58 protein-coding genes and 2 tRNA genes (1 of these 60 running past the window's edge) are annotated in these 54143 nt (G+C 65.8%); 27 read left to right on the plus strand and 33 right to left on the minus strand.

The window, feature by feature from the left end:
* Positions 1-229: 229 nt before the first annotated feature.
* Positions 230-315, minus strand: a tRNA-Tyr gene (locus tag QX048_RS14200).
* A 216-nt stretch (positions 316-531) separates the two neighbouring features.
* Between QX048_RS14200 and rlmB the strand changes: the two genes are divergently transcribed.
* Positions 532-1362, plus strand: coding sequence for a 23S rRNA (guanosine(2251)-2'-O)-methyltransferase RlmB (gene rlmB, locus QX048_RS14205; protein WP_315714637.1), 831 nt, complete (start codon positions 532-534; stop codon positions 1360-1362).
* Positions 1363-1419: 57 nt separating this feature from the next.
* On the opposite strand, the gene QX048_RS14210 is transcribed toward rlmB, so the two are convergent.
* Entirely contained in the window at positions 1420-1866 is a 447-nt protein-coding gene (locus tag QX048_RS14210; protein WP_315749495.1) for a hypothetical protein, read from the minus strand.
* A 57-nt stretch (positions 1867-1923) separates the two neighbouring features.
* The gene (locus QX048_RS14215; protein WP_315714639.1) at positions 1924-2385 is read right to left on the minus strand and encodes a hypothetical protein; all 462 of its coding nucleotides are present in this window, start codon (positions 2383-2385) and stop codon (positions 1924-1926) included.
* A 363-nt stretch (positions 2386-2748) separates the two neighbouring features.
* On the opposite strand from QX048_RS14215, the gene QX048_RS14220 reads away from it, so the two are divergent.
* Positions 2749-3249 (plus strand): hypothetical protein, encoded by a 501-nt coding sequence (locus QX048_RS14220; protein ID WP_315749493.1) that lies wholly within the window; start codon positions 2749-2751, stop codon positions 3247-3249.
* Positions 3250-3438: 189 nt separating this feature from the next.
* Positions 3439-3513 (plus strand) — tRNA-Thr (locus tag QX048_RS14225).
* Positions 3514-3566: 53 nt separating this feature from the next.
* Here the strand turns inward: QX048_RS14225 and QX048_RS14230 are convergent.
* The 3 genes from QX048_RS14230 to QX048_RS14240 form a co-directional block, all read right to left on the minus strand.
* A complete protein-coding gene (locus QX048_RS14230; protein WP_315826202.1) occupies positions 3567-4163 on the minus strand; it encodes a DUF2147 domain-containing protein in 597 nt (198 codons plus the stop codon).
* 172 nt (positions 4164-4335) lie between these two features.
* On the minus strand, positions 4336-4977 hold the full coding sequence (locus tag QX048_RS14235) for a DUF3313 domain-containing protein (protein WP_315749489.1): 642 nt from the start codon (positions 4975-4977) through the stop codon (positions 4336-4338).
* 249 nt (positions 4978-5226) lie between these two features.
* Positions 5227-5892, minus strand: a complete 666-nt coding sequence (locus QX048_RS14240) for a TetR/AcrR family transcriptional regulator (RefSeq protein ID WP_315826203.1) — start codon at positions 5890-5892, stop codon at positions 5227-5229.
* Positions 5893-6133: 241 nt separating this feature from the next.
* Between QX048_RS14240 and QX048_RS14245 the strand changes: the two genes are divergently transcribed.
* Positions 6134-6646, plus strand: a complete 513-nt coding sequence (locus QX048_RS14245) for a hypothetical protein (RefSeq protein WP_315826204.1) — start codon at positions 6134-6136, stop codon at positions 6644-6646.
* Between the two features lie 64 nt (positions 6647-6710).
* On the opposite strand, the gene QX048_RS14250 is transcribed toward QX048_RS14245, so the two are convergent.
* Positions 6711-6818 (minus strand): hypothetical protein, encoded by a 108-nt coding sequence (locus QX048_RS14250; RefSeq protein WP_041750859.1) that lies wholly within the window; start codon positions 6816-6818, stop codon positions 6711-6713.
* 180 nt (positions 6819-6998) lie between these two features.
* On the opposite strand from QX048_RS14250, the gene QX048_RS14255 reads away from it, so the two are divergent.
* Positions 6999-7244 (plus strand): hypothetical protein, encoded by a 246-nt coding sequence (locus QX048_RS14255; protein ID WP_315714645.1) that lies wholly within the window; start codon positions 6999-7001, stop codon positions 7242-7244.
* A gap of 247 nt (positions 7245-7491) precedes the next feature.
* On the opposite strand, the gene QX048_RS14260 is transcribed toward QX048_RS14255, so the two are convergent.
* The 4 genes from QX048_RS14260 to QX048_RS14275 form a co-directional block, all read right to left on the minus strand.
* Positions 7492-7731 (minus strand): DUF6719 family protein, encoded by a 240-nt coding sequence (locus QX048_RS14260; RefSeq protein ID WP_315714646.1) that lies wholly within the window; start codon positions 7729-7731, stop codon positions 7492-7494.
* Between the two features lie 220 nt (positions 7732-7951).
* Positions 7952-8665 (minus strand): porin family protein, encoded by a 714-nt coding sequence (locus tag QX048_RS14265; protein WP_315714647.1) that lies wholly within the window; start codon positions 8663-8665, stop codon positions 7952-7954.
* A 298-nt stretch (positions 8666-8963) separates the two neighbouring features.
* Complete coding sequence (locus tag QX048_RS14270) at positions 8964-9395, minus strand: hypothetical protein (protein WP_409998611.1); 432 nt, start codon at positions 9393-9395, stop codon at positions 8964-8966.
* Between the two features lie 176 nt (positions 9396-9571).
* Positions 9572-9913 (minus strand): hypothetical protein, encoded by a 342-nt coding sequence (locus tag QX048_RS14275; protein WP_315749482.1) that lies wholly within the window; start codon positions 9911-9913, stop codon positions 9572-9574.
* 290 nt (positions 9914-10203) lie between these two features.
* On the opposite strand from QX048_RS14275, the gene QX048_RS14280 reads away from it, so the two are divergent.
* Together QX048_RS14280 and QX048_RS14285 are read left to right on the plus strand one after the other, a co-directional pair.
* Positions 10204-10749 carry a tetratricopeptide repeat protein gene (locus QX048_RS14280; RefSeq protein ID WP_315714649.1) on the plus strand — a complete coding sequence of 182 codons (546 nt, stop codon included), beginning with the start codon at positions 10204-10206 and terminating at the stop codon, positions 10747-10749.
* A 145-nt stretch (positions 10750-10894) separates the two neighbouring features.
* The gene (locus QX048_RS14285) at positions 10895-12283 is read left to right on the plus strand and encodes a serine hydrolase domain-containing protein (RefSeq protein WP_315826205.1); all 1389 of its coding nucleotides are present in this window, start codon (positions 10895-10897) and stop codon (positions 12281-12283) included.
* 17 nt (positions 12284-12300) lie between these two features.
* Here QX048_RS14285 and QX048_RS14290 read toward each other — a convergent pair whose 3' ends face one another.
* A complete protein-coding gene (locus QX048_RS14290; protein ID WP_316200539.1) occupies positions 12301-13893 on the minus strand; it encodes a S10 family serine carboxypeptidase-like protein in 1593 nt (530 codons plus the stop codon).
* A gap of 233 nt (positions 13894-14126) precedes the next feature.
* Here QX048_RS14290 and QX048_RS14295 point away from each other — a divergent pair, with 233 nt between their 5' ends.
* The 5 genes from QX048_RS14295 (at position 14127) to QX048_RS14315 (ending at position 19295) form a co-directional block, all read left to right on the plus strand.
* Positions 14127-14810 (plus strand): hypothetical protein, encoded by a 684-nt coding sequence (locus QX048_RS14295; RefSeq protein WP_315714652.1) that lies wholly within the window; start codon positions 14127-14129, stop codon positions 14808-14810.
* Positions 14811-14821: 11 nt separating this feature from the next.
* Positions 14822-16975, plus strand: a complete 2154-nt coding sequence (locus tag QX048_RS14300) for an adenylate/guanylate cyclase domain-containing protein (RefSeq protein ID WP_315714653.1) — start codon at positions 14822-14824, stop codon at positions 16973-16975.
* Between the two features lie 161 nt (positions 16976-17136).
* Positions 17137-17916, plus strand: a complete 780-nt coding sequence (locus QX048_RS14305; RefSeq protein ID WP_315714654.1) for an NAD kinase — start codon at positions 17137-17139, stop codon at positions 17914-17916.
* 124 nt (positions 17917-18040) lie between these two features.
* Positions 18041-18586, plus strand: a complete 546-nt coding sequence (locus QX048_RS14310) for a response regulator (RefSeq protein ID WP_172107934.1) — start codon at positions 18041-18043, stop codon at positions 18584-18586.
* A gap of 124 nt (positions 18587-18710) precedes the next feature.
* Complete coding sequence (locus tag QX048_RS14315; RefSeq protein ID WP_315826209.1) at positions 18711-19295, plus strand: Hpt domain-containing protein; 585 nt, start codon at positions 18711-18713, stop codon at positions 19293-19295.
* Between the two features lie 273 nt (positions 19296-19568).
* Here QX048_RS14315 and QX048_RS14320 read toward each other — a convergent pair whose 3' ends face one another.
* The 4 genes from QX048_RS14320 to folE form a co-directional block, all read right to left on the minus strand.
* Positions 19569-20744: a DUF2336 domain-containing protein gene (locus tag QX048_RS14320; protein ID WP_316200538.1), complete on the minus strand. Its 1176-nt coding sequence runs from the start codon at positions 20742-20744 to the stop codon at positions 19569-19571.
* 288 nt (positions 20745-21032) lie between these two features.
* Positions 21033-22058, minus strand: coding sequence for a lytic transglycosylase domain-containing protein (locus QX048_RS14325; RefSeq protein WP_316170242.1), 1026 nt, complete (start codon positions 22056-22058; stop codon positions 21033-21035).
* 149 nt (positions 22059-22207) lie between these two features.
* Positions 22208-22636, minus strand: coding sequence for a phosphoribosyl-AMP cyclohydrolase (gene hisI, locus QX048_RS14330; RefSeq protein ID WP_315749472.1), 429 nt, complete (start codon positions 22634-22636; stop codon positions 22208-22210).
* Between the two features lie 29 nt (positions 22637-22665).
* Positions 22666-23373, minus strand: a complete 708-nt coding sequence (gene folE / locus QX048_RS14335; RefSeq protein WP_315714660.1) for a GTP cyclohydrolase I FolE — start codon at positions 23371-23373, stop codon at positions 22666-22668.
* Positions 23374-23599: 226 nt separating this feature from the next.
* On the opposite strand from folE, the gene QX048_RS14340 reads away from it, so the two are divergent.
* Positions 23600-24061 carry an iron-sulfur cluster assembly scaffold protein gene (locus QX048_RS14340; RefSeq protein WP_315826211.1) on the plus strand — a complete coding sequence of 154 codons (462 nt, stop codon included), beginning with the start codon at positions 23600-23602 and terminating at the stop codon, positions 24059-24061.
* A gap of 110 nt (positions 24062-24171) precedes the next feature.
* Here the strand turns inward: QX048_RS14340 and QX048_RS14345 are convergent, their stop codons facing one another.
* Positions 24172-25062 carry a hypothetical protein gene (locus QX048_RS14345; RefSeq protein ID WP_315714662.1) on the minus strand — a complete coding sequence of 297 codons (891 nt, stop codon included), beginning with the start codon at positions 25060-25062 and terminating at the stop codon, positions 24172-24174.
* Positions 25063-25324: 262 nt separating this feature from the next.
* On the opposite strand from QX048_RS14345, the gene yidD reads away from it, so the two are divergent.
* Complete coding sequence (gene yidD / locus QX048_RS14350; protein WP_315749469.1) at positions 25325-25675, plus strand: membrane protein insertion efficiency factor YidD; 351 nt, start codon at positions 25325-25327, stop codon at positions 25673-25675.
* 161 nt (positions 25676-25836) lie between these two features.
* The gene (locus QX048_RS14355; RefSeq protein WP_316159336.1) at positions 25837-26049 is read left to right on the plus strand and encodes a hypothetical protein; all 213 of its coding nucleotides are present in this window, start codon (positions 25837-25839) and stop codon (positions 26047-26049) included.
* Positions 26050-26058: 9 nt separating this feature from the next.
* On the opposite strand, the gene QX048_RS14360 is transcribed toward QX048_RS14355, so the two are convergent.
* Together QX048_RS14360 and QX048_RS14365 are read right to left on the minus strand one after the other, a co-directional pair.
* A complete protein-coding gene (locus tag QX048_RS14360; protein ID WP_409998610.1) occupies positions 26059-27297 on the minus strand; it encodes a hypothetical protein in 1239 nt (412 codons plus the stop codon).
* A 1-nt stretch (position 27298) separates the two neighbouring features.
* Positions 27299-28672, minus strand: coding sequence for an APC family permease (locus tag QX048_RS14365; RefSeq protein ID WP_315826213.1), 1374 nt, complete (start codon positions 28670-28672; stop codon positions 27299-27301).
* A gap of 340 nt (positions 28673-29012) precedes the next feature.
* On the opposite strand from QX048_RS14365, the gene QX048_RS14370 reads away from it, so the two are divergent.
* Positions 29013-30224, plus strand: a complete 1212-nt coding sequence (locus QX048_RS14370) for an alpha/beta hydrolase (protein ID WP_409998609.1) — start codon at positions 29013-29015, stop codon at positions 30222-30224.
* Between the two features lie 21 nt (positions 30225-30245).
* Here the strand turns inward: QX048_RS14370 and QX048_RS14375 are convergent, their stop codons facing one another.
* The 3 genes from QX048_RS14375 to QX048_RS14385 all read right to left on the minus strand — a co-directional run bounded on the left by QX048_RS14375 (position 30246) and on the right by QX048_RS14385 (position 33321).
* The gene (locus tag QX048_RS14375) at positions 30246-30596 is read right to left on the minus strand and encodes a hypothetical protein (protein WP_315714667.1); all 351 of its coding nucleotides are present in this window, start codon (positions 30594-30596) and stop codon (positions 30246-30248) included.
* Between the two features lie 148 nt (positions 30597-30744).
* The gene (locus tag QX048_RS14380; RefSeq protein ID WP_315826214.1) at positions 30745-31920 is read right to left on the minus strand and encodes an MFS transporter; all 1176 of its coding nucleotides are present in this window, start codon (positions 31918-31920) and stop codon (positions 30745-30747) included.
* A 102-nt stretch (positions 31921-32022) separates the two neighbouring features.
* The gene (locus QX048_RS14385; protein WP_315826472.1) at positions 32023-33321 is read right to left on the minus strand and encodes a hypothetical protein; all 1299 of its coding nucleotides are present in this window, start codon (positions 33319-33321) and stop codon (positions 32023-32025) included.
* 315 nt (positions 33322-33636) lie between these two features.
* Between QX048_RS14385 and thrS the strand changes: the two genes are divergently transcribed.
* Positions 33637-35703 (plus strand): threonine--tRNA ligase, encoded by a 2067-nt coding sequence (gene thrS, locus QX048_RS14390; protein WP_315826215.1) that lies wholly within the window; start codon positions 33637-33639, stop codon positions 35701-35703.
* Positions 35704-35833: 130 nt separating this feature from the next.
* On the opposite strand, the gene QX048_RS14395 is transcribed toward thrS, so the two are convergent.
* Positions 35834-36736 (minus strand): hypothetical protein, encoded by a 903-nt coding sequence (locus tag QX048_RS14395; RefSeq protein WP_409999218.1) that lies wholly within the window; start codon positions 36734-36736, stop codon positions 35834-35836.
* Positions 36737-37021: 285 nt separating this feature from the next.
* On the opposite strand from QX048_RS14395, the gene QX048_RS14400 reads away from it, so the two are divergent.
* On the plus strand, positions 37022-37585 hold the full coding sequence (locus tag QX048_RS14400) for a nitroreductase (RefSeq protein ID WP_315826217.1): 564 nt from the start codon (positions 37022-37024) through the stop codon (positions 37583-37585).
* A 239-nt stretch (positions 37586-37824) separates the two neighbouring features.
* Here QX048_RS14400 and QX048_RS14405 read toward each other — a convergent pair whose 3' ends face one another.
* From QX048_RS14405 to QX048_RS14415, 3 genes are all read right to left on the minus strand, one after another.
* Positions 37825-40299, minus strand: a complete 2475-nt coding sequence (locus tag QX048_RS14405) for a putative bifunctional diguanylate cyclase/phosphodiesterase (protein WP_315714975.1) — start codon at positions 40297-40299, stop codon at positions 37825-37827.
* A gap of 920 nt (positions 40300-41219) precedes the next feature.
* A complete protein-coding gene (locus QX048_RS14410; protein WP_315714672.1) occupies positions 41220-41390 on the minus strand; it encodes an RNA polymerase sigma factor region1.1 domain-containing protein in 171 nt (56 codons plus the stop codon).
* A gap of 81 nt (positions 41391-41471) precedes the next feature.
* Positions 41472-42548, minus strand: a complete 1077-nt coding sequence (locus QX048_RS14415) for a hypothetical protein (RefSeq protein ID WP_315826218.1) — start codon at positions 42546-42548, stop codon at positions 41472-41474.
* A gap of 240 nt (positions 42549-42788) precedes the next feature.
* On the opposite strand from QX048_RS14415, the gene QX048_RS14420 reads away from it, so the two are divergent.
* Positions 42789-43808, plus strand: a complete 1020-nt coding sequence (locus QX048_RS14420; protein ID WP_315714674.1) for a patatin-like phospholipase family protein — start codon at positions 42789-42791, stop codon at positions 43806-43808.
* Here QX048_RS14420 and QX048_RS14425 read toward each other — a convergent pair.
* Both QX048_RS14425 and QX048_RS14430 read right to left on the minus strand, forming a co-directional pair.
* Positions 43795-44223, minus strand: a complete 429-nt coding sequence (locus QX048_RS14425; RefSeq protein WP_315714675.1) for a CBS domain-containing protein — start codon at positions 44221-44223, stop codon at positions 43795-43797. The genes QX048_RS14420 and QX048_RS14425 overlap by 14 nt on opposite strands.
* A 275-nt stretch (positions 44224-44498) precedes the next feature.
* Entirely contained in the window at positions 44499-45296 is a 798-nt protein-coding gene (locus QX048_RS14430) for a rhomboid family intramembrane serine protease (protein WP_315714976.1), read from the minus strand.
* 522 nt (positions 45297-45818) lie between these two features.
* Here QX048_RS14430 and QX048_RS14435 point away from each other — a divergent pair.
* Positions 45819-46376: a PAS domain-containing protein gene (locus QX048_RS14435; protein ID WP_315826219.1), complete on the plus strand. Its 558-nt coding sequence runs from the start codon at positions 45819-45821 to the stop codon at positions 46374-46376.
* Between the two features lie 206 nt (positions 46377-46582).
* On the opposite strand, the gene QX048_RS14440 is transcribed toward QX048_RS14435, so the two are convergent.
* Entirely contained in the window at positions 46583-47569 is a 987-nt protein-coding gene (locus QX048_RS14440; RefSeq protein ID WP_315826220.1) for an MBL fold metallo-hydrolase, read from the minus strand.
* Positions 47570-47752: 183 nt separating this feature from the next.
* Between QX048_RS14440 and QX048_RS14445 the strand changes: the two genes are divergently transcribed.
* From QX048_RS14445 to QX048_RS14465, 5 genes are all read left to right on the plus strand, one after another.
* The gene (locus QX048_RS14445; protein WP_315714678.1) at positions 47753-48367 is read left to right on the plus strand and encodes a PilZ domain-containing protein; all 615 of its coding nucleotides are present in this window, start codon (positions 47753-47755) and stop codon (positions 48365-48367) included.
* Positions 48368-48699: 332 nt separating this feature from the next.
* Positions 48700-49326 carry a transglutaminase-like cysteine peptidase gene (locus tag QX048_RS14450; protein WP_315714679.1) on the plus strand — a complete coding sequence of 209 codons (627 nt, stop codon included), beginning with the start codon at positions 48700-48702 and terminating at the stop codon, positions 49324-49326.
* Between the two features lie 225 nt (positions 49327-49551).
* Complete coding sequence (locus tag QX048_RS14455) at positions 49552-49968, plus strand: hypothetical protein (protein ID WP_315714680.1); 417 nt, start codon at positions 49552-49554, stop codon at positions 49966-49968.
* Between the two features lie 254 nt (positions 49969-50222).
* The gene (locus tag QX048_RS14460; protein WP_315714681.1) at positions 50223-50738 is read left to right on the plus strand and encodes a hypothetical protein; all 516 of its coding nucleotides are present in this window, start codon (positions 50223-50225) and stop codon (positions 50736-50738) included.
* A gap of 395 nt (positions 50739-51133) precedes the next feature.
* On the plus strand, positions 51134-51946 hold the full coding sequence (locus tag QX048_RS14465) for a dienelactone hydrolase family protein (RefSeq protein WP_410052169.1): 813 nt from the start codon (positions 51134-51136) through the stop codon (positions 51944-51946).
* Positions 51947-52053: 107 nt separating this feature from the next.
* Here QX048_RS14465 and QX048_RS14470 read toward each other — a convergent pair whose 3' ends face one another.
* The 3 genes from QX048_RS14470 to QX048_RS14480 all read right to left on the minus strand — a co-directional run bounded on the left by QX048_RS14470 (position 52054) and on the right by QX048_RS14480 (position 53277).
* On the minus strand, positions 52054-52206 hold the full coding sequence (locus QX048_RS14470; protein ID WP_315715000.1) for a hypothetical protein: 153 nt from the start codon (positions 52204-52206) through the stop codon (positions 52054-52056).
* Positions 52207-52336: 130 nt separating this feature from the next.
* A complete protein-coding gene (locus tag QX048_RS14475) occupies positions 52337-52636 on the minus strand; it encodes a hypothetical protein (RefSeq protein ID WP_315714683.1) in 300 nt (99 codons plus the stop codon).
* 158 nt (positions 52637-52794) lie between these two features.
* Positions 52795-53277: a hypothetical protein gene (locus QX048_RS14480; RefSeq protein WP_316200536.1), complete on the minus strand. Its 483-nt coding sequence runs from the start codon at positions 53275-53277 to the stop codon at positions 52795-52797.
* A 75-nt stretch (positions 53278-53352) separates the two neighbouring features.
* Here QX048_RS14480 and QX048_RS14485 point away from each other — a divergent pair, with 75 nt between their 5' ends.
* A complete protein-coding gene (locus QX048_RS14485; protein WP_316200535.1) occupies positions 53353-53658 on the plus strand; it encodes a hypothetical protein in 306 nt (101 codons plus the stop codon).
* Positions 53655-53822, plus strand: a complete 168-nt coding sequence (locus QX048_RS14490) for a hypothetical protein (RefSeq protein WP_316164487.1) — start codon at positions 53655-53657, stop codon at positions 53820-53822. The genes QX048_RS14485 and QX048_RS14490 overlap by 4 nt, the downstream gene beginning before the upstream one ends.
* A gap of 28 nt (positions 53823-53850) precedes the next feature.
* Here the strand turns inward: QX048_RS14490 and QX048_RS14495 are convergent, their stop codons facing one another.
* A protein-coding gene (locus tag QX048_RS14495) for a gamma carbonic anhydrase family protein (protein WP_316200534.1) crosses the window boundary here: on the minus strand, positions 53851-54143 show its 3' portion. 238 nt of this gene lie beyond the right edge of the window; only the last 293 of its 531 coding nucleotides appear in the window; its start codon lies beyond the right edge, outside the window; its stop codon occupies positions 53851-53853.

Here is a 54143-nt window from a genome sequence, read left to right on the forward strand (position 1 = left end):
TATCGCCAGCTGACAGGCCCGGCTCCAGCCGGCGAACGCGGTGGACCGCCAGCTACACCACGCTTGGGGACACGATCGGGATCGCGAACAACGAAGGATCCAATGAAGATCACGACCGGCCGGCAGACCCAGATGCGACCCATATATTTCGACGCATAGTCTGCAGGGAAGCAATGGCCAATGGGGTCCATTGTCCTCGAAAAATCTCGTGGAGCTGAGAGGCAGTGAATGGTGGGGGAGGCAGGACTCGAACCTGCGAAGCCATGAGGCGGCTGATTTACAGTCAGCTCCCTTTGCCACTCGGGACACTCCCCCGTATCGATGGCAATTCGGGCCGGCCGCGGAACAGCAGCGTCGGGACCATCAGCGCCATGGAGACGGTAAGACCGCGGGGCCCGAAGGAGCGGGCGCGCGCGGCCGGGGCCCTTATGATCGAACCCGGCCCTCGAAGTCAACCAAGGGACGACGAATTTTCCCGTCTCAGCGGTGCCAAATTGCCAGAATCCGCAGGCCGTGACAGAAGCTCGGGCCATGAGCGAACGCGACCGAAAGCCCCCTTTTCGCCGTCCGGGCGGTAAATTCTCCGGCAAACCGCGCGGATTCGAGCGCCCCCAGCCGTGGCGGGAGCGCGACCAGGACTCGGATGCGCCCGTCATTCTCTATGGCTGGCACACCGTGACCCTGGCGCTCGCCAATCCGAAGCGGCGGATTCGCAAGCTTTACCTGACCGAGAACGCCGCCAGGCGGCTTGCCGACGAGCGGATCGAGACGCGGGTGACGCCCGAGATCGTGCGCCCCAGCCAGATCGACCAGCGGCTCGGTCCGGACGCCGTGCACCAGGGCCTGTTGGCGGAGGCCGAGCCCCTGCCCTCGCCGGACATCGACACGCTCGCGGCCGAGGGACTGATCCTGGTGCTCGACCAGATCACCGACCCGCACAATGTCGGCGCGATCTTGCGCTCGGCAGCGGCGTTCGGCGTAAAGGCGATCGTGACCACCGCCCGCCACAGTCCGGAGGCCACCGGTGTACTGGCCAAGTCCGCATCGGGCGCCCTGGAGCTGGTGCCGATCATCACGGTGCAGAACCTCGCACGCGCGCTGACGCGGCTGAACGAGCGCGGCTTTCAGACGGTGGGGCTGGACAGCGCGGGCGAGGAGGACATCGCGGCGGTCGCCTTGCGCGAGCCGCTCGCACTGGTGCTGGGCGCCGAGGGCAAGGGCCTGCGGCAATTGACGCGCGAGACCTGCAGCGTCGTGGCGCGGCTCGACATGCCCGGCGCGATCAAGAGCCTCAACGTCTCCAATGCCGCCGTGCTCGCGCTCTATATCGGCGCGAGCCGGCTCGGCTTGATGTCAAAATGACGAAACGCCCGCGCGCATGAGGCGCACGGGCGTTGGCGCGAACGAACGTCCGTCTGATCAGTAATAGCGGCGCAGCACGCGCTGCCCGTGATAATAAGGCGAAGCGCCCCAGCGATAGGCGTGGCGGCGGTGATGATAGCTGTAGACCGGAAGCGCCTGCTCCTCATAGGCAGGATACGGCGCGAAGGCGCCAGGACCGCTGTAGGTCGGGCCCTGGTTGACATAGTAATACTGCCGGGTCGGCTCGGGCAGCCGCTCATAGCTCGCACCGCAGGCGCCGCAGCCATGGCCGTAGGTGTAGGTGTAGCCGGGCTGATAGAAATATTGCGGCCGATACGTCACCGTGGGCTGGTACGTCACGGTCGGCTGATAGGTGACCTGCGGCGCGCACGGCGCGGCGTAGCCGCACGGGCCGCAGGCGGTGGCGCCGCAGGCCGCGGCCGGCGCGCTGCCGGCGACGGCGAGGCCGGCAATGGCGACAAGTCCTGAAACTACTCCACGCATAACTCTCTCCTGTTGATCTGTTCTTGCTTGGTCTGGCTGTCGATGGTGAGTTGCTGGCTAGCGGCGGTAGGCCGGCGGCCGATTGGGATAGCCGCGAGGATCACCATCGGGCGGAGCCAGGATGACGGCAGGCGGATACATCGGCACCGCCGGCTCCGGCGGCTGCATCTGGGATTGGGCGCCCCACGAGCGGGAATAGCTCTCGGCCGGCTTCGGCAGCTTGCGATCGGCCGGCGGCTCGATCTCCATCCGGCCATAGCCGGGCCTTGCTCCGAGGGTTGGATAGTAATGGCCAACATATGGCTCGGGCTCGACCGGCCGGCCGCCATAGATCGTCGGCTGCATGTAGTTGCCCCTGCCAAGACCGTACTGGCCTTCGACGACGGCGTAGGACGCATCGATGCCGTTGATGACGACGGGCACGCCGGGCCGCTGCGGAATGACGATCTCGAAGCCTTCGCTGGCGAGCGCGGCGGAAGACGCTCCAATCAGAATCACAAGAGCCGTTGTAGTACGCATGAATTCACGCCCCGGTTGTCATCCTACCAATACCGCAACGCGCGCCCCGATGGGTTAAACGCGCACATCAATCTGCTGGTAAGACTAACGCGGGAGCCACCATTCCGGGTTAAAGCCCGGGTGGGGTTCGAGTGCGAGGGTTAATGGCTGATCATCAGCCGATGAGCGACAATATTGCCAGCATCAACCCCGCTGCCCTGTCCGCAAGACTAACAGCCTTCGGGTCGGAGCAAGCCGGACCGCAACCGCGGCTCCGGCCTCCGAAGGCACCGGGCCTCATGTCGTTCCAAAACATTCCCGTCGCGGCGGGAACGACGGGGCCGGCTTGCGCTTAGCAGGTGGGGCGCAACGATGGAGTATTCCATGACACGATTTGCTATTCTCGGGGCTGCGGTACTCGCAACGGCGCTCGCCGGCCCGGCCATGGCGCGCGACGTGCACCACCGGCATATGAACCACCAGCAGGAAGGAATGATGCAGCACCGGCACATGGCCCGCCAGGACGGGGCCATGATGCAGCAGCGCACCGATACCGGATGGAACAACAACGGCTGGGATCGCCGCAACAGCGATCGCCGCAACAGCGGCTTCTGGCCGGCTGACGTCGCCGCTGGAGCGGTCGGCACCGCTGCCGGCATCGCAGGCGCAGCCATCGGAACCGCCGGCGCCATCGCGACCGCGCCGTTCCGCACCGCGGATGCCTATGCGTACAGTCCCGGCCCCTCTTACGGCCAACCGAGCTATGATCGCGGCCCGAACGGCTATTATGGCGACTGGAACAGTTACGCGACCCGCAACGGCCTGGTCTGCCGCCCCGGCACCATGTTCAAGGGCAGCGACGGGCTGATGCACATCTGCCAGTAAAGATCGAGCCGGAGCGGCTTCGACGATCGGCTCCGACAGGGGCGGCCCAACGGCCGCCCTTTTTGCTGGGCTGATGGCAGAAGCGGCGCTCACGCGGGGAGTAGCCGGACTGCATCAACTCTGGTAGGAACACCGCGCTTCGCGAGACCTCGTCGCAAACTGACGACGAGATCTCCGCCACCAGCATTCGCCGGCTTAGCTCAGCGGTAGAGCAGCGGTTTTGTAAACCGAAGGTCGGGGGTTCAATCCCCTCAGCCGGCACCAGCTTCCGTGAAGTTGGGATTTGCTGCGGCAATGGCTGTCACCGGCTTTAGGCGTCAATTCGCCCTCGTCCTGACCGCGGGTTTGGCGATGCCGGTCGCCGACGGCGGCCTGGGCGCAGTCCACTCTGGATCCGGCAACGGCCCGCCGCCCTCGCCGGTCGCTCCGATGAGTTGGCCGGGCACCTGATCCGTGACCAGCACCCAGCCTTGCGTCGCGCAGAACAGCCCGAGCAGACAGCCCTTGACCGCCAGCATCTTCGGGCCCTCGCGCCAGATCGAGACGGCATAGGTCTTGCCGTCCTCGGCGTTGTAGACCTCGCCGCTGTGGCGGCCGTCGGCGTTCAGCTTCAGGCCGAGCAGCATCTGGTGGCCCAGCAGCAGACGGCCGCGCCTGGCCGGATCGGGATTCAGCCGGTCGCGGAACGGCTGCCCCTTGGCATCCGCCGTCTCCTTCATCCACACGATGTAGCCGCAGACGCGGTCGGCCATCGCGCCACAGCGCTCGACGCGGACGCGGGCGCGGCCGTCCTCGGTCAACCATGTGCCGAACGGATCGCCGACGGGAGCGGCGTGACCGCGGCCCTCCGCCATCGACAGCAGCAGGCCGACGACGATGCGTAAGCCGACGCGCAGAACGAATCTCAATGTCATGTCCAGGGACCTCACTGTCTCCATGGCCTCGAGCCACGCGCTCGTACGGCCGGGTTGACGTCGCCGCTGACTGCCCGAGATCTGGCCGTGCCCTCGATGCCAAAGCGCGCACACGAAGGCGCCCCGATGCGGGGCCATCTGCCCGCGCGACGCGATCGTTCGCACGGCCCGCTCACTGGAGCTGCGCGACCAGGGCCTCGGCGCCCTTGCCGATTCCGGCCTCGGCGGCCGCGAGCGCACCAACGCTGGCCTTGATGTCGTAGGGCGAGGGATATTGCTTGCTGACGAAGGCGCTCAGCAGTCGCCCGCTCGCGGCATCGAAGATCTCGGCCGCGTAGAATACCGAGCCGGTCAGCAGTCCCTCACCGTCGCGTGCACTCTGCACGCCGTTGTAGAAGGCTCCCGCGAGATCAAAGCGCGAGGCGGTGCCGAGCACCGGCGTGTTGGCGACGGCGCCGGTCAGGGTGAGCCGCACGCGCAGCGTATTCGGCCCCCGCTGATGGACGATCTGGAAGCGCGCCGAGAGACTTTCCAGGAAACGCCGCTGCATGTAGGCGGCGAGCGCAGCCTTGTCCCGGTCGGACATGTCGCCGAACTGATGATCCGCGCCGCGATAGATCACGACCGGATCGAGCGTCACCTTGTCGTAGCTGCGCCAGTCGGTGGCAGTCCCGTAGCGGTAAGGCACCCGGCCCGATGGATCGGATGTGTTGGGCGCCAGATAGCGCGCCGACGCCACCCCGGAATAGGCCACCGGCGTCACCGTGTTGCATCCGGCACAGAGGCTCGCGGCGATCGCCGCGAAGCCAGACATCGGAAATCGACTCCTCATCCCCTCCTCCACGATTGCGGCGCCGTTGCCAGCGCGTCCACATGGCCACCTCAATAAACCGACCAGACGGTTTGTAAATACGAAATCGAATGAAAAGAATTGTTCACACGTCGATGCGGTCGGCACGGGACCTCCAGGAGGCATCGGCGGACGGAAGTCGGACGGCAAGCCAGCCCGACTTCGCTCAGATCGAACCGTCCAATGATGGAGATGGCGCCGAGCTCGAGCGTGTCATCGCTCCCCGGTCGTCCCGACCTGCCGGAATGTGGTCCATTGTTGGTCGTCGAGCAGGCGGGCAAACAGACGGTCCAGATCCGGCTGCTCCAGCGGCGAGACGCGCAGCATCGTCATCAAGGCAAGCCCACGTGCCGCCGCCCATCGCAGGACCGCGAGATCAGCGTCATCGGCCTCGCCGCGGATCTCGGCTACTCTCTCGGCATCCTTGGCACGGGCATCGGCCAGCAATCCCGGCTCCTGGGCGAGCGCCCCGAGCATGGCCTGAGCCACCGAATATTGCTGGGCGATCAGCTCCCGCGAGATCGCAATCTGCGTCGCGAGTTCGGGCTGATCAGCCGCTTTGCCGGCTCCAGCCCTGTACCTGCTGGCGAATTCGTCGAAATGCAGGAATTGCTGTTCCAGCAGGGCCTTGAGCACCGCTTCCTTGTTGGGAAACTGGTGCATCAGGCCGCCCTTGCTCAGCCCGCTCTCGCGGGCGATGGCGTCGAGCGTCAGCCGCCCCGGACCATCGCGGGCGATGATGGTGAGGGCGGCGGTGAGCGCGGCCTTGCGCGACCGCTCGGAGCGTGAAGGGTTGTCCATCGAAGTCTGCGAAGTGCCCGGACGGTGCACGAAGGTTGCGAGCAGATGATGCCCCGAAGACCGGGGCGGCTCGGCCATAGGGGCGAGCCGCGCTCCTCTGTCAAGAAGAGCTCCGGAAAAACGCCGCTTAGGAACCATCTGTGCGGGATTGGATTTCCGGTATCGCCTTTCGCGGGTGGGGGACGAAACGAGTTCAGACTGTGGCAACATTGTTGTCACATCTCACCTAGAACTCCTGCTTATCCCCAGAAGTCACTGGTCTTCAACTTGATTTCGTCAGCCGCTTTTGTTGCAATTGAGGCATCGGGGGACAAGCGTCATGACGTGGAAGGAAGAGCGTGATGCGCTGATCGCGCAGACCATGGCCTTCGTGCAGTCTGTGACCGGCAAGCCGGCCGACTTCGCCCAGTTCGAGCTGCCTACCGTTCCGGTCGGCACCCCCATCACACCGCAGCAGGCCGTGGCCGATCGCCCGACGCACGCGGCTGTCGAGCACGTGATCGCGAACACCGTTGAAACCGAGGCACGTCGCGGCGGCAACGTGCAAGTCGCAATCCCCAATGCCGTGGGGGAGCCTGCAAGGCCGAGAGCGCCCGACGCCATTGCATCCGAGGCTTCGTTCGCCGCCCCGAGCCCGGTCCCTGCGGAGCGTTTCACCAGCATCGCCTCGCAGCTCGATCTCCAGCGCGACATGCAGGCGGAGATTCGCGCCCGCGTCGCGCGCTTCCGGGCCCATCAGGAGCGCTTCAATCGGGAGCGTCAGGAATATTTCAGCGCGACACTCGCGCGCCTGAAAGCATCGGCCGGACGGAGCGCCCTCCCTGAGGACTAAAGGCGACCGCGCTGAGGATCTATGGCCGAGGGTACACAAACATATCCGCAATCGCCGCGCCGGCTCACAGCCAGGCGCACAGCAGCGCCACATTGGCGACGAAGGCGAGCAGCAGCCCAAAGGCGAGCGTCAGCTGGATCCGCCCGCAGAAGATGTGGAGATCGGTTCCCATGGGCTTAACCATCTGGCGATTCTAGCCCCGGAGTCCCACGGATTCTTTTTTCAAAAATTTAGGACTCGTTTACGACTCGGCCGCCCGAAAAGGCCCCTTTCCTGCCCCAGGCGCGCCAGTGTCTCGCTGCACGTGCCGTTCATTCTCGGTTCATCCTTCGCTTCTCTGGAGCTGTTTGGAATGCCCTACGCGCTGTTTTGCAACGACGCCAAGTTGAGCAAGGCCTATCCGACCGAGGGGGATGTCTGGCGGCTGGCGCGGCAGAGCGGGCTGGTGGTGGACGTGATGATCAATGCGCGATCGACTGCGCATCTGCAGCTCGACAATGATTACGAGATCCGGCCTTGCGCCGCCGAGCCCGAGGAAGATCCCTGGCAGAACCGTGCCGAAGCCGAGCAGGAGTTCAACATCCCGTTCGCATCCTGAGCGGCTGCGGCGGAAGCGCGCCGCGGGTGATACTTCTCTGGTGATACTTATAGACTCTAGTCTCTGTGCGCTGCTGTCCCCGAGCCTCGGCGTGCCTGGACGGAAGCCGCCGGCAGAAGACATTCACGTCTTCATGCCAGTCCGGTCCCGCGGACGACTTGCCTTCATCAAGGATTTTTCGACAGACAGACCCGCGATCAGCGGGCAGCCGGAGCTGCCCGCTGGAAGGTCGCCATGAAGCCCGTTCTCAGGGCGTCGCCGTCGCCAGCGATGCCGTTTCGGCCGGAAGGGCGACACAGGCACGCTTGCGGCTGACACCGCGGATCGCACCGGTCACCTTCAGCACCTTGCCCGACGGGCAGGACGCGGTTTGCACCAGCGCCACCTCGTAGGGAGCCAGCATCAACGGTTCGGTCTTCAGAACGGTCTGGGCGGAGCACGGCAAAACAGCCGCCGACAACAACAGCACGGACACCAAGATACGCATGTGGGATGATCCATCAAACCGGCGCACCGATAATATCAACTGATGGCGAAAGTTTCACGAAGGTTTGAAAATTTTTTCGCACTGCGTGAGCGATCCCGAAACCATCGCCAGCCAACCACCGGACAGCAACACGCCCGCACCAGACGGCGCGGGCGTGTTGGAATTGAGGCGTGATCCGCTTCCAGCCGAACGCCGCCGGCCGCGGGCTCGGCGATCTCGCTTAGTACTTGCTGGCGGCTGGTCCGCCCCAGCCGAAGCGGTAATTCACGCCGACCTTGACCGTATGCTCGTCGCTGTTGAAGCGGCTGCCCACAACCGGAGCCGGCCCACCCGTGAAGGTCGTATTGCCGAAATTGTAGTACTGGTATTCAGCCTTGGCCGACCAGTTCGGCGCGAACATGTATTCGAGGCCGGCGCCGACGGTGTAGCCGTCCTTGGTATTGCCGGACGTGCTGAAGCCCGTCGGCACGCCGGCGACGCTCACCCCGAGATTGTTGCCGTCCCGCCAGGCATAACCGCCCTTGGCATAGAGCAACGCCGGTCCCCAGGTGTAGCCGAGACGGCCGGTGACCGAGCCGAGCTGGTTGGCGCCGGTCGAGGTCACGACCGCAGCCCCCGGGAAGCCGAAATTGGTCGTATTGCGATCCATCCAGCTGTACTGGGCTTCGATGCCGAGCACCCAGTTCGGGGCGAACTGGTAGTCGAAGCCGCCCTGCACGCCGCCCAGGAAGCGGCCGTTGTTGCCTTCCAGGCTGTTATTGCCCGCGAAGGCGCCGCCGAGGTGACCACCGAGATAGAAGCCGGTCCAGTTGTAGATCGCCTGAGGCGGCGTGTAGACCGGCGCCTTGGTGTAGGTGCGCGGAGGCATATCGGCGGCGAAAGCCGGGGCAGCCAATGTGGTCAAAGCCACTGCACTGAACAAAAACCGCTTCATGGGACGTCCCCGTTATTCGTTTGCGACATCTATCGAACATCATGGCCGCATTTGGGTTGCCCGGTGGCGGTGACGCAGCTGTGATTGCCGCTGCGGTGTCACCAGAGGGCACAAAGGCCTTTTGTTCCATAGGCTTCCCGAATATTTCGTGAAGCTGACGCCTCGCCCGATATTTGGTCGCCGCGAGGCGACAAAGCGTTCGGTCCATCCCTGATTTGTGATCGGGCAAGCGGCTTGGCAAGGCGCTGCGACGACGTGGCAATCCTTCGAAAACGCCGGGACCTGAAAACGCCGCGGTCTAGCGCGTGAGGCCCGCCAGCTCCGGGAATGGCGCGTAAGTCGACCCGGCACAGAGCTCGCCGGCATCCTCGACCAGACGGTCGAACCGGCCGTCGACGAACACCGCCGCGCGCTCCTGCGCCGGACGGTAGCTGCCGTCGGACTCGCGCGCCGCATAACGGAGGCAGCTCACATAGCGCAGCCGGCCACCGACCGTCCGTTGCACCGGCTCCGCCATGACGCCGTCGCGCACCCCGACCGGATTGTTCAGGTAGGTCCTGAGATAGGACAGGATCTCGCTGCGGTGGTTGGCTGGAAACGGCTGGCTGCCGACACCACGATCGCCGGTGTAGGAGATGCCGCGATTGTCCTCGCTCATGAACGCGGCGGGACCTCCGCTGGCGCACCCCGCCAACAGCAGCGCCAGCGCGGTTGCTGGCCACCAGCTCATTCTCCCCATCCCCAGGCGCCCAACTCTTGAAAGCCAATCCCGCGGCCGTTCTAGCTCAAAGCCAGAGGCCGGGAAATCCGTCCCGGCTCACGCCTTCGTCAAGCCGCTGCCGCCGGAGCGCTCTGGCGCGCTCCGGCGGTCAACGACCAGATCGGCTCTGCGTGGCCTTGGCCGGATCAGCCGCGGCGGGTCGCCGGCGTCACGCGCTTGAAGCTCACCTTGTTGTGATGGCTGAGATGCGCCACGTGGCGATGCTTGTGGCGGACAAGCGAGGCATGCGGCTTGGTCTTCGTCTTGCCGACGGTGGGCTTCATCTCGTTCGCCTTGTCGCCGGCCTGCGTCGCGCCCGGCTTGGTGGCGTTGGTCTTGGCCGCATCGGTCTTGCTCACATCGGTCTTCGCGGTGCCAGTGGTCTGGCTGGACTTCGCGGACGTATCGGTTTTTGCAGCACCAGCAGCGAATGCGGGCGCAGTCAGGATCGACGCGGCGAGCAGCGCAACAGACATTGACTTCAGCATGGTCGTCTCCGTGATGTGAAGATCTGGAGGCACCATCCAGTCTGGATGGGCTCGTGATCATGGAGACGACGATAGGGAACCGGCACTGAACCCACCCTGAAGTAAAGCGCTGTTTTCGGTTCATGGACATGAAGGGATAGTCATCGAGGTGACTGGTCTGTCATCATGTCGTCCGTATAATGCACCGATCGCGGCGCAAAATCCGCGCAAATGGCCGGGAATATTTCGCAGCTGCGGGAGTTCTTCCCCGTACGCAGTCACCTGTTGGATCGACAACTCGGGAGATACGAATGAAAAAGTCTGCGCTCAGGATTGCCACGCTGGCTCTGTTCTCGATGGCCGTGGCCTCCGGGCCGCTGCTTCTGTCGAAGGCCTATGCCGCGGGCAGCGATACCCCGTCGTCGCCGCCGGCGTCGGATTCGGGCAAGAAGAAGAAGGACAAGAGCTCGAGCATCGAAGATCCGAAGTTCCTGGCGGCCTATCGCACGGCCTATACCTCGATCTATGATCGCGGCGACTACGCCACCGCGATCCAGCAGCTCAAGGCGCTGAACCGCGAGGACGTCGCCGACGTTGCCAATCTGATCGGCTACTCCTATCGCAAGCTCGGCAACTACCAGGCCTCCAAGCAGTACTACGAGCAGGCCCTGGCGGATGATCCGAACCACGTGCGCACCTGGCAGTACTACGGCCTGTGGCAGCTCGAACAGGGCAACCGCGAGCAGGCCAAGTACCACCTCGACAAGGTCGCGCAGCTCGCCGGCACCAACAGCCCCGAATATCGCTCGCTGGCCGACGCGCTCGAGAAGCAGCCGGGCACCGGCCTCGTCTACTGACGACGCGATCGGACCAGCTCCGATCTCGACAGTGGCGCAACCCGAAAGGGTTGCGCCATTTTCGTTTGTCCGCTGTCGTTGATCCGTTATGGATGAAACCTCGTGCAGACCATTTTCATCAGATTTTTGAATGGGAGATTGCCTCGTGGAGTCCTGGCTTGGCGCAGCACTCGATTACATCAGGGATTGGCTGGCCTTTCAGGTCGCGGTCTCCGAGCAACCCGGCTGCATTATTGCGATCGCCCATCGCGGTGAGATCGTCCTGGAGGCGGCCTTCGGGCACGCCAATCTCGACAGCGGCGAGAAGCTGACGCCGCGGCACCGCTTCCGCATCGCTTCGCACACCAAGGCGTTCACCGCCGCCGCCATCATGCGCCTGCGCGAGCAGAAGCGGTTGAAGCTCGACGACACCGTCGGACAGTACGTCAAGGATCTGCATCCGGATGTCGCCGCGGCCACACTGAACCAGCTGCTGTCGCACACGGCAGGCCTGATCCGTGACGGCAAGGATTCCGGCCAGTTCACGGATGGCCGGTCCTATCTCGACAAGGACGAACTGCTGGCCGAGCTGAAGCAGCCGCCGGCGATCGATCCCAACAGCCGGTTCAAATATTCCAACCATGGCTACGGACTGCTCGGCCTGGTCATCGAGGCGATCACCGGCGAGCCCTACCCGGCCTGGCTGCAGCGCGAGATCATGACGCCGCTGGCCTTGCGAGAAAGCGCGCCCGACATGACGCTGCTCGGCAAGAGTGTCCCATTCGCGCGCGGCCATTCACGCGTCGTCCCCGTGGGCCGCCGCGTCGTGATTCCCGGCGACAATCCGACCAACGCGATCATGCCGGCAGCGGGCATCGTCGCGACCGCGGCCGACACCGCCCGCTTCTTCGCCCAGCTTGCCCCGAACGCGAAGAAGAGCCTGCTGTCGGTCGCGAGCCGGCGCGAGATGGTGCGCCGGCAATGGCGCGTGCCCCAGGACGTCGAAGAGGCCTATTACGGCCTGGCGCTCATGAGCGGGACAACGGCCGGCTTCGACTGGTTCGGCCATGGCGGCGGCTTCCAGGGCTACATCTCGCGGACGTCGGTCATTCCCGCCCGCGACATCACGATCACCGTGCTGACCAATGCCGTCGACGGCTGGGCACCCGGCTGGGCCAATGGCGTCAAGTTCATCCTGCAGGCCTTCGCCACCCACGGCGCGCCGTCGCGCAAGACGCGCGACTGGACCGGCCGCTGGTGGACGCTGTGGGGCGCCGTCGATCTCGTCCCGTTTGGTGACAAGGTCATGGTCGCCAATCCGGTATTCATCAACCCGTTCCTCGATGCCGCCCGCATCGAGGTGACCGGACGCGACACCGGGCGCATCGTGCACGCGGCCGGCTATGCCAGCCATGGTGAGGCGGTGCGGCGCGTGCGCACCAAGTCCGGCGTCAGCGAGATCTGGCTCGCCGGCGCACGGGTGCGGCCGGAGCGCGTGGTGAAGGCCGAGATGGAGCGGAAATATCCCAAGGGCCGGCGCAAGAAAGACTCATAGCCCGGGTGTCGCTGCATTCATCGGGCCTCCTCCCTGCCCTCCTTCATCAACGCCTCGGCCTCGCCGCGGAAGGCTTTGCGCGCATCGTCGCGGGAATAGAACATGTGGCCGCCCGGATAGACCACGAGCTTGACCCGCGGCGGCCGCGCGAAGGCCGGCAATTGGTCGAGCAGGATCTTCGAGCCGTAATATGGCGTGGCGAGATCGAACAGGCCGTGGCCGACCAGGAGTTTGAGCTTGGGATCGAGCGCGAGAATCTGCCGGAGCTCGCCGGTGGACTCCGGCGGGTTGGTGCCCTTTCCGAAATCCCATGACCGGTTCACCGCCCCGCTCAACAGCTCATAGGAGCCGTCGGGGTGCCAGTTCAGCTTGCGTGTCGTCAGCTCGACCGCGGCGCTGGTCAACGGCGCGGTGAGCACGTCCCCGGATGGATCGGAGCTGCGCGAGTGGCTCGAATCCGGATAGGGATCGATGCCCAGCACCGAGCCGTCATAGCGCCCGGTGATGCGGCCGTTCTTGCGGTCGAACTCACGGCGAAATTCCGAGACGTCGAAGCGGCCGGCCAGCCTGCGGCTGACCACCTGGTCGATGCCGGTCAGGGTCGCGACCCTGTCGGCGAGCCGATTGGTGGCTTCCGTATCGGCCTCGCCCTTGACGAGATCGAGCAGGAAGTCGCCGCTGGCGTAACGCTCGACATCGGCAAGATCGGCGCGGGTCACCGGCCCCTTCATCTGCTTCGCGACGGCCGCATAGCTCGGCAGGCTCGCGACATATTGCATCAGGCTCGAGCCGGAATAGTCGCGAAAGTCCATCAGCGGCGACAGCAGGATCAGGCCGCTGATGCCGATGCCCTGGTCATGCTGCAGGTTGTTGACGATCTTCGGACCGCGAATGCCGCCATAGCTCTCGGCCGTGATGAATTTGGGCGATGCGAGACGGTCGTGCTTCTCCAGCCAGCGACGCACCACGAGCGACAGCGAACGCACGTCGCCGTCGACCGAGAAGAACCGTTTGCGCACCTCGTCGCCGGTTGCGACGAAACGGCTGTAGCCGGTCCCGACGGGATCGATGAACACCAGATCGGTAAAGTCGAGCCAGGTGTCTGCATTCGGCATCAGCTCCAGCTTCGACGACGGCGTCACGCTGGCCGCATCGATTCCGATCCGCCACGGACCGGCATTGCCGAGCTGCAGATAGGCGGACGAGGCACCCGGCCCGCCGTTGAAGAAGAAGGTCACCGGGCGGCTGGCGCGGTCGGCGCCATCGAGCTGATACGAAGTGTAGGCGATGTCGGCCTGCGGCTCGCTCTTGTCGTCGAACAGGCGGACCGAACCGGCAGTCGCCGTGAACGACAGCGTGCGGCCGGGCAGTTCGAGCTTCTGTGTCGTGGTAGAGTCCGGCGGCAGCTTGTGCTGCTCGGCGGTCGATGCTGAGCCGGGCGGGCTCGCGGCGCGATTTCCGGCCGAGCCGGTGCGATGCGAGCCCGGCGCTGCGGCGTCGTGCGCCGCCGGTGGCGCATCCTCGGCGTGCAGGGCCGGGCCGGCGAGCAGTGCCGTCAAGGCCAAAGCCATCAGTCTCGGCCACGCGACGGATGATCTCATCCCTGCCATCAGCTCACTCCCCTAGGCGCTTGGCGCAACACGCCACCTCTGCAAGGGCATGAACCGCGGCTTGGAGGCAAGCTCAAGCAACTCTTCCGTGATCCAAGTCACATCCGCACCAGTGCCTGTTCCCCTCAGGTGTGTTATGGGCTCGAACCTCTCCATCGCCTCCGACGTCCCATCACTGGGACACCCAGGTTTGGGGCAAGAGGCCGCCGCCGATTGCGATCACGGAGTTCATCATGAAGTTGCCGACGCTCATCATCGCAGCCCTCTCCGGGCTCGCCGGACCGGCCGTGATCGGATCGCCGGCAGCCTGGGCCGGTCCGCCGGCGGCGCTGGTCGAGGACGTCCAGGGTGATGTGGCCGGCGCCGAGCTGATGGACTATGTCGCGCCCGGCCAGGTGATCAAGCTCGGCCCGGATGGCGCCGTGGTGATGAGCTACCTCAAATCGTGCCGGCGCGAGACGGTCAACGGCGCCGGCAGTGTCACCGTCGGCCCCGGCGAAAGCACGGTCGACGGCGCGACGCTCAAGAGCGACATCGTCAATTGCGACGCCAGCCATGCACAGGCCACCTCGCGCGAGACCAGCGAGGTCGCGGCGACGATCGTGCGCAGCGTCGGACCGGACAGCGCGCCGGTGGCGCAGGCGATCATCTACAGCGCGTCGCCCATCTTCGAGGCCAAAGGGCGCGGCACGCTGACCGTCGAACGCCTCGACCAGCCCGGCGAGCGCCAGCAGGTCGAGCTCTCGGGCCGGCAATACAAGGGACGATTCTACGATTTCGCCGGCACCAGTCACCCGCTCACGCCCGGCGGCACCTATGTCGCGAGCTTCAGCAACTTGCGCATCGTGTTCAAGGTCGATGCACAGGCCAAGGCAGGCCCCGGCCCTGCGGTCGGGCGATTGATCCGGTTCAACTGAGCCGAAAGCTCTTGTCGGTGGCGATCGGACGCCGGACGCGCGACGCGCTTGCCGTCATCGCCATCGCGCTGGCGTGCGCGGGCCTGTTCGTGTCGCCCCTCTTCGAGCGCGGCCGCGGCCTGTCGCTGGATGCACTGACATGGCTGCGCTTCGAGACCTTCGGCAACCGTCACGATGCAGCAGCGAGTCCGGCGGTGGTGATCGCGGTCGACGAGGAGAGCTACCAGGCGCCCCCCTTCAAGGGCGCGCCGCTGTTGACCTGGACCGGCGAGATCGGGCGCGTGCTGACGGCCGTCCTCGACGGCGGCGCCAAGGTGGTCGGCTTCGACATCGTGTTCCAGACTTCGATCGAGCAGTCGGAGATTCCGCTCGGCGACAGCACTCTCGGCGAGAAGACGCGCGGCTTCGATCGCGACTTCCTGCGTGCGCTCGCGGCCGCGGCCGCCGGCGGCAAGGTGGTGCTGGGCGAGATCTTTGCCGAGCCGCCGATCCTGCCCGCGCCCGGACAGCGCATCGCGGTGCGCCAGCAGCAGAACCTTCGTCCGCTCAACACCTATACCGACAGCGACGATGTCGTCCGCCGCCATCCGCTGACGCTGTCGGTCGACGGCAAGGCCGTTCCGAGCATGGCGCTGGAATTGGCGGGGCGCGCAACCAGCACCGCGCCGGTCATTGCCGCCGATGGCGTCACACTCGGTGCGTACAAGGTGCCCGGCAGCGTGCCGAGCACCATGACCCTGAATTTCGCCGGCGGCGCGCAGGACATTCCAACCTATTCGTTTGCCGACTTGCGCGCCTGCGCGCTCAAGGGCGACAAGGACTATTTTCGCCGCGAGTTCGCCGGCAAGGTCGTCCTACTCGGCACCGTCGGGATCGAGGATCGGCGGCTCACCTCGAAGCGCTTCGCAACCCGCGCCGAGGGCGCGCGGCGGCCGCGCTGCGTTCTGGACGAGCGCAGGATCTCCGAGACGTTCGCCCGCAGCACCATTGCCGGCGTCTACATCCACGCCACGGCGGTGAACAATCTGGTTCGGCACGACGCGATCACCGAGCTCGGACGCCCAGCGATCTTCGCCATCGCCGCAACCATCGCCCTGCTGGCTGCGCTGCTCGCCCGATTGCTGCGCCCCGCCTCTGCAGCGGCAATCCTGGCAGGGCTCGCGCTGCTCTATACCGCGCTCGCCACCATCCTCTTCGACCATTCTTACGGGCTGCCCTTGACGGAGCCGCTCGCAGCCGGCGTGCTCGCGCTGGCTGCGACCACCGGCTATCGTTTCATGGTCACCGACAAGGACCGCAGGCTGCTGCAGAAGAGCTTTGCCTATTACCTCGCACCGCACGAGATCGACCGCATGCTCGCCTCGCGCCGGCTGCCGCAGCTCGGCGGCGAGACCCGCGAGGTCACCGTGTTCTTCTCCGACATCGAGGGCTTCTCGCGCCTCGCCGAGCAGATGACGCCGGAGCAGCTCATGGCGCTCACCAACGAATATCTCTCGGCCATGACCGACGTCATCGAAAGCCACGACGGCTATGTCGACAAATACATCGGCGACTCCGTGGTCGCCGTGTTCGGCGCTCCGCTCGACGATCCCGACCATGCGCGCAGCGCGGCGCGTGCGGCGCTCGACTGCAAGGCGAAGCTCGCCGAGCTCAACCATTCGTCGACGGCGTTCCAGGGCATCAAGGTGGCACAGCGCATCGGCATCAACAGCGGCGCCGCGCTGGTCGGCAATTTCGGTTCGCAACGCCGCTTCAACTACTCCGTCATGAGCGACGCCGTGAACGTGGCCTCGCGGCTGGAGGGCGCCAACAAATTCTACGGCACCACGATCATCGCCTCCGAGAGCACGGTGGCGCTCGCCGGCACCGAGTTTGCCTGGCGCGAGCTCGACACCATCCGGGTCAAGGGCCGCGAGCAGTCACTGAATATCTACGAGCTGCATGGCCGCGCAGCCGAGCTCACGCCGGAGGAACAGGCCCTCCTCACCAGCTATGCCACAGGCCTTGCGCACTGGCGCGCCGGCGAGCTGCCGCAAGCGGTCGACCGCTTCGCGCAAAGCGCACTGAGCGATCGGCCAAGCCACTTCTTCGCCGAACGCGTGAAAGCAAGCTTGGCGACCGGATCCCTGGCCTGGGACCCAGTGCGCAGCCTGCAGGAAAAATGACGCCACGATGACTTCCGTGCGTGCGCGCACGTCCGGGCCATATCAGCCTCATCCCGGCCCCATTGCCCCAGGATACCGGCCGCGATGGACAAGCACGGGCAAGGTCGGCTAGACGACACGGCGCCTGTCACCGGCCAACCGACCAGCGAGCCCTGCGACGCATGACCACGTCCAAGCGATATGAGCGGATCGCCTTCGTCGCGAGTCCGAGTGCCGAAGCCCAGGCCGCACTGACGCAGCTCTCCGCGCTGTACGGCAACTCCGATCCGGACCTAGCGGACGTCGTGGTCGCGCTCGGCGGCGATGGCCTAATGCTGCAGACGCTGCACGACCACATGCGCTCGGGCAAGCCGATCTACGGCATGCATCGCGGCACGGTCGGCTTCCTGATGAACGAGTTCAGCACGATCGATCTGCACGGACGGCTCGAAGCGGCCCAGGAATCGGTGATCCATCCGCTGCTGATGCGGGCGACCGATGCCGCGGGCGTCGTTCACATCCACCACGCCATCAACGAAGTCTACCTGTTCCGCCAGACGGCACAGACGGCGCGGCTGCGCATCCTGATCGATGAGCGCGAGCGCATGCCGGAGCTGATCGCCGACGGCGTGCTCGTCGCCACGCCCGCAGGCTCCACCGCCTATAACCTCTCGGTGCAGGGCCCGATCCTGCCGATCAACGCCGCGCTGCTGGCGCTGACGCCGATCAGCGCGTTCCGGCCGCGTCGCTGGCGCGGCGCCCTGCTGCCAAACACGGCCTATGTGATCATCGAGGTGCTCGAAGGCGACAAGCGGCCGGTCGCGGCGGTGGCCGACCATGACGAGGTCCGCAACGTCCAGCGGGTCGAGGTGCTCTCCGACAAGACGATCTCGATGCGGATGCTGTTCGACGCCGGCCACAGCCTGGAAGAGCGGATCCTGAGCGAGCAGTTCGGCTACTGACATCGGGCGGTTTTCCGCGCCTTTTTGCTCCGTGGCCGCCCCGCGCAACGCTTTGTTAACCCGCGGCTCCGTATGGTTAATGCGGGTATACCGCCATCACCGGTGATCCCTTCGGGCCGGCCAAATGTACCGCATCGACTTCAACAAGCTGCGCTTTCTCGTCTGCGACGACAATCCGCACATGCGCCGCATCCTGCGCACGCTGCTGCATTCGTTCGGCGCCCGCGAGGTCAACGAGGCCGAGGACGGCGCGACCGCGCTCGAGATGTACACTCATTTCTCCCCCGACATCGTCATCACCGACTGGGCAATGCCGATCTTCGACGGCCTCGAGCTCGCGCAGATGATCCGGCAGCCGGAAGCCAAGGGCAATCCCTACGCGCCGATCATCATGCTGACGGGACATTCGGAGAAGCGCCGCGTCACCGTCGCGCGCGACGCCGGCGTCACGGAATTCCTCGCCAAGCCGATCTCGGCCAAGGGCCTGTATCAGCGCATCCTCAACGTGGTCGCCAATCCGCGGCCCTTCATCAAGACCAAGACCTATTTCGGCCCGGACCGGCGCCGCAACACCAACACGGCCTATATCGGGCCGGAGCGCCGGATCGGCGGCGAGGCGGAGATCTTCCAGCAGCCGTCACTTCTGGATAAGGCGCGCTCCGCAGTTTAGGGGCGCGGCAGTGAGCCCGCGTTAACGCAATCCGGGGATCGGCGCCCAGAGCGCCAAGGTCCTCGGCTATGAATCGGGGAAGTGAGTCGATTTGCGTTGGTCGGCATCATCAGGGGATATCGAGATGGCGAAAGACAAGGCCCCGGCGGTCCAGGTCAAGACCTACGCCTCGCATCACGTCATCACCCAGCCCAATCCGCTGAAGAAGGTGCTGCGCCGCGCCGAGGAGAAGGATCTCGACGATCCGATCGCACGCGCGGAAGCCGCGCTGGCCGGACTGTCCGGCGAGTTCAAATCGTGGATGGACACCGAGGCCGATCGTCTGACCAAGGCCTATGCAGCAGTGCTCAAGACCGGCTTCGACGACGACGCCTGCGAGGAGATGTTTCGCGCCGCCCACGACATCAAGGGCGACGCAGCGACCTTCGGCTATCCCGCCGCTGCCGAGGTTGCCGATAGCCTGTGCCGGATCATCGAGCACGCGCCCGACCTCGAAAAGGTCCCCGCCGAGCTGTTCGAGCATCACGTCAACGCCATCCAGGCGATCGTGCATGATCATACGAAGTATGACAGCGCGACGGTCGCAGGCGAATTGAGCCGCCGGCTGCGCCGCGTGGCGGACGACTATCTGATCCAGGTCAACCGCAACCGGCCTGAGCATCTCGAAGCGATCCTGGCGCCGAGCCTCGTGCCGAGCGATCAGCCATAGGCCGGCTGGCCGCTCACTATCCATTCATTCCATCGCAGGATCGTTGGCCACCATCCATCCTGGCGTCATTTCGGGGCATCGCGCAGCGATGAGCCCGGAATCCATCGCCATAGAATGGAATGTGAGGCGCGCAAGCGGTGACAGCTTGCCTCGGCACGTTGCCCTGTGGTTATGGATTCCGGGCTCGCGCTTCGCGCGCCCCGGAATGACGGGCGGATAGATGTCGGCCTTGATTATCTGCTGAGGAATCCGCGGACGAACAGGCGAGCTGCGCTAGGCCGCGATCAGTCCGAACTCCAGCCCGGCGACGAAATCCTCCGCCATCACCTCGTCGCAGAACTCGCGGGCCTCGTCGCGTGCGGATTCGGTGGCGAAGCGGCGCAGCAGGATCAAGAGCGGCGCGGCCGCGTCGCGGTCGGTGGCGCAATGGGTGAGCACGCGCTCCACCATCTTGCGGCGCAGGATCGCTGCTCCGCTCAAGGTGTCGGCAAAGCCGTTCTCGCGGCAGACCTCGAGCGCGATGCTGAACGCGTCGAAGGTGGTGTCGGGAATGCCGGCCTTGCGCAGCAGCCCCTGCAGGCTGGCGCGACCGCGATCGTTGAGCAGCGCCGACACCCGCGCCCGCGGCATGTCGGCGAGCTCCGATAGCGCGATCTCGAACAATTCGACGTTGCCGGAGAGAAGCGCGCGCAGGATCAGGCCCGCGGTGAGTTGCGACGTTGCGCGCAGATGCTGGACCAGCCCGCGCAGCTCCTCGCCGCGCGAGCGCGCCGCGATGGTGATGGTCGAGCGGTCGCGCGCCTCATTGGTGATGCGCCCTGCTTTGTCGGCGCTGAGCCAGTTCCTGGCGACGACGAACTGCGCCAGCGTCTCGGACAGCTTGTCGACCAGCGCCGCGCGCGTCGCGGCCGGCAGGTCGTCCAGCACCAGCATCGCTTCGCGGATGGCGGCGAGGTGGCCGTGGCGCTCGACGATGCGGTCCCAGGAGAACGGCGCGAGCTCGGCATAGGCATTCTCGATCAGCTCGAGCGCGGCGGCGGCGCTGCCGACCTCGGCGATCGCGGCGCACACCGGCGCCGGCAGGCCGACGCGGCGCGCGATCGCGCATTGCGTGTCGGAGTTGCCGGTCGCGACGATGTCGACGAGGTCGGCATCGATCAAGAGCGGCGAATGTTCGAGGATGATGGCGGCCACGGAAGCCTGGTCCGTGGCGAGCGCCTGGACGATGGCGGCCGGCGCCTCCTCCGAGCGGGCGAACACCTCCGCCATCGCCTGCCGCACCAGCGGCGACGGATCGTCCAGCAGCATGAGGAGCGCGCCCTCCGCGGCGCCGCGATCCTCATCGCAAAGATCCGACAACAGCCACGCCCGCGCGAGCGCCCTGGTGGCCTCTGCCCGCTCACCGGCGGGTGCGGTTCTGACCCAACTGAGAAACTGCCGAACGATCATGGTCTTTCCGGCTTACGCAACTTGCAGACAAAGGCCACGAGGGCCTCAACAGCACCGAAAATAAACCACGACGCTTAACAAAGCGTTCACCATAAGTGGCTGGTTTTGTTGATGTTTTGTTAAGGCGGCAGGTTGTTTACATACTATGTTACCACTCAACGCCGCATTTGGCCGTAATCCGACGGGGGAAATGCGACCGCCGCCAGCGGCGCGAGCCGCGGCGGGACTTCAAAATAGTTCTTTTTGATCAATGGTTCAGCGACGAGCGCGACCGCCTTCGCCGGTGCATCAGCCCGAGAAGGTGCCGTGCGGATCGCTGAACAGGTCGAGCCTGCGCTGACCATTGCCGCTGGCATCGATACTGCCGCTCTCCGACGGGGTCGCGCTGGCAACCGATGAATGGCCCCATAGCTCGCGCACGGTCGGCGAGACCGCCTGGCTCGACTGGCCGTCAACCTGGAATAGCGAACGAAACATCGGATCTGCCGGCCGGTTGACCGCCGACGCATCGGCCGTCGTCGAGGAGCCGGACCGGGATGAGCCGCGCGCATCCGGAAACATCGACAGGAAGGTTGCGGTGTCGGTGGTCGGCAGCGCGCCGCCGCCGGCCGCATTGGCCGCGACATTCGTCCCACCATAGAGTGCAAGCGCGCCCCGGGTGGCCGACGAATTGGCGGCGCCTGCATAGCGCGTGTTCAGGACCGCATAGACCTGGGACACGCTGCGGGCTTGTCCGTCGCGATCGTAGAAGATCGGCCGGTTGGCCGCGGCGGCGCTGGGAAACATCCGCGCGGCCGACGCATTCGGCGTCTCCTGGGTGCTGGTGATCAGCTTCGCGGCGCCGCCGACACCCATGAAGTGCGCCATGTAGAGCTCGGCATCGGTCGGCCGGCGGCCGATCTTGCCGGCGAGCTGGAAGCTGTTCGATTGCGTGAGCGCAGCCGCCATCGCGGACGACGCCTGCGGGTCGTCGCGCAGCTTCATGATCGCCTGCCGCATGGCGGGATCGCTGACGGTGTAGTCGCCCGACGGTGTCCGGGTGATTGCGTCGGCATATTGGCCATAGCCGAGATCGGCGCCGGCTTCCTTCACCGTGCCGAGCCAGGTCTGGTCGATGAACTGGTAGAGCCCGCGCGCTGATGACGTCGAGGCGCCGGCGGTCGGATTGAAGTCGGACTCCATCTTGGCGGTCGACAGCAGATATTCGAAGCTGGTGCCGACGCTGTCAGCGGCCTGCTTGATCGCGCCTGCGACCTTCGCCCGGACGCCATCGAGGAAACCGGTTGACGAGGAGTTGGATGCGTCGACCGACATGGGAAGACCCGCTGTTTGCAGATTCGCTGGCAGACGAACGCGCCGGAAACGTCCGGCAAAATGCGGCGGGTATGGTTAATGGCGAGTTAATTCGCCGGGCCCGGCCGGGCCAATGAACGACCGGACAGGCCCGGAGGCAGGTCGCTGGCCTACTTGCGATAGACCTCGGCCGGATCGAACAGCCGGTCAGCATCGACGAAGACGAGCCGCGCACCGCTGCCGTCATCCGATCGCTCGACCTTGCGATAGAAGCAGGAATGGCGGCCGGTGTGGCACGCCGCGCCGGCCTGCTCGACGCGCAGCCAGACCGCGTCCTGGTCGCAATCGGTGCGCATCTCGACCACGCGCTGGGTCTGGCCCGAGCTCTCCCCCTTGCGCCACAACGCATTGCGCGAGCGGCTGAAATACCAGGCTTCGCCGGTCGCCACCGTCTTGCGCAGGGCCTCCTCGTTCATGTGGGCGACCATCAGCACGTCGCCGCTCACGGCATCGGTCGTCACACAGGTGACGAGGCCGGCCGCGTCGAACTTGGGCAGGAAGGCCAAGCCCTCCTCGCGCTCAACTGAGGATGAAGACACGAAACTCTCTGCTCAACGGGTTGGCAGGCTTACCGTTGCGGCGACCGCACCATGGACAGGAAGCGCGACTGCTCGGCCGGATTGTCCCTGAACATGCCGGTGAAGCGGCTGGTGAAGGTGATGGCGCCGTGCTTGGCGACGCCCCGCACCGACATGCAGGTGTGCTCGGCCTCGATCATGACGGCGACTCCGCGCGGCTTCAGCACCTCGTCGATCGCAGCCGCGATCTGGGCGGTGAGATGCTCCTGGGTCTGCAGGCGGCGGGCGAAGATGTCGGTCAGGCGCGCCAGCTTGGACAGGCCGACCACCCGCTCGACCGGCGTATAGGCGATATGCGCGCGGCCGTAGAAGGGCATCATGTGATGCTCGCATTGCGACGTGAACTCGATGTCGCGAATCAGCACGAAGTCGTCATAGCCGGCGGTCTCGCCGAAGGTGCGGTCGAGCACCTCGGCCGGGCACTGGTGATAGCCCTGGTACAATTCATCATAGGCCTCGACGACCCGGCGCGGCGTGTCGACCAGCCCCTCGCGGGTCGGATCCTCGCCGATGTAATTCAGGAGCGTGTAAACCGCGGCCTCGGCTTCCGCGCGCGACGGCCGTGGCCGATCCGGCCGCACGGCGGCGGCGAGAAAATCGGCAGGATCGAGCTCTGCAGCGCGGGGGTCAGTCAGCTTGGCGTCTAACGGCTTGCCCTCGGGCTTGTTCGCGCGCAACGTCTTGATCAAAGTGTCCATCTCAACTCCGTTCGACCGGTCGGCGGTCCGACCGGAGTGTCACCGGCACAGCATCACCTTGAGGGCGTCACCTGCAGAGGTGCCACACGCAGGCTGGCGCCTCTCGCGCCGGACGCCTGTGGATGTGGCTGGAATTCCTGCCAATCGTTTCCATATACTCGCAATATAGGGCGATGAAACCCGGCCGCCAAGGCCGCCACGCCGGTAATTCCGGGACGTCAGGCACATGCTGAACGACATCTACAACAAGCGCATCATCGAGCTGGCCGGCAACATTCCGCGGCTCGGACGGCTGGACCACCCGGACGCCACCGCCACCGCCCATTCCAAGCTGTGCGGCTCGACCGTCAAGGTCGACCTCAAGATGGACGGGCCCGTGGTGACCGACTTCGCCCACGACGTGAAGGCCTGCGCCCTCGGCCAGGCCTCCTCCTCGATCATGGCCCGCCACGTCATCGGTTCCAGCGCCGCGGAGCTGCGCGAGCTGCGGGAGACGGTGAGAAGGATGCTGAAGGAGAACGGTGCGCCGCCGGAAGGCAAATGGGCCGACATCGCCCTGCTCGAGCCGGTGCGCGACTACAAGGCCCGCCACGCCTCCACGATGCTGACGTTCGATGCCGTGGTGGACGCGATCGGCCAGATCGAGGCCAAAGCCAACGGCGAGCAGCCGGCCGCGGCCCAGGGCTGAGGCGGCATCATTCCCCCGCACGTCGAAATCACATAGCCAGCTCGCACGAGGGTGACGGCACCGGTCGCCCCTTTCGGACGCTGGCGCCGGTTCGCCAGCGACGTCGCTGCCTATTGCGGCGGCGTCGCCGCCACCGTCGCCGCCGGAAGCGCTTCGGCGGTGCGGGAGAGTTGCTTGTCGAGCGCGGCCGGGAAGCGGTCCTGCTGCTTGTCCCTGGCCTGCGGCTTCGGCGCGAGCTCGGCGACGGGCACCGCCCCCTTTGGCGGCAGCACCTCGGCGACCAGATCCGTGGTCACGATATTGGTGAGGCGCAGCTCGGCGCGCGACAGCTCATGCAGGTCCTCCCAGGGCGGCACGTTCAGCGCCAGCGACAGCAGATCGCCCGCTCCGCCCATGTCGAAGGTGTATTTGGCGAGACGCCCGATGTCGCGCTCGACGATCATCAGGTCCTGCGCCGTATAGCTCGCCGCCTTGGCGTCGTCCGCTCGGTCTCCCATCCAGATCTGGTGAACGCGGACATGGGCGGTGTCCGGAACATAACGCGTGGTTCCAGCCAGCAGCAGGAACACGCACATCGACTCGCAATAGGCCTCGGGCACCACGCGCGGCCGGTCACCCGCGCGGCTCGGACGCTGGGTCATGCCGACCGTGGTGCGCATCTTCAGCCCACGGAACCGGCGACCCAGGGTTATGGCGTCGTTGACCGAACCACCGCTGGAGTCGAGCACCAGGGTGGCGCCCGTCAGGTCCCGATCCCTCGCGAAATCCTCGAAATCCTTCGGCGTGTCGCCGGTAACGATCCCGACCGCGCTGACCCAGCCGCAATTCGGCTCGCAGGCGACCCAACCGAACCGCATCGGGAGTTTGCGCTCTTCGAGCGCGCCGCCGGCGCGCGCCGTGTTGGACATAACGGTGATCGCCCCACCGACCACCAAACCAAGCGCTGCCACACCGAGTAGCATCCAGCGCAATTCATGCGACCGCAGCAATCTCACGCGCAATCCGTCCCCCTCGTATAGCTCGGTACGCAGTTCCTCGGTTTTCTTACGGAAAGACCTGACAAGCTGGCCTCAAATCCGTTATTAGTCTGTCACATCCTTGTCGGGAAACGTATCCGGGCAATCACCGACCGTCCAGCTGCGGCGTGCTGCGGCGCCGCTGAAAACTGGCCATTGTTGCATCACATCACCACAAATGAACGAGAGCAGGGTTCCCTGCCGAGGAACCGGTCAGAAACTCGCACATCCATCTGGCATTTCGCTCATGAAGCACTCATGCTCCGACATCGGCTGCCATTCTGCGCACATCGGGTCGCTGCTGGGGCGACTCCCGCGCCGCGCGGCTCACGCGCTGATCTGGCTTTATCGCCACACATTGTCGCCGCTGGTCGGCTACAATTGCCGGCACCTGCCGACGTGCTCGGTCTATGCTGATGAAGCCATCGAGCGCTTCGGGCTCTGGGCAGGCGGCTGGATGACGCTCGCCCGGCTGCTGCGCTGCCAGCCCTTTGGCACCTCCGGCATCGACAACGTCCCAACGACGGCTCCTGCGCGCGCCCGCTGGTACCTGCCTTGGCGCTATGCGCGATGGCGCGGCGTCAACGGGCCGAACTGAGGTGCAGCGCAACAAGCACCGAATCGATCGATCGACCTCGCAGATGGCGCTGGCGAAATCCCACGCCAGGACTATGCTTCTGCAATGCGACGGCGCTGTCAGCAGGAACCGCGCCGCTTGGACTGGCATTGATGTGACGCTTCCTTCGGGAGGAAACAACGATGCGCTGGACAATCAGCCCCAGAAGCCACCGAGCGCGCAAGAGTGTCGGTCCCAATCATGCCGGCCATCATGACGCACGCCAGGTGGACCTGCTCTGCATCATCGCTTTGTTGATCGTCATTGTCGGTGCCTGGCGCTATCTCACGGACAGCACCGCCCTGCCCCCGACGACGACGTCCTACATCGTGCCCAGCCAGAGCGTGCACTGGTGAGATTCGCCCCTACCATCTCGGCCAGAAGATGAAATCGTCGCGCCGCGGCGGCGGATAGAGAGGAACCGGCTCCGGCGCCCGCGGCACGCGCCGGGCGCGCGGCGGCGGCTGGTAATCCGTCTCTGGAAGGACGCTCGCTTCGGCCGAGACTGTCGCGTCGGCCGGAGGCGATCTCACCGCGAGCAGGACATTCGATTCACGCGTGCGCCAGCGATAGCCGATCCCGAACTCCAGCGGCTGCGCGCGCTCGAACAGCTTCGCATAGCTCCTCTGATACATGTCCGGAAACTTGTCGATCGGCCCGGCGTAGCGTCCGAACGGCAGGAAACGCCAAGCCCGCGCTTCGTAGCTTGCGAGCGGGATGCCGGAATCGTCCTGGATGATGGTGGCGCTGTTCTTCAGCAGCCAGCTACGGACCCGCCCGAAGCCGTTCTCATGCAACAGATAGGACGCGCTCTTCAGGAGACTGTCGCCCGGCCCCAGCGGCTCGCAGAACTTGAGCAACCCGCTCGCCTTCACGCCGGAATCGGAGAGATCGCTGGAGAAGTAGTAGAGCGTCTTGGCGACCCCGTCGGCGCCGGCAAACAGGATGCGCGCGCCCTTGGTCGCATTGCGCGTCGGCGCCTCGTCGTTGCCGTGCAATCCGCCGTTCTCGTCCAACCAGATCAGACTGGCCTCGCGGATCGTCTTGCCGGTGCGCGCCAGGAAGACGTAGAGGATCGGCAAGGTCCCTTCGAGCTCGCCTTCGCGCAAGTCGACCTTCATGTCCTTGGTGATGAAGAAGGAGAAGCTCAGGACCGATTGCAACGAGCGTTCGACATAGGACAGCGCCGGGCCGATGCTGCCTCGGGGCAATCTGGTCAGGTCCGGGATCGGGCCCGTCGGCTCGAGTGCCGCCAGGACATAGGTCGTTGCCTTCGGATGAAAGGCATCGGCATAGAGAAAATCCGGCCCCGAGAAGAAATAGAACATCGACGGCCGCGGCGCGGCCAGATTGGCATCCGCCCAGGCCCTGATCTTCGACAATTGTCGCTGCTCGAGCTGATTGAAGGCGTTGTCGAAGAACGCCGCGTGGCGCCGCCACGCCGGATCCTGCACGAAGGGCAGGAGCGGCGAGCCCGCTGCTGGCGGCATGCCCGCCAGCACCCGCGCCGTATCGTCCGGCGTGGTGGTCTGAGCCCGAGCCTCGAAGCTCATGGCAAGGATCAGACATGCGACGGCGAACCAGACTCTCGAGACCAACAGCATTTCAATCCGAACCCGATGCGAGCGTTGCGGCGATACGGCGCGATCGCGCGTGAGCGAACCAATAGATCACCAATCCCGACGCCATTGCGCCTGCGCCGAGCCCTGCCTGCAAGGGCCGCGTTGTGATGAGATAGTACATCATGAAGAAGGTCACGCTGAGGAAAATCAACGGCGTGACCGGATAGCCCCAGGCGCGGTAGGGTCGCGTGAGTTCGGGCTGCGCGATGCGCAGCTTGATCAGTCCGAGCACAGCGAGAAGCGAGCAGGACAACAGCGAGAACTGGACGACGTCCAGCACCGCCTCGAAGCTTTCCGTGAACAGCATCAGGGTGGCGACCGTGAGCTGGAACAGCACGGCATAGGCCGGCGCCCCATTACGCGAGCGCCGCGCAAACACCGACAGCGCCGGAATGTCCTCGCCCATCGTCATCAGCACGCGCGGGCCGATCCACATCATCGCGGCAATGGAAGGAACCAGTCCGACGCAGATCATCGCGGCCACGAAGCGCCCGCCGGTCTCGCCGAAGATATGACTGCCCGCGATGCTCGCGACCTGGAGCTGGCCTGCGAGCGCGTCCATCGGTGCAGCCCGCAGGAAAACAGCGTTGAGCGCAATGTAGAGCACCAGAACGATCACCGTGCCCAGCAGCAGCGCGCGCGGCAAGGTCCGCTCCGGCGCATGCAGTTCGCCGATGATGTAGGTCGCCGCGTTCCAGCCGGAAAACGCGTACATCACGAACACCAGTCCGGTTGCGAACGCCGCACTCGTCACGTGGCCGATATCGGCCGCGGTCGGCAGGAAAGTGACCGACTGCGGGGCGGCAATGGTGTAGCCGGCGATGAGAAAGGCGGTGATGAGCGCGAGCTTCAGCATGGTCGACAACAGCTGGAAGCGGCTCGACTGCCTGATGCCGCCGAGCTGCACCGCTGTCACGAGCCAGACTGCACCCGTGGCGAGCAGCATCGGCGGAGCACTGGTGATGACGGCCCGACCATATTCGCCGAACGCCATGGCCGCGAGCGCCACCGGCGCCGCGAAGCCCACCGTCGCCGAGACCCACCCGGCCATGAAGCCGATCGCCGGATGGAACGCCCGTGTGAGGAAATTGTATTCGCCGCTCGAGCGCGGAAACATCGTGCCGAGTTCGGCATAGGACAGCGCCCCGCAGATCGACACCAGTCCCCCGACCGCCCACAGCGCCAGAATGGAGAAGCCGGACGGGATGTCCCGGACCTGGAAGCCGAGGCTGGTGAAGACGCCGACTCCGATCATGTCGGCGATGACGATCGCGGTCGCGACCGGCAAGGACACGGATGGAACCCGGTCGCCGTCTGTCCGGCCCCGGCCGGGATCGTCCGCCTCGGATGCAGCCATCTCGTCGAGGGACGCCCGGCGCCCCTTCCTCTGCCTCAGCCCAGGTTCCCGCCGAAGCATTCAAACATCGTTAACGGGCGTTAAATATGACCTTCCTCAAGGGTATTTTTGAACCGATTTCGGCTGGGCTGGGCTGCGGCATTGCATCGGGCCGCCGGCCGTCCCACAATCGCGACACGTTCGCGTGGTGTGTCCCGGTACGCCCGGGGTCGACCGGACACGATCCTTAACGCGACCTCAATTTCGGCGGCGCAGGTTGAACGAAATCCGCTGGTTGAAGAGCCGTGTTGCGGCTCGAACGCGTCTTTGGGGACGGATGATCGGGGAAGACGAGAAAGTGGTGACGTCTGTGCGCAGGGGCTCGTGCCTCTGGTGGCGCGCGGCATCGGCGCTGGCAATCTGCCTTTCCTTCACGCATTGCGGCAAGGCGCCCAATCCCGAGGCGTTGGCCGCCAACGCATCGACGGCCCAGGGGCTGACCTTCGACGATCGTTTTCCGGCACCTGAATTCAGCGACCGCTTCCCGTCCGCGCAGGAGAGCTTCCGGCTTCACACGCCCTCCGACTTCGCTCCGAAGCCGGCGCCCTCACAGATCGCATCGCTGGAGCCGCAACGGTCGGAACGGCGGCAGCGTGAGGATCTGACGACCCTCGTCAGCATGCAGTCGTCGGCCTTTCCCTATTTCGGTAACAATCCGGCATCCGACGCGCCATTCCTGAACGTCAGCAACGGTGAGCGCCGCGGCCACCGCAGCTTGTCCGGCCGCGTCTACTGGCAGGACCAGACCTACAACGACAGCCGTGTGCTGGTGCACGTCCCCGAACAATTCGATGTGCGCAAGCCGGGCGTGATCGTCGTGTTCTTCCACGGCAACGGCGCCACGCTGGAGCGCGACGTGCGCGACCGCCAGTTGGTGCCGCAGCAGATCACCGCGGCCGGCGTCAACGCGGTGCTGCTCGCGCCGCAGATGGCCGTCGACGCCGCCGATTCGAGCGCCGGCAAGTTCTGGCAGCCCGGCGGCTTCAAGCGCTTCATGGACGAGGCTGCGGCCAGCCTCGCCCGCCTGACCGGCAATCCGGCCGCCGCGAAGACGTTCGCCGGCATGCCCATCGTGATCGTCGGCTACAGCGGTGGCTTCCTTCCCACGGCCTGGAGCCTCGAGGTCGGCGGCATCGGCGACCGCGTGCGCGGCGTCGTGTTGCTCGATGCGGTCTACGGCCAGCTCGACAAGTTCGCCAACTGGGTCGAGCGCAACCGCTCCGGCTTTTTCATCAGCTCCTACACGCGCTACACTGCGCGGCATGATCAGGAACTGATGGCGATGCTGCGCAATCGCGGCATCGAAGTCTCCGAGGACATGGACCGGCCGCTGCGCCCGGGCAGCGTCGTCTTCGTCGAGACCGACGAGGGCATCACCCATCGCGACTACGTCACGCAGGCATGGACCCGCAACCCGATCAAGGATGTGCTGGTCAAGATGGCGGCCGCCCAGCCGCCGATCCGGATCGCGGCCGGAGCCCAGGACATGTCGAACCGCGTGTCGAGCCGCTGAGACAGAGGCCGCCGCAATGCCTCAGGACTTCGGAAGCTTCTCGACGAAGCCGTTGAAGCAGGCGAGCCGCTCATCCTCTTCCTTGGTGAACTTGCAGTCGCCGACCACCTTGGCCTTCATCGCCTTCGGCTTGGCTGCCGGCGGAATGACGGCGTCGTAGCAGTTCAGGCGCTCCTTGGTTCCGTCGTCGATCTCCAGGCAGGCCTGGAGCTTGGCGGCCGCCGATTGCGGCTTGGCCGGCGCGGCGGCGGCGGTCTTCGTCCCCTTCGGCTTGACCTGCACCAGCGGACGGTCACCGACCATCGGCGCGCTCTGGGCCAGCGCAGGGGTGCACAGCAGCACTGCGGCCAGGCTCAACATCATCTTCTTCATGCCATATCTCTCTCATCCGACCCGTGGGCACGCGAGGACGTCCGTCGATGCTACTCGCCGGCCGTGGCAGAATCCACGCCCCAGCAGCCCCCCACGACATCGGCCTTTAATCCGGTCGGGCCGGCTTTGCCAAGCGCCAACCCGCTGCTCAGGCCGGAACCGCAGTCCGCGCGCGCTGGCGGCTGGCCAGAATTGCCAGCAACGCCAGGGTCAGGAACATCAGTGCGACGTAGCCGGTGGCTCCGAGCAGGTCGCGTGCAAACAGGCTGCCGCCGATCGCGGAGCCGATGGCCTGGCCGATATAGAGCACGGAGGTGTTGAGCGACACCGACGCCGAGGCAAGCGGCGGCGCGGCTGCCACCAGCCGAACCTGCTGCATCGAATTGGTGGACGCAAACCCCAACCCCCAGATGGCGACCGCCACCGCCATGAGGCCGTAGGTGCCCGCCGCCAGCGTCCAGGCCGACACACCGGCGAACATCAGGCAGGTGAACAAGAGCGATGTCCGGTAGGCCCCCCAGCCATCGACGATCCGGGTTGCGATGACGACGCCGAGAAAGCCGCAGGCGCCGTAGATCGCGAACACCAGCCCGATCTGGTTGGAGTCCGCGCCAGTCAGGCGCTTCAACAGCGGTCCCATGAAGGTGAAGATCACGAACTGCCCCGACATCTGCAGGGTCGTGACCAGGAGCAGCAGAACCACCAGACGGTTACGGCCGAGCTCGGTCCAGGTCTTCAACGCAACCGGCGCGCCCTTCAGGCCGGATGGCAGGCGCCATGTCAGCAGAACAAAGCTGACCGCGCCGGCCGCACCGACGGCGAGATAGGCAGCCCGCCAACCAGAATGACTGCCGATGAAGGTGATCATGGGCAGCCCCACGGCGGCCGCCAGCGACCAGCCCAGGAAGACATAGGCGATGGTGCTGCCGCGTCTCTCGACCGGGCTGATCAGCGCCGCCGTCCCGGCGGCCTGCGGTGTATAGAGCGCGCCGACCGCGAGCATCACCAAGCGCAGCACCAGCAGGCTCGCATAATCGGGCGCAAACGCCGAGGCGAGATTGCCGAGCGTGAGGACCATGAGCGTCGCTGCGAGCAGACGGCGGCGATCGAAGCGGCTCGTCAGCCAGGCGGTCAAGGGCGAGCAGATGCAGAGCACCACCGCGCCGAAGGTGATCAGGAGTCCCGCCGTCTGAACGCCGACAGCGAGATCCGCGGCGAGCTCGGACAGCAGGCCGGCGGGCGCGAGCACCGAGCAGCCGGTGACGAGATTGCCGAGCATGAGCGCGGTCGGCGCAAAGCGCCCGGAAGCGAAAGTGGATGTCATCGCGCCTCAATAGCAGAGAATTTCATGCATTTGCATGAAAATGTCTCATGCCGCCCATGACTTTCTCTCGTCCTCCCTCCTTCGTCCTGGCCGCCCTTCTCGTCAGGGCGCGGGGGCGGACTGCGCCGCCGAGGCCTGCGGCGAGGGAATCTGCGTCCACGGAACCGGCGTACTCGTCGGACGGGCGATGGCCTTGGACGGCGGGCAGCTCTCGGTCAGCATCTTCAGAGCAGATTGCAGGCCTTCGCTGCTCACCGGAAATGTCGAGACATTGCGACGCGCGACATTCAACAGGGAATCGCTCAGCTCGGCCGACGGCATCAAGGACAGCGTTTTCACCTGGCTTGCATTCAGGAACACGCCCCAGGTCTCGCGATCGCCCGACCGCCGCGGCGGCGAGAGGAAATTGAGCCGCATATCTCCGCTCGCCATCGCCAGCGGACCCGGCGGCGAGCCGGCCGGCGCGATGCGCTCGACGTCGAGCTCGAAGCGGTCCTGATCGAAGCAGACCATCTGCAAGCGCGTGGTCTGGAACGTGCTCTCACCGTCCTTGCGTGCGAGAATGGTCTTGTAGGCAATCCCACGGCTGGCGGTCTCGAACATCCAGGGGCTTTCCACCCGCTGCCGCCTGTCGAGCGCAAACCGCGCGATCTCCTCCCGCGTCAGGATGCGCATGCTCTCGAACGGGACGGACCGCGCCACCGTGAGCAGAGCGGGATCCGCGCCGAGCTTGGTGATGTAGTCGAGCACCATCTTGTCGGCCCGCGCCATCGCCTGCTGCATCGCCTGCGCCCGCATCTCGCGGGTCGGCACGCCGCCGGTGAAGTTCAGGATGACGCGCGGCGAATGCACCGCGAGCGTCGCATCCGCTGCGATCTCACGCGTGGGCGCGCCGAGCAGCATGTAGGGACAGGCCGAATTGCACATCGCCCCCCGCGTCCAGACCTCGCCATGCAGCTCGCGCCCGGACAGCTTCAGCTTGGTACAAGCTTCGCCCTCCTGAGGCTCGAAGCCGCACTCGCGCAAGGTGGTGCGTCCCACCCGCACGGCGGCCTTGCGCTCGCGCAGCATGTCGCCGATGGCGAGCGCCTGCTGCAGATTGCCGCCTGGAGAATTGAAGTAGATCGGCAGTCTGCGCTCCCCGATCTGCTTCATGAACTTGCGAAAGCGCGCCGCGGCGCCGCCGTCGATCTTGCCTTCGGCGGCGATCCAGCTGTCACAGCCATGTCCACAGGCGTCCGAGGAGCCCTTGACGAGAGCGAACGCAATCGGCGTCGAGCCGTCGGCGACCCGCGGCGACGCGGCGCGGCGCGCGGCCGGCCTGGACTCCGTTGCAGGCCTGGCCGGGGCACCCGGCCTCGCATGTGCCGCGGGCTTTGGCTGGGTCGCCGGCTTTGGCATCGCCGGAACGGCCGCGAACGACGACAGGCTCGACAACACGAACACGATCAGCGCGGCCCCAACATGAATGCCGCCGCGCCGATACACAGACAGCGGCGCCTCTCCTGCAGACTCCATCGCCAAACGCGTCCCCACGCCCCGAACACTTGAAGTTGTATCATACCGGCCCGCGGCGGCAATCTCCGCATCGCCGCACCAGCCGCAATTGGGCGGTTTTCCCGTCCCTCTCCCGGTTGCAGCCTGAAAATCCCCTGCTATACCCCTTGCTCCCGCTTACCTGCGCTCGTTCGCAGGAGTGAGCTCAAGGAGTGACCCATGTCCGATCCGAAATCGCCTGATTCCAAGTCCGACCAGCAAAAGTCCAATTTCCAATACAGCCTCAGCAACCTGAAGCCCGCCGCCCCGGTCGAGAAGATCACCATCAGCTTCCCCGACGGCGCCCGGCGTGAATATCCCCGGGGCACCACCGGCTTCGACATCGCCAAGGGCATCTCGCCCTCGCTCGCCAAACGCACCGTCGCCATGGCGCTGAACGGCGATCTCGTCGACCTCAACGATCCGATCAATGAGGATGCCAGGCTCGAGCTCGTCGACCGCGACGATCCGCGCGCGCTGGAATTGATCCGGCACGACTGCGCGCATGTGCTGGCCGAGGCCGTGCAGGCGCTGTGGCCGGGCACCCAGGTCACCATCGGCCCTGTCATCGAGAACGGCTTCTACTACGACTTCTTCCGCAACGAGCCGTTCACGCCCGAAGACTTCGCCGCGATCGAGAAGAAGATGCGCGAGATCATCGGCCGCGACAAACCCTTCACCAAGGAGGTGTGGGACCGCGAGAAGACCAAGCAGGTGTTCCGCGACAAGGGCGAAGCCTTCAAGGTCGAGCTGGTCGACGCCATTCCCGGCGAGGAGCCGATCAAGATCTACTACCAGGGCGACTGGTTCGATCTCTGCCGCGGTCCGCACATGACCTCGACCGGCAAGATCGGCAACGCCTTCAAGCTGATGAAGGTGGCGGGCGCGTATTGGCGCGGTGACTCCAACAATCCGATGCTGACCCGCATCTACGGCACGGCGTTCGCCAAGCAGGAGCAGCTCGACGCCTACCTCAAGCAGATCGAGGAGGCCGAAAAGCGCGACCACCGCAAGCTCGGCCGCGAGCTCGACCTGTTCCACTTCCAGGAGGAAGGCCCGGGCGTCGTGTTCTGGCATCCGAAAGGCTGGAGCATCTTCCAGGCGCTGATCGCCTACATGCGCCGGCGCCTCGCCGGCGACTATGACGAGGTGAACGCGCCGCAGATCCTCGACAAGTCGCTGTGGGAGACCTCCGGCCACTGGAACTGGTATCGCGAGAACATGTTCGCGGCGCAGTCCGCCGGCGACGAGGCCGAGGACAAGCGCTGGTTCGCGCTGAAGCCGATGAACTGCCCGGGTCACGTGCAGATCTTCAAGCATGGCCTGAAGAGCTACCGCGACCTGCCGCTGCGGCTCGCCGAATTCGGCGTCGTGCACCGCTACGAGGCCTCCGGCGCGATGCACGGCCTGATGCGCGTGCGCGGCTTCACCCAGGACGACGCGCATGTGTTCTGCACCGAGGACCAGCTCGCCGACGAGTGCCTGAAGATCAACGACCTGATTCTGTCGACCTACTCGGATTTCGGCTTCGAGGGTGAACTGACGGTGAAGCTCTCGACCCGCCCGGAGAAGCGGGTCGGCACCGACGAGATGTGGGATCACGCCGAGCGCGTGATGGCGACCGTGCTGAACGAGATCAAGGCGCAGAGCAACCACATCCGCACCGAGATCAATCCGGGCGAAGGCGCGTTCTACGGGCCGAAGTTCGAATATGTGCTGCGCGATGCCATCGGCCGCGACTGGCAGTGCGGCACCACGCAGGTCGACTTCAACCTGCCGGAGCGGTTCGGTGCGTTCTACATCGACGCCGACGGCGCCAAGAAGGCGCCGGTGATGGTCCATCGCGCGATCTGCGGCTCGATGGAGCGCTTCATCGGCATCCTGATCGAGCACTATGCCGGCAGCTTCCCGCTGTGGCTGGCGCCGACCCAGGTCGTCGTCACCACCATCACCTCGGAAGGCGACGAATACGCCAAGCAGGTGCTGGCTGCGCTGCGCCGCGCCGGGCTCAGATGCGAGATCGACCTGCGCAACGAGAAGATCAACTACAAGGTCCGCGAGCACTCGCTGCAGAAGATCCCGGCCCTGCTCGTCGTCGGCAAGAAGGAGGCCGAGACGCATTCAGTCTCCGTCCGCCGGCTCGGCCGCGACGGCCAGACCGTGATGCCGACCGCGGAGGCCATCGCCGCCCTGGTCGACGAGGCGACGCCGCCGGACGTGCGGCGCCGTCAGCGCGAGGCGGCGTGACGTCGTAGCGCGTAGCCCGCACGAGCGCAGCGACATGCGGTGTCGCCGCGACAACAGCGCGTGAGATCCCGGATGTCGCTCCCGCCGTCGCCCTGACGGGCTCCGGCGCGCGCTCATCCGGGCTACGCGGCTACGCCGACAGACTGGCGACAGCATCCGCCGAACCTCTGTCTCGACCCGCGGCCTGCAGCGCCACGTCGGCGCATTCGGCCATGTAGAGAAACATCGTCGCGAGCATCCGCTCGATCGCCTCGCGCCCCAGCGGCAGAATGGTGATGGCGTCGGTGCTGCGGATGAGCAGGCGCTTCTCCTCTGCGTCTCGCAGCAGCGTCAGCACGTGCTTGCGCGACACCGAAAAGCGGGTCGCCAGACCGTTGATTGAGAACGGCACGGGGCCGTCGGGCGGGAATGGCTGGTCCGGCCCGGCGCCTTGGGCCAGGCTGAACAGGATCACCATGCCCGCGGTCCGTTCGGCAAACGGCTCGAGCTCCGGCGCTCCGTCGAGGATCCGGACGCCGGCGATGAAGCGACGGCCGAGCTCGAGCACGAAGCTCTTCACGAAGGCCGGATCGTTCAACGCAGCCCGGTAACCCACGGCGGCCGGCAGCACCGCGCTCATGGCGTCGAACTGTACGCCCCAGCGCTCGCGATGCAGCGCGATCAGCTTGTCGGTCGGGACCAGCGGCCGCCGCCGGCGGTCCAGATTCGAGGCCGACGCCACCAGCCCGGTCGCCCGCATCAGCGCCAGCATGGCCTCGCAGCGGCCGCCGCTGCACAGGTCGAGCCTGGCACACATCTCCTTCATGGCGCCGACGGTGAGACCGAGCTCGCCGTCGCGCTGCTCGGCAAAATGCAGATACAGCGCGACGTGCGGAAACAGCGCCCGCGCCCGGTCGCTCAGCAGCGCATTGAGGATGCGATCGCCCCGATACAGCCTGATCGCCGATGCCGTCGACGCGCGCATCGCCCGTGCGAAACCAGCCGTCCCGCGCAGCCGCGCGACGGCGTCAGGTGACGGAATCAGTGCGGTCATCGGCACGTCAGATCTTGCACTCGAGGCAACTCCCGGCGGATCTCTTAGCACTATGTTTTTACCGGCCCGCCCAAGGTTCGACAATTCGCTGGGAATATCGTGCTTAGGACAGATGGCCGCATCGGATATGCCCGATCCGCGTCGTCCCGCGCGAAGTCTTCGCCGAAACCCGCAAAGGCTGCAGCACCGGGTGCCGTAGAACCGATCAAAACGCCGTGCCGTGGTCTCGTTGCAGGCGGAGGCGCATGCTATCTGTCGCGCGTGCAACGAACGAGACCCACCGACGTGACCGACGCGATTGAACTGCTGAAGACCCGCCGCTCCGTGAAGCCGCGCGAGATGAGCGGCCCCGGCCCCTCGCCCGCCGAGCTCGACACCATCCTGACCATCGGCGCCCGCGTGCCGGACCACGGCAAGCTCGCGCCATGGCGCTTCATCGTGTTCGAGGGCGACGGCCGCCGCCGCGCCGGCGAGGTCATCGCGGCCGTGTTCGCCAGGAAGAACCCGCAGGCGAGCGCCGCCGAGCTGGAAGTCGAGAAGAATCGCCTCATGGGGGCGCCGCTGGTGATCGGCCTCGTCAGCTTCACCCGGCCGCATCCCAAGGTGCCGGCCTATGAGCAGGAGCTCTCCGCCGGCGCGAGCGCGATGAACATCCTGACCGCGGCCACCGCACTCGGCTATGGCGGCTGCTGGCTGTCCGGCTGGTTCATGTTCGACCGCGACGTGATGGACGGTCTCGGCCTCAAGCCGGAGGAGAAGCTCGCCGGGCTCATTCATATCGGCAAGCCGACCAAGCCGAGCGAGGACCGGCCGCGTCCGGCGCTCGCGGACATCGTGACGCGGTTCTGACGAAGGCACGCGCGGGACCGGCGCGACCTTGAGGACCAGACGCCCGGCGATCGCTCGGCTCATTGCCGCGCCACGCTCCATCCGCCCAACCTTGCGAGCGCAAACAATCCAGGATTCCTCCGCGGAGGCCGTCTGGATTGCTTCGCCGCGCCGCGCAATGACGTGCGGAGACGCCTCAGCCCCCAACTAATTGGCACTCCGAAGCCGCGTGCAACATTCCGTACGCTTCCCTCTAATCCTCACGCCGCCTTCGATGGTCTCGTGCCGAACTGCGCCAGCAGGCCCGCGATCTCAGAGGCCGGCTTGGCCGCGCTGAACAGAAAGCCCTGGACCTGGTTGCAGCCCTCGGCGCGCAGCCACTCGAGCTGATCCGATGTCTCGACACCCTCGGCGGTGGTGATGATGTTGAGGCTCTTGCCGAGGCCGGAGATGGCGCGGACGATGGCGAGGCAGTCGGAGCGCTGCGCGAGGTCCTTCACGAAGGAGCGGTCGATCTTGATCTTGTCGAACGGGAAGCTGCGCAGATAGCTGAGGCTGGAATAGCCGGTGCCGAAATCGTCCATCGAGATGCGGATGCCGAGCTGGCGAAGCTGATGCAGCGTCGCCAGATTGGCCTCGGTCTCGGCCAGCAGGATAGACTCGGTGATCTCCAGCTCGAGCCGCTCCGGCGCCAGCGCCGACTGCGCCAGCGCCTGGACCACGACCTGCACGAGGTTGCGGCTGCGGAACTGCACCGCAGAGAGATTCACCGCGACCTTGATGCCGTCGGGCCATCGCGCCGCCTCGTGACAGGCCTCGCGCAGCACCCACTCGCCGAGCGGCACGATCAGGCCGATGTCCTCGGCCACGGGAATGAAATCGGCGGGCGAGATCATGCCCTTGTCGGGATGACGCCAGCGCAGCAGGCATTCGAATGCGGAGATCGCGCCGGTCGCGACGTCGACCAGCGGCTGGTAGTGCAGCTCGAACTCGCCCTGGGCGAAGGCACGGCGCAGATCGTGCTCCATGTCGCGGCGCTTCTGCGCCTGGCGGTCCATCTCCTTTTCGAAGAACCGATGCACGCGGCCGCCGTCCTGTTTGGCGCGATACAGCGCCATGTCGGCGTTCTTCATCAGCTCCTCGCAGCTCGCGCCGTCGCCCGGCGACAGCGCGATGCCGATGGAGGCACCGATCACGAGCTCGTTGCCGTCGATGTCATAGGGCGCGCTGAGCGCCGCGATCAGGCGGGCGGCACACTCGCTGGCGTCGCTGGCGCCGCAGCTCTGACTGATGATCACCGCGAACTCGTCGCCGCCCAGCCGCGCCGCCAGCTTGCCGCCATGCATCTGCTGTGTCAGGCGGCCCGCGACCGCCTGCAGCAGCCGGTCGCCCATCGGATGACCGAAGGAGTCGTTGACGGTCTTGAACAGATCGAGGTCGATGCACATCACCGCGATGCGGCGGTCGGCCGCCCCGGCGCCGTCGAGCTCCTGCGCGAGGCGCTGCTGGAAGAATTCGCGGTTCGGCAGGCCGGTCAGCCCGTCGTGGTGCGCCATGTAGGCGATGCGCGCCTCGGCGCGACGACGCTCGGTGATGTCGACGATCGCGACCAGCACGCCGTCGCGGCCATCGAAGGTGATCTCGCGGCCGTAGGTCAGCACCTCGATCTCGCTGCCATCGGCCTTGCGATGGCGCCAGTCGCGGTGAAACAGATCACCGTCGGCCAGCCGCAGCAGCGCGTCATCGAGGCTTTCCCATTCGCCCGGCGGCCAGAGATCCCAGACATTCATGCACAGCAGATCCGCCCGGCCGTAGCCATAGTGCCCGACCATCGCATCGTTGACATTGAGGATCTGCGCGGTCTTCGCATCGAGGATGCACATCGGCACCGGGTTGGCGTCGAACAGCAGCCGGAACGAGGCCTCGCGCCGCTTCAGCGCGGTCACGTCGGCAATGGTCAATGAAATGATGTCGCCAAAGGCGTGGGCGCCGAGCCTGAGACTGCGCGCCTCGCTGTCGAGCTCGAACTGGTCGCTCCGCCCGTGCGTGACGACGTCGAACAGCCGCGCCATCACCTCGGGCGTGCACAGCATGTTGCCGCCCTGCTTCAGCCGATGCCATTGCAGCGTCGCCGACGGCAGCCTGAGCAGGTCGGCCGCCGCGCGATTGTGATGAACCACCTGGAAATCGCAGGGCATGCCGACGCTGTCGCGGATGGTCGCGAGCGAGACCACGCCGTCGTCCGTCGTCGAGAAGATCGCATCGAGCAGATTATATTGCGCGTCGCGCTCGTTGACGTAGGTCCCGACCAGCGTACTGCCCCACCGCGAGTTGGTCGGCAGCGCCAGCACGTCATAACTGCGGACCATGCCGTCGCGGACGCAATGCGCATGAGCGAGATAGGGCTGGCCGCTAACGAGCGCGCAATTGGCCGCCTCCACCAGCACGGTGGCGCAATCCGGCGACACGGCTTCGACCGCGACGTCCCAGCGCTCGTCCTGCAGCCATTGCTGGACGTAGCGGCCGCTGCGCGAAATCTGGAGGCCACCGTCCTCGTTGTTGAGCACCGCGATGTGATCGGCGAGACGGCCGAGGCTGCCCAGCATGACGTCCTCGTAGCGCGGCAGGCGCTGGCCCGGCTTCAATGCCGCCTGCCATTTGCGCCTGAGCACCGGAATGTCGTCAAACAGATCGCTGCTGATCGTCGTCAACGCCTTGGTCGTCGCGGCACGCATCATTCCCACTCAATCGCCACCCTGTCGGTCCCGACGGTATCTGAAGCAGACACGGCTTTAACGAGCTGTAAATGCATTGGCTTCGCGCCTCGCGCGCAGCGATTGTGACAGTTTTAAGTGGTTCCATGGTTATCGCGCATTAGCGACTATGACAGCATCGCTTCACGTTCGTCGCCGATGTCGCAACGGCGAGGTCGATACGGATACGGCATAGATGCGGACGTGAACCTGCGATCTCGCGACAATATCTGCCCGAGTTTTGCTAATCGAACCGCCCCCTTCGAACAGAGGGCGCAGGGAGAGCCGGACCTCGACTGAGGCCCGTGGCCCGCCTGCGAAAAAAATGCAGGCGGCAGGTACCACAGGTCAGCCGGAAACCCGGCCCTCCCTGCGCGATGGCTGAACGGCTGCTTCGCGTTCTCCCTGGTGCGCCGGGCTTTCTGGCCACCATCCCCACGCGAAGCGAAGCCTCAACGTGAGTTGATATCAGCATCGGGATATCAGGACCGCGCGACTTGACCGTGCGTGGCGAATTGTTCGTCGGCGCGGGCAACCCGCGCTGCAATCCACCACGCCCACCGCTCCCCGCCTCGCGTCTCGTGACGACCGCGATACGCCCCTCATCTCGAGGCGGGATGCGCGGAAAGATCCGCCTGATTTGCCCGACGGCGCAAGAACTAATAAGTGCGACAAATTAACCGACGGGCAGATGTGCACGACTTGGCGAGTCGTGTCGCGCACCACTGCTTCGACAATCGCCGCTGTCGTCCCGGCCTTGAGCCTGGACCCATAGCCACCGGCCGCGGTGATGCGGGCCACTGACAGCTAGGTCCCCCGATAGCATCCGCGGTATGGGTCCCGCGTTCGCCGGGACGACACCCGTGGTCAGGCGCGCTCCTGCCAAAAACGCTGTTCTTGCATCAGTCCTCCTCCAGACGGATGCCTGCGTCGCTGAGCGCCCGCATGATCCGCTCGATGTCCTCGGGGTCGATTGTGTTAGCCGGGCAAAGTGCGTTCAGCTCGTCGAACGTGATCCAGCCCTTGCGCTCGCCGATCTCGATGGCCTGGCGGATGATGTGGGATATCTGCATGCGGCTCTCCCGGAGGCTGGCTCTCATAGATAGCGGGGAGAGTCGGTGTCCTTCTGCGGTGCCATTTCGCGTGCGAGCCGCTTACCGCGCGAGCACCTCGACCTCGCCGTCAACGCCGTTGACGACGCTGAAGGAGCGTTCGAACACCTTGCCTTCGTTCTTGGCGATCGCGCGGTAGTCGCCTTCGGACAGCACGACCTTGGGGAAGGCGCCGATCGATTCCTTGATCACGTCGCCGCCGGGGTTGATGACCGACCAGGCGGTGTTGGCGAGCGCCTCGCCGCCCTTGTCGGAGACGAGCTTCAAGGTGATGACCGCGGCGCGGTGCGTCACCGTGACGTCGGTGAGCTTGCCAGCCTGGACGCGGATGTCGGAGCGCACCACCGAGTTGGCGTCGCCATAGTTGGAGACGATGTAATAGGTGCCCTCCGGCAGCATCAGCATGTCGCCGGCGGCGACGTTCGGCACCAGCGGCGCCCGCTCGCGGCCGTCGAACTGGCTGCCCTTGTAGATGGCAAACGAGATCTGGTTCTGCGGGATCTTGCTGGTGCCGACCCTGCCCTCGAGGCGCAGGCCCCCGGCCGGCAGCACGAAAGATTCGCGATCGGTCTCCGTCTTCAGGTTCACCGACCTGACCGCGCTGACGAGGCCGAGCGCGACATGCACGACATAGGTGCCGGGCGGCAGCACGATGTTCGGCGTCGGGCCGCGATCCTCGCGCAGCATCTTGAAGGCGCCGGATTCGTCCGGCCGGTCGGCGAACACGCGCCAGACCAGACCGCCATTGATGTTCGGCAGGTCCTTTCCGAACCGCGCCGACAGCGACAGCACGCCCTGATTGGGAGCCGCGGCGGGTGGAGCAGCAACCGGCGGGATCGCAGCCGGCGCGCCGGGTGGGATCGCGGCGACGGGCGGTCCCGGCAGCACCTGCGGGGCCGGTGGCGGAATGGGACCGGCGGCGGGGCCGGAGGGTGGCGCCAGGCTCACCGCCGCCCCGGGATCGGGCACCGAAGCCGGCGGAATCGGCGGTGGCCGGTCGCTGAACAGTTGCGCCGCGGCCGGCAGCGTCACGAGCCCGGTCAGCGGCCACGACAAGGCGAGCACAAGCCATAGCCGCCCGCTGCGCCGGAATCTGGTGAACCCGCGACCTGTCGTCATCGTCTTGCTTTTGAACAAAAACGCGGCAAATTCAAGCCTCTACTCAACTGTCCCGGAGGAACCCCGTAAGCAGCGCGCGACTTGGTCGCATTCTCCGGCGGAGAGTTCAAATCAGCGGCATCCGGCGCTCCCGTCGACCCGGCATAAAGGATGCTTCTGGTAGGCTGGTGCTAGGCTGTCATGCGTCATGAGTCCGTTGCCGACTCGTTGCACACAGTTTGCGTAGGCGTGGAGATCTCGGTGCTGGACATTCTGAAAGGACGCCGTGCGAACGGAACCGAAGGTTCCGATGTCGGTCTCGGCACGATCCGCAAGCCGGTCATCGGCCTTGCGCTTGGCGGCGGCGCGGCGCGCGGTTTTGCCCATATCGGCGTGATCCGGACCCTGATGGCGCACGGAATCGTGCCCGATGTCGTGGTCGGCACCTCGATCGGCGCCGTGGTCGGCGGCGCCTATGCGGCCGGCCAGCTCGATACGCTGGAGGAATGGGCGCGCAGCCTGCAGATGCGCAACATCCTCGGCTATCTCGACATCCGCCTCAACGGCTCCGGCCTGATCGGCGGCGAGAAGCTCGCCGCCCAACTCGAAGCCTCGCTCGGCCGCGTCACCATCGAGGAGCTGCCGATGAAGGTGGCGACGGTGGCGACGGAGATCCGCACCGGGCACGAGATCTGGCTGACCCATGGCAGCCTCGTCGACGCGATGCGCGCCTCCTACGCCCTGCCCGGCATCTTCGCGCCGGTCCTGATCGGCGACCGCTGGCTGGTCGACGGCGCCATGGTCAATCCGGTGCCGGTGTCGGCGGCGCGCGCGCTCGGCGCCGAGATCGTGATCGCCGCCAACCTGTCGAGCGACGTGTTCACGCATTCGACGACGATCTACTCGCATGGCCAGCCGGTCGAGGTGCCGGAGACAGTGATGGAGAGCGCGCCGCCGAAGCGGCGCTTCCGCAGGCTGTTCTCGCCGGAGCGCGCGGTGAAGCGGCAGTTCTTCGGCGAGGGCGGCCGGCCGGGCATCTCGTCGGTGATGGTCGACGCCTTCAACATCATGCAGGACCGCATCACCCGCGCGCGCCTCGCGGGCGATCCGCCGGACCTTCTGATCTCGCCGCGTGTCGGCCAGATCGGCTGGTTCGACTTTCATCGCGCGGCCGACCTCATCGCGTTCGGCACCAGGGCGGCCGAACGTGCGCTGGATTCCATCCAGGAAGCGATCGGCGCGGTGACGCCGACCGGCGGCGGAGCGACTACGCCGTCTTGATGTACTGGCGCAGTGCTTCCTGCTCGGCCTCGTATTCCTGGACGCGCCACTTCACGACGTCGCCGATCGAGATCAGGCCGGCCACGACGCCGCCCTCGATCACCGGCAGATGGCGGAACTTGCCGTTGGTCATCATTTCCATGATCGAGGCGACGGTATCCGCAGGCTTGCAGCTCACCACCCGCCGCGTCATCACGTTCGACACCGGCTCGGTCAGCGCGGCGGCGCCGCGCTCGCCGAGCGCGCGGACGATGTCGCGCTCCGAGAGGATGCCCTCCATCCGGGAACCCGACATCACCAGCACCGCGCCGATCTTGCGGTCGGCGAGCCGCTTGGCGGCTTCGGCGAGTGTGGTCTGGGACTCGACGCTCTCGACCTGATGGCCCTTGGTGTCGAGGATCGCACGTACTGTCATTGCTCGTCTCCTTGAGGGGCCGGTGTGCCTTCTTGAGCGAGGCGTCGTTGCGGCCGATGCTTCCAGCGATCGTCAGTCAAGCGAGTCTTCAATCAACAGTCTGGCAATGCAACGGATCCAATCCTTCTGATCGCGCTTTGGTTGCATTGCACTCCGCAAGCTGGCCTGCGCGGCACAAATCGCCTGCTTTCGTTCATCCGGAATCGTGCCCCGGTTGCAGTGGACGCAAATGATGAATGAAATCACCTGCGCTCGCAAGCGCAGGATCGCGGCACCTAACGGTCGACCACGTCGGACGGCAACGCAGGCGCAGCATCGTCACGCACATGCGGGGTGGGATCGAACAGCGCAAACAGGATCAGTCCGGCGATGAATCCGCCGATATGAGCCTGCCAGGCGACGTCGGCGCCCTCGGCGCCGGGCGTGATGCCGCCAATGCCGAACACGATGTTGACGCCGAACCACACTGCCAGAAAGCCGAGCACCCGCGGATTGCGCAGCGCACGCGTCAGCGACAGCGCCGGAACCCTGGCCGCCGCCTCGGCATCGCCGCGGGTGAACGACAGGAAGCTGCCGCTCACGAAGGCAAAGCGCATCGCCGCCGCCATGGTGCCGGACACCGAGGCCGAGGCGCCGATCATCGGCGCCAGCGCGTGCTCGTGCGTGAGCAGATGCGCCAGCGCACCGGCCGCCGCCGTCACCGCCATGAACAGATAGAACCGGACCGCCCCGAAGCGGCGCGCGAGCGCGCTGCCGAACGGCAGCAGCCAAAGCACGTTGAAACCGATATGCGCCAGATTGGCGTGCAGCAGCGAGTAGCTGAAAAAGGTCCAGATCTTGGCCGGCGTGCCGCCGGGAAACGCCCCGTCCATCAGGGTCTGGTCGTATCGTTTCGGGACGAAGGCGAACAGGTCGATGATCCAGCCGTTCCACTCGTCCGGCAGCAGCACACGCAGATGGATCACCGCGATCAGCAGGATGTAGGCGGTCAGTGCGCCCGGCAGATTGAGGATCGGCTCCCGCGCCTGCTGGAGCGGCGGATCCTGCGTGAGGTCTGACGAGGGGGAATCCAACGGAACGCACGCCTTCGACGAGAGGAACAGATCCGTCAGATAGGCGGCTTTGGCCGGCCTGTGCAAGCGCATGGCGGCAGAGTTGATGTGCAGCCCCGGGCCGCGGAGGCGAAAGGACAGCCGATCCGCCAAAAGAAAGAGGGAGGGTTCTGAGAAAACCCTCCCTCCGAGACCTGCCGGCCTTTGCCGCGTCCGGAGCGCCCGGGGTCGTTTTCCCCACCCCGCCCCGTCGCGACGACCAGACTTGTTTGACGCCGCCTGCGTGTAACTCACCGTATCGCGGCGGACCTTCCACCTTCCGGCCGCGATCTGATGAACGCATTGTTAACGATCGCTCGGCGGCCGCCAAGCTCATCGTTAATTTAACCTTAACGCGCGGAAGGCCGGGGGAAAGCCGGCACGATCGCACCATCGGCATGGACGCTGCACCACCCCTCCTGCGAAAACAAACCAGGGAGGCGCCTGGACGAAAGCGGGACAGCAATGTCCTCCGTGACGTCGAGGGCGCGAGGGATCACCGAGATGAAACATCCGTCCAATCGCGAGCTCTTCGCCTATTGGAACGACAGGCGCGGCCATGCCAAGGCGCCGGAGCGCTGCGACTTCGAGCCGTCGGCCGTGCGCGAGCTGCTCGGCGACATCTTCGTCTTGTCCTGCGATGCCGACAGCGGCTTTCCGTTCCGCATGGCGGGCACGCGGCTGTGCGCCCTGCTCGGCGGCGACGTCAAGGACAGGAGCTTTCCGGCGCAGTTCGCGCCCGCCAGCCGCCGCGAGATCGAGGAGATCACCGCGGTGGTCTGCGAAGAGACGCTGCCGGCGATCGCCGGCGTGACGGCGCAGGCGCCGGATCGCACGACCGCGCATTTCGAACTCCTGCTGCTGCCGTTCGCCGCCCGCGCGCATGAGCCGATCAGCCTGACCGGCCTGCTCGCCCCGTTCGAGACGCCGCAAGGCGCGCTCGGTCCGCTGGAGATGGTGTCATGGCGCTACATCCATCCGCCCGCCGGACCGATCGTGCCGCGCGCGTTGCGCAAGCTTGCGCTCGCCCGCGGCCTGATGGTGTATGAGGGACTGCGCTGAGTGCAGCGCCGATTTCATAGCCCGGATGAGCGCCAGCCGGAGCCCGAAGGGCGCAGGCGAAAGCGACATCCGGGACAGACCATCCTTACATCGCGTGCCCGCGTCGAAGCTGTCGCACGCCGACGGTGAATCGCCGGCGGACAGACCGCCCCCGCATGTCGCGGCGCTCACGCCGGCTACGGGATCTGGGCTGCCGTCCCGCCTCCTCACTGCGAGCCGGTCAGCGGCGTGATCGGACCGCCGTCGGGCGCAAACGCGGCGACGTGATCCGAGATGACGAACGACGTGAGATCGCGCCCGACCACGAGCGGGCCCTCATAGCTCGTCCGCGTGCGCGCGATCAGCGCCTCTTCGGGCACGTCCTGGACCGGCTTCACGGTGGCGAACACGATGTGCGAGTAGACCGCCAGCTTCGGCTTCGCCTCGGTGAAGATCCTGCCGGCCTCCTCCGGCGAGGTGTGGTGGTCCTCGATCGCACGATAGTTCGGATAGGTCTTGATCAGTTCGGGATCGATCACCGCCACCTCGTGGATCAGAAGATCGGCTCCCTCCGCCGCCTTCTCCACCCGCGGATCGGGCTTGGTGTCGCCGGACAGCACGACCTTCTTGCCGTCGAATTCGACGACATAGCCGAGCGCCGGCTTGATCTTCTCGCCGTGATTGACCTCGATGGCGCTCACCCTGACGCCGTTGCGCTCGTAGACGACGCCGGGCCCAATGTCGGCCGCGGCGAAGGCGACGCCTTCCGGCGGATAGTGCTCGTCATCGATGCGGATGCGGATGTCCTCGGAGAAGGCCTTGGTGAGATTCTCCGTCATCGCCACTGTCCCCTTCGGTCCGAACACGACCATCGGCCCCTTGCGCGAGGCCCAGGGCGTGCCGATCCAGCCGCTCAGCCACATGTCGGGCAGTCCCACCACGTGATCGGAATGCAGATGGGTGAGGAAATGCGCGGTGATGCTGCCGAGCGGGATGCTCTTCTGGAACAGGCGGATCGTGGAGCCGCGTCCGAGGTCGAACAGCAGCCGCTCAGGCCCGGCCTCGATCAGGGTCGAGGCGCTGAAGCTCGACAGCCGCGGCGTCGGCGTGCCTGTCCCGAGCAGGGTCACCTTCATCTCGGCTGCCGCGGCCGGCGGCGATCCAGCCACCACGCAGACCACGACCGCCACGACGGCTCCCAACAAGCTCCGCATGAACGTCTCTCCCATCTCCGTTGGCGTCATTGGCGCGATGTCGCGCCTGCCCATTCTATCAGCTCGTCATGGCCCGCGGCAGAGTGCTGCAGGAGCACAACGTAACGCTGAATTAACCGTGAAGGACTTAGTTTCAACACTGGATCATCCGGCACGCTAAGAGCCGGCTTTGAGTGGCGAAACATGGCGTTGCCGAACAAAAAACTCTCTCTTCCGGCCGCCGAGGAGCGCCGCCGTTTCCAGCGGGTCAAGGTCCACCTGCTCGGCCGCTACATGCTGCCCGACCGGCGCGAGTTTCCCTGCCAGGTGATCAACATGTCGCCGGGCGGGCTGGCGCTGCTCGCGCCCGGCATCGGCAATGTCGGCGACCGCGTGATCGCCTATCTCGACCATATCGGCCGCGTCGAGGGCAAGATCACCCGCATCATCGACAATGGCTTCGCCATGACGATCGGCGCCACCGCGCGCAAGCGCGACAAGCTCGCCGCGCAGCTGACCTGGCTCGCCAACCGCGACATCCTCAATCTGCCGGAGGATCGCCGCCACGACCGTATCATTCCGCGCAACCCGATCGCGGTGCTGACGCTCGAGGACGGCACCAAGATGACCTGCCGCATCATCGACATGTCGCTGTCGGGCGCGGCGATTGCGGCCGAGACCAGGCCGCCGCTGAAATCGCAGGTCATGCTCGGCCGCGTCCAGGCGCGCGTGGTGCGAAATCTCGAAGGCGGCTTCGCGATCGAGTTCACGCACGCCCAGCTCGCCGAAACGCTCGAAGACAGCGTTACCGCGCGGTAAAGCCGCAAGCCTCTGAAATCCCGCAACTTCACGGAGCACACGGCGTCCGCCACCACGGGCGCCGTGTGGCGTTCGGCCAGCGCACAGGTGATCCGGCGCAGTTAATAGTTGACGGGAAAAGCGCAGGGGACCCTGCAACGGCAGTGGTTCCCGGCTTAATGCAGCGCATTCGATTCAACCGCGAATGATTCAAATTTTAGCTAGATTCGATTCAAGTGAAAGTCGAATAAGCCCTTTGTTTTACTTGGATTTGCGTCAAATCCATCGTGGCGATTTAGCGGCAGCGAAAAATCTTTGTGAGACACATGGTCCCAACGAAAACGGGGGCCAAAATGGTCAAGCGGACGGGACAGGCAACGGGGTGGGCGGTCGCAGCCTTCCTGATGGCGATGGGCGGGATGGCGCATGCCGGTGATGACCGGGTGCTCTATGCGAGCCTGGGCGACACCGCACGGGCGCCGATCGGCTGGGTCGAGTTCTGCACCGAGGCGCCCGAGGAATGCCGCGGCGGCGCGTCGCAGCCCCGCGACATCGTGCTGTCCCAGACCGCCTGGCGCGATCTGCTAAAGGTCAATCGCTGGGTCAACGAGAACGTCAAGCCCATCACCGACATGGACCATTGGGGCGTGGTCGAGAAATGGTCGCTGCCGACGGACGGCTACGGCGACTGCGAGGATTACGTGCTGCTGAAGCGCAAGCTGCTGATCGATGCCGGCTGGCCCCGCGAGGCGCTGCTGATCACGGTGGTGCGCGACAAGAAGGGTGAAGGACACGCCGTCCTCACCGTGAAGACCGACAAGGGCGAGTACGTGCTCGACAATCAGAACGAGAGCGTCGTCGCCTGGACCGAGACCGGCTACCGCTTCGTCAAGCGGCAGTCGCAGAGCGACCCCAACGTCTGGGTCTCGCTCGGCGACGGCCGCCCGGCAGTGGCCACCGCCAGCGCCAGAGAACGCTAAGGCGTCCGCAAGCGCTGATCAGAGAGGCGAGACACGAATTCGAGTTACGCGACCCGGTCACATCCCCACCCCTCCCCGTCCCAGACCGGTTCGCGCGCGGCCAGGCCTCCCCCAAGGCCTGGCCGCAACTTTTTTTGGCCTTGCTTTGACGATATGTCGCAGGCGGGGCGCGGCAACGGCCGGCCAACCTTGTTTTCCCTCGACCGTCGGGTTTAGGTTTTCGGCATGATGATGATCCTGCGAAGCGCGACCTTGCTGGCCGCGGCCCTGACCCTGGCGAACTGCTGCATGTCCGGCGCCGGCTGCTCGGGACCGCTGGCCGCGGCGGGCCCAGCCGCGCCGGCGATGGCCGCTACGCCCGCGGTGATTACCGCGCAGCCGACGAGCGCTGCGGCCGACTGGGACGGCCGTGTCGCCACCTCCGACGCCGACACCGAGATGGTGACGGAGCCGGACATCGGCACGTCGCGCAAAGGCGCGAAGCGCCGTGGCGACTCGCGGGTCGACGTGATGTCCGCGCAGTCGAGCTCCGGCTATCGCGGCCGGATGAGCTGGGAGGAGGAACAGGCGGCCGACCTCGCCGACGAGGCCCGCCTCAAGCAGAAGCTCACGATCTGCCGGAACTGCAGCGCAACGCAGTAAGCATTTGTCCGGCCGCAGTTTTCGGCTGGTCGCGACCGCGCCCCGGAACCGGCGTGGTGCATGCGGCGGGCGCGCCATTTCGGGCTTGCAGGCCTCGCTTTTGTCGGATTTCCTAATCAAAACCTGACGACTTGGTTCGTTCGCCAGATGCACGATTTGCGGGCTGGGCGGACAGCGTTCTCTGCTCGAGTTTTTCGCCTCTCCCAGTTTTCGGGAGGAGCATCCGAAGCTTTTTCAATTTGGGTGGTTTCGTGATGAATCCGGTGACGCGCGACACCAGACGCTACCCCGAGAAGCTCAGCCCGGCCCCCGTCAAGGGCGCCCAGCCGATCGCGCTCGCAGCCGCGACGCTCGTGGTGCTGATCGCGGGCATCGGCGGCATCATGTTGTGGCGTGCCTATGGCGGCGCGCCGGAAGCCGAGCGCGGCGCGGTGACGCGGCAGTTGCAGGCGCGCACGGTGCAGGCGTCCGAGCAGTTGGTGGAGAAGACCAAGGGCCTGGAGGCCACCCAGCAGGAATCGATCGACCAGTTGCAGATGATGCAGGAGCAGTTGCAGAGCATGCGCCGCCTGCTCGCGGCCCAGCAGGCCGACACCAAGCGCCTGTCGGACCAGGTCTCGACCCTGAAGGACTCCATCGATGGCCTGCGCCAGTCGTTCGCCAGCACGCAGAGCTCGGAGCAGGCCGCGCCTGCTCCACGCAACCGCAGCATCCGCGCCCGCGCCCATGCCAGCCGCGGCGGCCATCGGCATCGTCGTAACCGATCCTGAGACGGCCGGTCCCGACGCCTGCTCGTAGAATTCCCGCCGAATATTCCCAGGATCCTGTGAAGTGCTTCACAGATTGAAACCGGGAGTCACGCCATCCTGCCTTCACCGGATGGCGAGCCAATTTCAGGATGGCACAGGGCCAATTTCAATATCCGGGGCTGGCAAGGTCGTTGGCGCCATACTGCGCCGACGGCCTTGTTTTTTGTGGCGGCGCGTTCGACCGCCCGGAACGGATCCGACGCCGCGGCTCTCCGGCTGGTGACTTGCTTTTCCCCGTCAATTCTCGGCTCAATGCGCCCGTAAGACGCAGAGGAGCCCCCATGTCCGCCGATCCAGCACTGACGTCCGATGTCATCGGTCTGACAAAAGTCGCCCCCTTCTCACGCCGCGGCTTCATGACCGCGTCCGCTGCCGTGACGGCCGGCTACACGCTGGCTGCCGGCCCGGTGCGGGCCGAGGTCATTACCACCGACACCAACGGCCTGAATGCCGGAGATGCGAAGATCAAGGTCGGCGACCGCGACATGCCGGCCTATTTCGCGCGCCCCGCCAGCGCCAGCAATCCGCCCGTCGTGCTGGTCGCGATGGAGATCTTCGGCCTGCATCAGTACATCAAGGACGTGACGCGCCGTCTCGCCAAGCTCGGCGCGCTCGCCGTGGCGCCGGACTACTACTTCCGCAGCGGGACCGACCTCACCAAGATCACCGAGATCAAGGACCTGCTGCCGATCGTGAATGCCAAGCCCGACGCGGAGCTGCTGTCGGACCTCGACGCGACGGTGGCCTGGGCCAAGTCGCAGGGCGGCGACACCTCGCGTCTCGGCATCGTCGGCTTCTGCCGCGGCGGCCGCACCGTGTGGGAATATGCGGCGCATAGTTCGGCGCTGAAGGCGGGCGTTGCGTTCTACGGCCCGCTGATCGATCCGCCCAATCCCGCCTGGCCGAAGAGCCCGACGCAGCTCGCACCCGAGATGAAGGCGCCCGTGCTCGGCCTCTACGGCGAAGCCGACACCGGCATTCCCGGCGCCAGCGTCGAGGCCATGAAGGCCGCGCTCGCCGCCAACAAGAAGACCGCCGAGTTCAAGATCTATCCCGGCGCGCCGCATGGCTTCCACGCCGATTATCGCCCCAGTTATCGCAAGGACGCCGCCGAGGACGGCTGGGCGCAGATGCAGGCGTGGTTCAAGAAATATGGCGTGCTGAGCTGACAGCCGCGGCCCGGGCGAGCGAACCCGTCAGACTGCGCCCGCGAGGCTTCCCGCATGTCGCTTGCCGCATGTCGCTTGCGTTCATGCGGGCGCCGGACCGTCGGCTGCTAGCGCAGGCGACGATCGTCGCGACGGATCTTCGCCAGCTGCCTGCCGCCCTGCTCGAGCTCCCAGGCCATCCAGACCAGCGCGGCGCCCAGGCTGACGACGACGCCCATGAAGACAAACGTGAGTTCAGGGGATGTGAGTGTGTTGATCATGCCTGGATCCCATGCAAGCGTTGCGCCAGCTACTTCTCCGCCGCCGCTCCGCCGATCGGAGCGGCAACAAATCGTCACGAGATGTCGTTAAGGCGAAGTGACCGGATCGGCCGGTCGCCTCGCCCAAGCTTCATTCACACACCTCGACGTTGCGGAAGCGCCAGCCGCGCGCTGTCCGCACACGCTTGCGGGCGACGTAACAGCCGCCGAGGTCCTCGTAGGTGTACGGGTAGTAATAGGGATAGCCTCCGTATCCGTAGTAGCCGGGATAACCAAAACCCAAGCCAAACCCGAGTCCAAAACCCGGGCCAAAGCCACGATGGCCGAAGCCATGATGGAAACCGCCCGGCCCGTGCGCCGACGCCATGCCCGGAATCATTGCGGCCGCGATTACGGCGCCCGCCAGCAATCCCATCAATCTCTTGCGCATCGATCCGTCTCCAAATTCAACCGGCATGACAATGTCATTGCACTCGGTACTGTCCATCGAATGTCTCTAAGCCGGATTTGGAACGGCGCGCGGGCAACCCCGCTCACATCTGCGCGATTTCGATGTCGTTAGGTGACGTCCGGAGCCGCGGGCAATATTCAGCAACCGCGGCAGATGCTCTTCACCTTCCGGTCGGCCGTCTTGTTCTCCTGCTGAACCTGCTCATCGGTATCACTGGCGCGGTTCGGTCCCGTCGCCGCGGTGCCTCCCGCCGCTCCACGACCCACGCCGGTCGTGACGCCGGAATTGCTCGACCCCACCCGGCTTGCGCCCGAGCCGGACGACTGCGCTGTGCCGAGGCTGTTAGTCCCGTTTGCAGCTGCCGCCCCCGGTTGCGACAGCCGCGAGGGATTGCTGCCGCTTCCGGCTCCGTTCTGCGCGTTGCCGAGACCGGCGACGTTCCCTGATCCTGCAGCGGTACCGGTCGTGCCGATGCCGGCGGCTCCCGCGCTCGCCGCGCCACCTGCGCTCGCTCCACCGCCAGCGCCTCCCGCACCGCCGCCACCGCCTTGCGCGAACACCGCAGTGGCCGTGCCGAGGCCTGCAATCACGATCAAGGTGCCCAATGAAAACCTGGCCATGGGACCGTCTCCCTTTACACTTCAACCCAGCCGGACGGACCGCGTTCCGGAACGAATGTTGATCGGAGAGGATTGATGGGGCGAGGAGAGCAAGGAGCCGTGCGCAAGCTGATCGCCTTCGACGAGGACACGTTCGACAAGCTCAAGCAGCTCGGCCGCGATCAGATGCTGAGTCTGCAGGACCTCGCCGACGAGGCGTTCATGGACCTGTTGGAAAAGCACGGCGTACCGGCGGATCTGAAGGACGCGCTGCGCAAGAGCGCTGCGGAGGATGGCGATGGCGCAGGCAAGCCTGCGCGCAAACGCAAGAACGAGCCCGACGACAAGTCCAGAAACCAGTCGAAGCACAAGCCGAAGCAGAGGAGCAGGACGCCAGCATGAGCACCGACCCCGATCCGTTCGAACAGGGCGAGCGCGCCGCGCGCGCGAACATTCCGGCCGAGGCCAATCCCTATCAGGACGGCAGCGAACAGCATGCGCTGTGGGCGAGCGGCCACGAACGTGTCGCCAGCGCAGTGGAGGCAGGCGAGTCCGAAGGGACGTGAAGAATCTCCGACTCCATCGGCCGTGATGTCAGCCGATCTTCTTCAGACCCTTGGTGTAGCGCGGTCCCTTGGCGACATAGGCCTTGGCCGCGATGCCCATGCGCTCGACCTGCGCCGGCTCCAGCGTGCGCACGACACGCGCGGGCGCGCCGATGATCAGCGAGTATTCCGGAAAATCCTTGTCCTCGGTGATGATGGCGCCGGCGCCGACGACGCTGCCGCGGCGGATATGCGCGCCATTCATGATGATCGAGCCCATGCCGATCAGGGCATCATCCTCGACCGTGCAGCCGTGCAGGATCACGTTATGGCCGACGGTGA

The sequence above is a fragment of the Bradyrhizobium sp. SZCCHNS30572 genome (assembly GCF_032484415.1).
Classification (GTDB): Bacteria; Pseudomonadota; Alphaproteobacteria; order Rhizobiales; family Xanthobacteraceae; genus Bradyrhizobium.

What these genes read in the sequence shown, in the direction of transcription:
- rlmB (WP_315714637.1), top strand. Translation starts at nt 532, where the DNA reads ATGAGCGAACGCGACCGAAAGCCCCCTTTTCGCCGTCCGGGCGGTAAA.
- QX048_RS14210 (WP_315749495.1), bottom strand. Translation starts at nt 1,866, where the DNA reads ATGCGTGGAGTAGTTTCAGGACTTGTCGCCATTGCCGGCCTCGCCGTC.
- QX048_RS14215 (WP_315714639.1), bottom strand. Translation starts at nt 2,385, where the DNA reads ATGCGTACTACAACGGCTCTTGTGATTCTGATTGGAGCGTCTTCCGCC.
- QX048_RS14220 (WP_315749493.1), top strand. Translation starts at nt 2,749, where the DNA reads ATGACACGATTTGCTATTCTCGGGGCTGCGGTACTCGCAACGGCGCTC.
- QX048_RS14230 (WP_315826202.1), bottom strand. Translation starts at nt 4,163, where the DNA reads ATGACATTGAGATTCGTTCTGCGCGTCGGCTTACGCATCGTCGTCGGC.
- QX048_RS14235 (WP_315749489.1), bottom strand. Translation starts at nt 4,977, where the DNA reads ATGTCTGGCTTCGCGGCGATCGCCGCGAGCCTCTGTGCCGGATGCAAC.
- QX048_RS14240 (WP_315826203.1), bottom strand. Translation starts at nt 5,892, where the DNA reads ATGGCCGAGCCGCCCCGGTCTTCGGGGCATCATCTGCTCGCAACCTTC.
- QX048_RS14245 (WP_315826204.1), top strand. Translation starts at nt 6,134, where the DNA reads ATGACGTGGAAGGAAGAGCGTGATGCGCTGATCGCGCAGACCATGGCC.
- QX048_RS14250 (WP_041750859.1), bottom strand. Translation starts at nt 6,818, where the DNA reads ATGGGAACCGATCTCCACATCTTCTGCGGGCGGATCCAGCTGACGCTC.
- QX048_RS14255 (WP_315714645.1), top strand. Translation starts at nt 6,999, where the DNA reads ATGCCCTACGCGCTGTTTTGCAACGACGCCAAGTTGAGCAAGGCCTAT.
- QX048_RS14260 (WP_315714646.1), bottom strand. Translation starts at nt 7,731, where the DNA reads ATGCGTATCTTGGTGTCCGTGCTGTTGTTGTCGGCGGCTGTTTTGCCG.
- QX048_RS14265 (WP_315714647.1), bottom strand. Translation starts at nt 8,665, where the DNA reads ATGAAGCGGTTTTTGTTCAGTGCAGTGGCTTTGACCACATTGGCTGCC.
- QX048_RS14270 (WP_409998611.1), bottom strand. Translation starts at nt 9,395, where the DNA reads ATGAGCTGGTGGCCAGCAACCGCGCTGGCGCTGCTGTTGGCGGGGTGC.
- QX048_RS14275 (WP_315749482.1), bottom strand. Translation starts at nt 9,913, where the DNA reads ATGCTGAAGTCAATGTCTGTTGCGCTGCTCGCCGCGTCGATCCTGACT.
- QX048_RS14280 (WP_315714649.1), top strand. Translation starts at nt 10,204, where the DNA reads ATGAAAAAGTCTGCGCTCAGGATTGCCACGCTGGCTCTGTTCTCGATG.
- QX048_RS14290 (WP_316200539.1), bottom strand. Translation starts at nt 13,893, where the DNA reads ATGGCAGGGATGAGATCATCCGTCGCGTGGCCGAGACTGATGGCTTTG.
- QX048_RS14295 (WP_315714652.1), top strand. Translation starts at nt 14,127, where the DNA reads ATGAAGTTGCCGACGCTCATCATCGCAGCCCTCTCCGGGCTCGCCGGA.
- QX048_RS14305 (WP_315714654.1), top strand. Translation starts at nt 17,137, where the DNA reads ATGACCACGTCCAAGCGATATGAGCGGATCGCCTTCGTCGCGAGTCCG.
- QX048_RS14310 (WP_172107934.1), top strand. Translation starts at nt 18,041, where the DNA reads ATGTACCGCATCGACTTCAACAAGCTGCGCTTTCTCGTCTGCGACGAC.
- QX048_RS14315 (WP_315826209.1), top strand. Translation starts at nt 18,711, where the DNA reads ATGGCGAAAGACAAGGCCCCGGCGGTCCAGGTCAAGACCTACGCCTCG.
- QX048_RS14320 (WP_316200538.1), bottom strand. Translation starts at nt 20,744, where the DNA reads ATGATCGTTCGGCAGTTTCTCAGTTGGGTCAGAACCGCACCCGCCGGT.
- QX048_RS14325 (WP_316170242.1), bottom strand. Translation starts at nt 22,058, where the DNA reads ATGTCGGTCGACGCATCCAACTCCTCGTCAACCGGTTTCCTCGATGGC.
- folE (WP_315714660.1), bottom strand. Translation starts at nt 23,373, where the DNA reads ATGGACACTTTGATCAAGACGTTGCGCGCGAACAAGCCCGAGGGCAAG.
- QX048_RS14340 (WP_315826211.1), top strand. Translation starts at nt 23,600, where the DNA reads ATGCTGAACGACATCTACAACAAGCGCATCATCGAGCTGGCCGGCAAC.
- yidD (WP_315749469.1), top strand. Translation starts at nt 25,325, where the DNA reads ATGAAGCACTCATGCTCCGACATCGGCTGCCATTCTGCGCACATCGGG.
- QX048_RS14355 (WP_316159336.1), top strand. Translation starts at nt 25,837, where the DNA reads ATGCGCTGGACAATCAGCCCCAGAAGCCACCGAGCGCGCAAGAGTGTC.
- QX048_RS14360 (WP_409998610.1), bottom strand. Translation starts at nt 27,297, where the DNA reads ATGCTGTTGGTCTCGAGAGTCTGGTTCGCCGTCGCATGTCTGATCCTT.
- QX048_RS14365 (WP_315826213.1), bottom strand. Translation starts at nt 28,672, where the DNA reads ATGGCTGCATCCGAGGCGGACGATCCCGGCCGGGGCCGGACAGACGGC.
- QX048_RS14375 (WP_315714667.1), bottom strand. Translation starts at nt 30,596, where the DNA reads ATGAAGAAGATGATGTTGAGCCTGGCCGCAGTGCTGCTGTGCACCCCT.
- QX048_RS14380 (WP_315826214.1), bottom strand. Translation starts at nt 31,920, where the DNA reads ATGACATCCACTTTCGCTTCCGGGCGCTTTGCGCCGACCGCGCTCATG.
- QX048_RS14385 (WP_315826472.1), bottom strand. Translation starts at nt 33,321, where the DNA reads ATGCCAAAGCCGGCGACCCAGCCAAAGCCCGCGGCACATGCGAGGCCG.
- thrS (WP_315826215.1), top strand. Translation starts at nt 33,637, where the DNA reads ATGTCCGATCCGAAATCGCCTGATTCCAAGTCCGACCAGCAAAAGTCC.
- QX048_RS14395 (WP_409999218.1), bottom strand. Translation starts at nt 36,736, where the DNA reads ATGACCGCACTGATTCCGTCACCTGACGCCGTCGCGCGGCTGCGCGGG.
- QX048_RS14405 (WP_315714975.1), bottom strand. Translation starts at nt 40,299, where the DNA reads ATGCGTGCCGCGACGACCAAGGCGTTGACGACGATCAGCAGCGATCTG.
- QX048_RS14410 (WP_315714672.1), bottom strand. Translation starts at nt 41,390, where the DNA reads ATGCAGATATCCCACATCATCCGCCAGGCCATCGAGATCGGCGAGCGC.
- QX048_RS14415 (WP_315826218.1), bottom strand. Translation starts at nt 42,548, where the DNA reads ATGACGACAGGTCGCGGGTTCACCAGATTCCGGCGCAGCGGGCGGCTA.
- QX048_RS14425 (WP_315714675.1), bottom strand. Translation starts at nt 44,223, where the DNA reads ATGACAGTACGTGCGATCCTCGACACCAAGGGCCATCAGGTCGAGAGC.
- QX048_RS14435 (WP_315826219.1), top strand. Translation starts at nt 45,819, where the DNA reads ATGAAACATCCGTCCAATCGCGAGCTCTTCGCCTATTGGAACGACAGG.
- QX048_RS14440 (WP_315826220.1), bottom strand. Translation starts at nt 47,569, where the DNA reads ATGCGGAGCTTGTTGGGAGCCGTCGTGGCGGTCGTGGTCTGCGTGGTG.
- QX048_RS14445 (WP_315714678.1), top strand. Translation starts at nt 47,753, where the DNA reads ATGGCGTTGCCGAACAAAAAACTCTCTCTTCCGGCCGCCGAGGAGCGC.
- QX048_RS14450 (WP_315714679.1), top strand. Translation starts at nt 48,700, where the DNA reads ATGGTCAAGCGGACGGGACAGGCAACGGGGTGGGCGGTCGCAGCCTTC.
- QX048_RS14455 (WP_315714680.1), top strand. Translation starts at nt 49,552, where the DNA reads ATGATGATGATCCTGCGAAGCGCGACCTTGCTGGCCGCGGCCCTGACC.
- QX048_RS14460 (WP_315714681.1), top strand. Translation starts at nt 50,223, where the DNA reads ATGAATCCGGTGACGCGCGACACCAGACGCTACCCCGAGAAGCTCAGC.
- QX048_RS14465 (WP_410052169.1), top strand. Translation starts at nt 51,134, where the DNA reads ATGACCGCGTCCGCTGCCGTGACGGCCGGCTACACGCTGGCTGCCGGC.
- QX048_RS14470 (WP_315715000.1), bottom strand. Translation starts at nt 52,206, where the DNA reads ATGATCAACACACTCACATCCCCTGAACTCACGTTTGTCTTCATGGGC.
- QX048_RS14475 (WP_315714683.1), bottom strand. Translation starts at nt 52,636, where the DNA reads ATGCGCAAGAGATTGATGGGATTGCTGGCGGGCGCCGTAATCGCGGCC.
- QX048_RS14480 (WP_316200536.1), bottom strand. Translation starts at nt 53,277, where the DNA reads ATGGCCAGGTTTTCATTGGGCACCTTGATCGTGATTGCAGGCCTCGGC.
- QX048_RS14485 (WP_316200535.1), top strand. Translation starts at nt 53,353, where the DNA reads ATGGGGCGAGGAGAGCAAGGAGCCGTGCGCAAGCTGATCGCCTTCGAC.
- QX048_RS14490 (WP_316164487.1), top strand. Translation starts at nt 53,655, where the DNA reads ATGAGCACCGACCCCGATCCGTTCGAACAGGGCGAGCGCGCCGCGCGC.